Below are 57,671 nucleotides of genomic sequence, written 5' to 3' on the forward strand. Positions count from 1 at the left end.
GGCAGGCTGGGTGTCGATCAGCCTGTTTCCCCAGCCAAGCGTGCAGAGCGTGATTGCGGTGGTCGCTGGCGTCACCTTTTTTGCCAACCGGGAAAAACGCTATGTCGTGGCGACAGCCTCCATCACTTTGCTGGTGCTGTGCAGCTTTAACCAGGTAGGCGACGGCTTCGACCTTATCTGGCCGCGCCTGTTTGACACCTTAATTGGCTCGCTGATTGCAGGGCTAGCGGTGTTTTTTATTCTGCCCGATTGGCAGGGCCGCCGGCTGTATCGGGAAGCGGCGAAGACAATTACCAACCACCGCCGCTATCTGGATGAAATCATTCATCAGTATGAAGAGGGCAAGCAGGACGACCTTGCGTACCGCTTGGCACGGCGCAATGCCCACAATGCCGATGCCGCGCTTTCTACCCTGCTCACCAATATGCTTCACGAGCCGGGCCACTACCGCAAACAGGATGCCGATAATGGCCTACGCTTTTTGGTGCTCTCCAATACGCTGCTTAGTCACCTCTCGGCCCTGGGCGCCCACCGGCACCGCTTGCTGGAAGGCGAGGATGACGCCGCCTTGATGCCATCCGCTAAACGGATCAGCGAACTTCTTGACCAGCTTGCCGAGCAGTTGGACAAGCGTCAGCTGGTTGCACCGCTCAATGAGCCCGTCAGCGAGCTACTCACACAGTTGGATGAGTCCGGCGCGGCGAACCCGGACGAACAGGCCATGGTGATGTATCGCCCTATTCAAAGCCAGCTACGCCTCATCACCGAACAGCTAGCACCTTTGGGCGAGGCGGCTAATCGCTTGACCCGCACATCAACCTCCATCGAGGAAGCTACCCGTCCTAACGCTAGCGTTTAAACGCATCGTGACTGACCGCTACACCTGCCCGTAGCGGCCTGCGGCTTCGCCCAACCACCGCCGCACTAGTACGGCGGTTATTTGCGGTTCGCTTTGCAGCTCGCACGCTAACGCGGTGACGCGCTCTAAAAGGTCAGCATCGCGTTCCAGATCAGCAATTTTCATCTGCGCCAGGCCCGTTTGCCGGGTGCCTAACACCTCGCCCGGGCCGCGGATTTCCAGATCTTTTTCAGCGATACGGAAACCATCGGTGGTCTCACGCATGACACTTAGGCGCTGGCGGGAGCTTTTGGAGAGCGGCGGGTGATAAAGCAGTACACAGAAGCTTTCCGTGCTCCCTCGGCCCACGCGACCACGCAGTTGGTGAAGCTGGGAAAGCCCCAGACGTTCCGGATTTTCAATAATCATCAGGCTGGCGTTAGGTACATCTACTCCCACTTCAATCACCGTGGTGGCTACCAACAGATCCAGTTCGCCCTCTTTAAAAGCAGCCATCACGTCGGCCTTCTCGCTGGCCTTCATTCGCCCGTGGATCAAGCCAATGGCAAGCTCCGGTAACGCATCGGTTAGTTCCTGACAGGTGACTTCCGCCGCCTGGCACTGCAGCACTTCGGACTCATCAATCAGCGTGCACACCCAATAGGCCTGGCGACCATCGCTGCAGGCACGGCGAATCCGCTCAACAACCTCCGGGCGGCGCTCATCAGACACCACCACGGTTTTAACCGGCGTACGCCCCGGCGGTAGCTCATCAATCACCGAGACATCCAGGTCCGCATAGGCGCTCATGGCCAGCGTGCGAGGAATAGGTGTCGCGGTCATGATCAACTGATGTGGCGTTAACCCACCCGCTTCGCCTTTTTCACGCAGAGCCAGGCGTTGGTGAACCCCAAAGCGGTGCTGTTCATCGATAATGGCCAGCCCTAGGCACTGAAAATGAACATCGTCCTGGAATAGCGCGTGGGTGCCAACCACCATACGTGCGCGGCCATCGGCGATGGCTGCCTTCGCATCCAGGCGGGTTTTGCCCTTTAATTTACCTGCAAGCCAAGCGACTTCAATGCCCAGTGGCTCAAACCACGCTTTAAACGCCCGGTAGTGCTGCTCAGCAAGGATTTCGGTAGGTGCCATTATTGCCGCTTGGCAATTGCCTGCCAGGGCCGCTAGTGCTGCCATGGCGGCCACCACGGTTTTCCCCGATCCCACATCACCTTGCACCAGGCGCAGCATGGGGGCGGGACGGCTTAAGTCCAGCGCAATTTCCTCAAGCACTCGCCTCTGGGCCCCCGTTAAGGCAAACGGCAGCTGAGCTAAAAAGCGTGCCTGAAGGCTGCGCCCGGAAGGCAGCTGAGGGGCGCCGTCGGCCTGAATACGCAGGCGCACTTCACGCAGGCTAAGCTGATGCGCTAAAAGCTCTTCCAACGCTAAACGGCGCGTGGCGGCATGCTGGCCGCTGGTCAGCTTTTCGATGTCCACATCGGGCGGGGGTTGATGCAGCAAATGTAGGCAGGCGTGCAGCCCCGGCAGGTGAAAACGCTGACGCAGCGCGTCAGGAATGACATCGGGTAGCGCTTCGGGCGCGCTATCCAGCAGGCCAAGCGCTTGCTGCGTCAATGCTCGCAAGCGGGCTTGATTCAAGCCTTCGGTGGCGGGGTAGATGGGGGTAAAATACTCATCGACCGGCGTTTCACCCGCCGTATTCAAGCGATATTCGGGATGATAAATTTCTAGCCCGGTGGCCCCGGCCCGCGCTTCTCCAAACGCACGAACCGAAACGCCCGGGTGTAACTGCTGCTGTTGGACAGGCGAAAAATGAAAAAATCGTAGGCTTAGAATACCGCTACCATCGCGCAGGCGCACCAGCAGGCTTCTCCGTCGCCCTTTAACGACGTCCGAGGCAGTCACTTCACCCTCAATCACGGCTTCCTGCCCAGCGCGTAGCAGGCCGATTGGCGTTAATCGAGTGCGATCCTGATAGCGTAGCGGCAGGTGAAAAAGCAGATCGCTCACGTGTTCAATGCCCAACCGCGAAAGCTTGAGCGCCAACGCTTCACCAACGCCTTTAAGCGCAGTGACGGGGCCATTAAGATCGCTCATGAGCGCGCTTTACCCTTTTGGGCAGGCTGCTTGCACTGGCTGATGGCATCCACTAGGGCATCGATCGCTTTAGGGCGCGGGAAGCTGGCTCGCCAGGCGATCGCTACCGTCCGTGAAGGGGCAGGGTCTACAAAGGGCCGACTCTCAAGCATCGCGTTTTCATACTGATCGGTGCCTAACGCTGACTGCGGCAATACGGTAATGCCTAGCCGTGACGCCACCATATGCCGAATGGTTTCCAGCGAGCCACCCTCGGCAATCAAGGTGTTATTCGGGTTGTTAAGCTTTTGGGTAATCGCCGGGCACGCCTCAAGAATCTGGTCTCTAAAGCAGTGGCCTTCACCCAACAGCAGCAAGCGCTCTTCCAGCAGCTCCTCTTTACGAATAGCTTCGCGCTCTACCCAGCGGTGATTTGCCGGTATCAAGACTTCAAACTGCTCTTCGTAAATAGGCTTGGTCACAATATCGGTGTCCGTGAACGGCAGTGCCACAATAATGACATCCAGCTCGCCATTTTTTAACTTGGCACGTAACGTTCCGGTCATACCTTCTTCAATATACAGCGGCATTTGCGGCGCAATATCAGCAAGAGCAGGAATCAGGTGCGGAAACAAGTAGGGACCAATCGTGTAAATAGCCCCAATGCGTAGTGGATTGGATAGCTGATCCTTACCCGCGTTGGCCATTTCATAAATCAGCCGGCTTTGCTCCAGCACGCGCTGGGCCTGAGCAATGATCTTCTCACCAAGGGGGGTTACCTGAATCGTGGATTTGGAGCGCTCAAACAGCGGTATATCAAGCTCCTCCTCCAGTTTTTTCACCGCCACAGAAAGCGTGGGCTGCGACACATGGCAGCGTTCAGCCGCGCGACCAAAGTGGCGTTCCTGGGCAAGGGTTACGATGTAGCGAAGTTCTGTTAAAGTCATAACGGCGCCAGTGGGCATCCTCTCGTAGCAGCTCATGACGAATATCATGGCAGTCAGCGGGACGAAAAGGGACAGGAAATCCTGATGACGATGTCACATCTCGCAACGAGTTTGTATCCAATAGGGAATATTTATCAAAAGGAGTGGACAAGGTGAAGCTAACGATACTGATTATCGGTTGTGGCGATCTCGGCATTACCTTAGGACGCGAGCTGATTGATGAGGGGCACCGCGTCATTGGCGTACGTCGTAAAACGGCTGTTTTAAAAGACACCGGCATTGAACCCCTGGCACTTGACCTTAATGATCTTGATGAGGCCAATGCATCTGCACTCCCCCAAGCGGACTACGTCATTTATAGCGTAAGCGCTGACCGCTTTGAAGAGAGCGCCTACCAAAGCGCCTATCCGGACGGTCTAAAACGCGTACTGAACGTGATGGAACAGCACAAAAAATCGCCGCGCCGGGTCTTTTTTGTCTCCTCTACCAGTGTATATGGTCAGCAGGAAGGCGAAGAGGTGACCGAGGATAGCCCAATCGGACCCACCAGCTTCTCCGGCATGCTGATGCATGAAGCGGAGCAACTGCTGCTTAACCATCCGCTACCCGGCACCGTGGTACGTTTTTCAGGCATTTATGGGCCTGGCCGTGACCGCTTGATTCATCAGGTAGCGGAAGGCCGTATCGCTGCGGTTACGCCCGTTATCTACTCCAACCGCATTCATCGGGATGACTGCACCGGTATTCTGGCGCATTTAATTCGCCGTCAGGAAAGCGGTCAATCACTGGCGGAACTTTACCTGGGTAGCGACTGCGAGCCGGTCACGCTGCATAACGTGATGGCCTGGATCGGCAAGCAGCTGAAGGTGGAATCAACCGATACCATGCAATCGCCGCTGCGCCGCCGGGCCAGTAAGCGCTGTAACAACCAACGTATCCTCGAAACCGGCTATCAGTTTAGCTACCCCAGCTACCGTGAAGGTTACGCTCAGATACTCAAAGAGGGCGGCTTTTTGGAGACACAGAAAGCCTGATTGAAAAACTCCGGGTAAAAAAGCGTTAATTCAGATAGCAAAACAGTCGATAGCAGACGAGATAATCAATACGCAAACACCGGCGGGGCGTTTAACGCTCAGCCGGTGTTTTTTATAGCGGAAACGTCGTTAACGGTTTAGTCGCCGATGACCATTACGGCTTCGGCTTCTACCTGGCTGCCTTTAGGCAGCGCTTTAACACCCACCGCGGCGCGGGCAGGAAACGGTGTAGAGAAAAACTCTTCCATTACTTTGTTAACGATGGCGAAGTTATCCAGGTCGACCAGGTACAAATTCAGTTTCACCACATCGCCAAGCGAGCCTGCGGCTTCTTCGCAAACGGCTTTCAGGTTGGTAAATACCTGACGTGCCTGTGCTTCGAAATCCTCGGAGACCAGCTCCATGGTCGCTGGGTCTAGCGGAATTTGACCAGAGAGATAGACCGTATTACCTGCTTTGATCGCCTGCGAGTAAGGGCCAATCGCGGCAGGGGCTTTGTCAGTATTAATAACGGCTTTATTGCTCATGCGGTGTTTCGCTCCTCAGTTATTTAGTACTCGTCGTTATTCAGTACCAGTCATTATTAAGCGTTAATTATCCAACCAGCGTGTTTGTATAAGGTTTAAAAGGGATACTGTTTTTTTCCAAAATAGGGTTAATGACCGCAATAGCGTTACGTGGCCGGTGCCGAATGGCAGTTCGGCCAGGCCGCTTTAAATGGATTTAATTGGTCATACGGGTAATTTTGACGACGTTCGGCAAATTACGAATGCGCTTGATAATACGTGCAAGGTGAACGCGGCCCTTGACCGACAGCGTTAGATTAACCGTAGAGAGGCGCGCGTCGCGCTCCTCAATGCCGATTCGCTCAATATTAGCATCAGCATCGGTCACCAGCCCTGCAAGCTCCGCGACGAGGCCTCGGTGGCTTTCAATTTCAATCCGCAGTGCCACCGGGAAATCTTCATCAATCGCATCAGACCACTCAAGCGTAAACAGCTTATCAGGGTCGTTTTTATGCTCTGTCAGGTTTCTGCACTCGGCGCGATGCACCACCAGCCCTTTGCCCATGGAAAGGTGACCCAACACCGGGTCGCCCGGAAGCGGGTGGCAACAGCGAGCAAAGTTAATCACCATGCCCTCGCTACCGCTAATCAGCACGGCTTTACCGCCATCAAAGGTACCTGAACGGGAATCGAGAAGATCATCATGAGCGACATCTATCAAGCGCCTGGCGACCACATTCGCCATACGGTTGCCCAGGCCCAGCGACTCCAGAAGGCTATCCTGTGAGGCTATTTCCAGCTCTTTTAACGCTTGCTGAAGTACGCTGTCGTCAAGCTCTTCCAGGCTGGTTTCAAACGGCGCCAGCGCCTTGTTAAGGAGCCGCCGACCAAGCGTAATCGCTTCGGTTTGCTGCTGATGCTTCAGCGCGTGGCGAATAGCCGAGCGCGCTTTGGCCGTCGAGACAAAGCTAAGCCAGGCAAGGTTGGGGCGTGCGCCGGGTGCGGTGATAATTTCCAGCGTTTGGCCGCTTTCCACGCGTGTTGACAGCGGCGCCAGATGACGGTCAATTCGGCAGGCAATACAGTTATTGCCGATATCGGTATGCACGCTGTAGGCAAAGTCGATCACCGTGGCGCCTTGGGGCAGCTCCATGATGTCGCCTTTTGGGGTAAACACGTAGATGTCATCGGGGAACAGATCATTTTTGACGTGTTCGATAAACTCCAATGAGTTCCCCGCGTGGCGCTGCATTTCCAATAGGCCTTTCACCCAAGCTCGGGCGCGCGCATGGCTGCCTTCGGCAATCGGATGCGTGGTCTGCCCCGCTTTATAGAGCCAGTGAGCAGCAATACCGTTATTGGCCATGGCCTCCATTTCGCGGGTGCGGATCTGCACTTCAATCGGCATGCCGCGCGGCCCAAACAGCGTAGTGTGGAGACTTTGATAGCCGTTGGCCTTGGGGATGGCGATATAGTCTTTAAAGCGCCCAGGCACCGGCTTATACAGATTATGCACCACGCCCAGGATACGATAGCAGTTGGCGACATCCTCAGTAATGATCCGAAACCCGAATACGTCCATGATTTCAGCAAACGGTTTACGCTGGTCGCGCATCTTTTTATAGATCGAGAGCAGATGCTTTTGCCGCCCCATGACCGTGCCCTGCAACGCCTCTTCATCCAGGCTTTGCTGCAGTGACGACTGGATTTCACGCATGGCGCTACGCCGATTCCCCCGGGCGCTGGCGACCGCTCGCTTGATACGCTCTGAACGCATGGGGTGAATGGCTTGAAACGAGAGGTCTTCAAGCTCAATACGAATCGTATTGATGCCTAGCCGCCCGGCAATACGAGCGTAAATTTCCAGTGTTTCTCGGGCAATACGGCGTTTTTTATCCGGCCTGAGCGCACCAAGCGTACGCATGTTATGCAGGCGGTCAGCAAGCTTGACGATAATGACGCGAATATCCCGCGACATCGCCAACACCATCTTCTGGAAGTTTTCCGCTTGGGCAACGGCTTTATCTTCAAAGGTGATTTGGGTCAGCTTGGAAACGCCATCGACAAGCTCCGCCACCGGGTTGCCGAACTGGGCCGCCAACGCCTTTTTGGAAACACCGGTATCTTCAATGACATCATGCAGCATGGTGGCCATCAGGCTTTGATGGTCCATGTGCATATTGGCCAGAATATTGGCCACAGCAAGCGGATGGGTAACGTAGGGCTCACCCGAGCGCCGACGCTGACCATCATGGGCCTGCTCAGCGTAATAAAAGGCGCGCTTGACCTGCTGGATCTCGTCTGAGGGTAAATAGCCGCCGAGTCGATCGGCCAGGTCATCAATGGTGAACATTTACCGCGCCCCTGCTCGTTTCAGCCTTAGTCGTCGATTTGGGCGCTGGGCGCCATGGCGGGACGCACGCGAACAGGCGCTTCAACAGGTTCGTCGAGTACGGTGTGATCCACGAGGCCTGCTGCAATTTCACGCAATGCCATCACGGTAGGCTTATCGTTTTCCCAAGCCAACTGGGCATCACGCGAGCCACGTGCCAATTGGCGGGCGCGCTGGGTGGAAATCATCACCAACTTGAAGCGGTTTTCGACATTTTCCAGACAATCTTCAACGGTTACGCGAGCCATGGGGCCTTCCTGTAATGACGACGCTGGGCCGGCGTTGTTGGATAACGCCGCCGACCCAGCGAGAAAAAGAATAGTAATAGAACCTGATAGATTACTCGACGCTGGGCGCCTGTGACAAGAGCGCATCCAGTAGCGGTGCATGGCGCTCGCTAACCTTGGTAAGCGTTAAGCGGCGACTGATCACCAGCGACTGCAGTTCCTGAAACGCCGTGGTGAAGTCATCGTTAATTACCAGGTAGTCATACTCATTAAAGTGTGACATCTCGCTAACCGCATCACGCATGCGCCGTGCAATCACTGCATGCTCATCCGTACCGCGATTCGCCAAGCGGTGCTCCAGCTCGCCAAGCGATGGCGGCAGAATAAAGATGGATACCGCCTCAGGCATTTGTTCGCGTACCTGCTGCGCGCCCTGCCAGTCGATTTCCAGAATAACATCCTGGCCCGCTTTCAACAGCGTTTGGACCGCCTCGCGCGACGTGCCATAGTAATTATCGAAGACTTTGGCATACTCAAAAAAGTCGCCACGCTTAATCATCGCTTCAAAGTCAGCCACCGTGGTGAAATGATAATTAACGCTATCCACCTCACCGTCACGCTTAACGCGTGTAGTATGCGATACCGAGACCTGAATGCCATCAAGGCTTTCAATCAACTCGCGAACCAGACTGGTTTTGCCTGCACCCGACGGGGCGGAAACAATAAAAAGCGTACCTTGGGACATACAGCGCTTCCCTTGTTAGCGAAAAAACGGTTAGTGAAAACAGTTAGCAAAAAGATCGTTAGCGGAGCAAACAAAACAACACACTTATTTAAGGTGCGCAGTATCGCACACCCTCTGCGCGGACTGTAGAGTTTGCGTAAGTACACAAGGAGGTTGGATGCGCAGCACGCTGGTTATATTGGTTTTTATTGCACTTGGTGTGGCCGTGCAAAAAGGCATTATTGACATTCCTCGCCACTGGGCACCGTGGGCTCCTCTTCATATCAATGATCCGATAACGCCCGTTACTCAGCTAAAAATCAAACGTTTAAGCAACAATAGAGATGCCTGTTTAGCCGCGCTGAATACCGTGCCAGAAGGCGAGCTGAGCTATACCCCCCTTGCCGATTACTCCCCCACCGCAAACTGCCCACTGACTAATATTGTACGTATGCAGGCCAGCAGTGTGCGCTTTAACCAAAGCTTTGTGGCTTCCTGCCCGCTAGCGCTTGCCTGGGTGATGTACGAGCGTCACGAACTTCAGCCTGCGGCGCAAGAAATCATGGGAAGCCGCGTGGTTCAGGTAAATCACGTGGGCAGCTTTGCCTGCCGCAATATTTACCATCGTGAGAGCGACCGGCGCAGCGAGCATGCCACGGCGGAAGCACTGGATGTTATCGGGTTTCAGCTTGAGAACGGCCAACGTATAACACTGATCAACCACTGGGATGATAAAGGGGAAACAGGAGAGTTCTTGCGAGCAGCGCGCGATGGCGCTTGCAGTACGTTTGGCAACGTATTGGGGCCTGACTATAACGCCGCGCACGCCGATCATTTTCATATGGGCATGCGCGGCTTCAGGCTATGTCGTTAAAACGCCGTGCTTTAAGAGAAACAGGCCCTTAAGAAAAATAGGCAATGATGAACGAGCAGTGGGCTTTCACGATTAATCGCGGTCTAGATTGATATCGTCTTCATCGGTCAGGGCGCCCGTTGCAGCACCAACGCCTGCGCCTAGCGCGGCACCACCAGCGACACTGCCACCCGTGGCAGCGGCAGCGCCCGCCCCCACAGCGGCACCTAACCCAGCGCCACTCGCAGAGCGTTCACCCGTTGTCGTACCGCAGCCAGCTAAACCAATCGTTAATGCGGCAATAGCGCTCAACGTTAAAACGCGCGATGTCTTGATCAATTGAGTATGCATAGTCATCTCCTTATGGGTTGCACCCTTACACCCTAGGAATGAATGGCTATTTATGCCACTTTTATAACCCCACAGCCACGCTGTCGGTGCGTTTCTCAAGCCAGCGCCCCCACGCAAAAATCGCTAGCCCGCATAGCGCCAGGCCCGTGCCCACCAGCCCCGTACTCGACCAGTTCAAACCAGCACTAATCGCCAACCCGGCAAGCCAAGCACCTAATGCATTAGCGCCATTAAACGCAGCATGATTAAGCGAGGCCGCCATGGTTTGAGCATCCCCGGCCACATCCATCAAGCGCGTTTGCAACGAAGGGGCAAGGGCCATACAGGTACCCACAAGCCCAACGCACAGAAGCCCTGTCCATACGTTATTGGCAGCAAAATAATAAAGCCCTTGAATCAGGGCACACCAAACCAGAATTTTTGGAATGGCCCGCATCAGGTTCTTATCCGCCATGCGACCACCGACCAGGTTACCAATAATCGACCCCACACCGAAAATCACCAGTACCAGTGGCCCCAAGGCTTCGCTCATGCCCGCCTGTTGCGTCAGGGTGGGCATCACATAACTAAAAATCGAAAACATACCGCCACAGCCGATACAGGCAATGGCAATGGTGACCAGAACACGAGACTTGGCCAGTGCCGATAGCTCACGCAGCGGGCTTGCGAGTGCATCAAACGGCTGCACCGGCACCCACGTACGAATTAATAGCGCGGTTAGTAAGGCGATAACGCCGACCCCGGAAAACGCGATTTGCCAGCCAAACAGATTGCCCGCCCAGGTACCCAGCGGCGCGCCGATTAAAATGGCCGTGGTTAAGCCCAGCATGACACGGGAAATGGCCCGGGCACGTTGATCAACCGGCACCGCCCCTGCGGCGACTAATGCCGCAACGCCGAAGTAGGCGCCATGCGGTAAACCTGCCACAAAGCGCAGTCCCACGAACGACCAGAACCCTGGTGCCATGGCACTGGCAATATTGCCGATGGCAAACACCAGCATCAGCGCAATTAATAACGCCCGCTTGGGCGCGCGCGCGGCCAATGCGGAAATCAACGGAGCCCCGACCACAACGCCTAACGCGTAGCTGCTGATCGCGTAGCCAACTTGCGGCACGCTAACCGCCAGGTCGCTTGCGACACGGTTCATCAGGCCCATTATGACGAATTCACTGGTGCCAATACCAAACCCACCTAGCGCCAAGGCGAATTCGGCCAAACGCGGGTTACGCGCCAGCCCTTGGGGCGACTCTTGCATTTTTTCTCCTCAGACGCGCCAAACGCCTGCTTAACAAACGGCCATATAGTGGGGCGATGATCGCAGGATTAGACGAAAGTATAAATATGCTCAATGAAATATTAGCAGGCGAGTGTTTCACTTTAACAGACTACGCTTTGAAGCAGGCCTGCGTTAAAAGGCTTAATCCACAAAGCACCTTAGGCTTTGTACGAAAACTGCTTGCGCTCGACCATACGGCGTTAAAAATCAGCTCGTGCGCGAGTCCGATCAAAATACTCATTTACACATGTAAACTCGTGCGCGAGCTCGGTCCGCTTTTTCGCTGATTTTTGCCTTGTCTGGCCTTCGCTCAGCGACTTTTCGTACAAACCCTAGTAACTCTCTGCACCCATAAGGCGTCATATGACCCCTGACACCATTGAAAAGGCCCTAAAAGCGCTCGCCAAGGCCGACCAGGATATCGCCCGTGCCCTTCCATTGGTAGGGGCGCCCTCGCCACGTGTGCGTAATAAAGGCTTTGCGACGTTCTTCTCCACCATTGTCAGCCAGCAGCTTTCCACGGAAGCGGCTCGTGCGATTATGAGCCGCGTGAATACCCTGCTACCAGAGCTTCACGCCCAAGCCGTCCTCGACACACAAGGTCAGGCACTGCGTGATGCCGGGCTCTCGTGGCGCAAAATCGAGTACGCTAAAGGGCTTGCCGAAGCGGAGCTTGCCGGCACCTTCAGTGCCGACGGGCTTGAGCATCTAGGCGATGAGGAAGTGATTGCCACGATTACCCAACTGCGTGGCTTTGGGCGCTGGAGTGCTGAAATCTACCTGATGTTCTCGCTTAAACGCCCGGATATCTTCCCTGCCGATGACCTCGCCCTACGCGTAGCGTTAGGCCGCTTAAAAGGTTTAGACGACAAACCCACGCCCAAGCAGGCGCGCCAGTTGGTGGAGCCTTGGCGCAGCGTGGGGTCGCTGTTTTTATGGCACTACTATCGCGGCGAGCCAGTTTAAAAATAAAGCATTTAGGCGTTCAGTCCGCCAAACTTACCGGCCTGATAATCCTCGACCGCCTGCTCGATCTCTTCGCGAGTATTCATCACAAACGGCCCGTGAGAGTAAACCGGCTCATCGATGACATCGCCATGACCAAACAGCAGCTGAGCGTCGCTTGCGGCTTCAATCACAATGCTATCGCCCTCCCGGTCCAGTTCAACCAGTTGATGGGGCTTGGTGGGTTCACCGCTCACCGTAACGTCGCCACTCACCACATACAGAAACACCTGTCGCCCAGCGGCAACGGGCAGTTGCTCGCGCGCACCGGCAGGCAGCTTAAGCGTCGACATAAACACATTGGTTAACGTCTCGATAGGGCCGCTTGTATCGCCCCACTCCCCGGCGATCAGATTCAACTCACCGCCACCTGGTAGCGCAATTGTCGGAATTGAATCCTGTTGAAGGCCCATATAGCGCGGTTCGCTCATTTTCAAACGCGCAGGCAGATTGATCCAAAGTTGAAGGATTTCCAGCGGGCCACCGTCACGCAAAAACTCAGCGGGTGAGATTTCCGCATGCACAATACCGCTGCCCGCCGTCATCCACTGCACGCCGCCTTTATGAATCACGCTCTGATGCTTGGCGCTATCGGCATGGGCAAGCGAGCCTTCCAGAATGAACGTTACCGTTTCAAAGCCACGATGCGGGTGCGGGCCAAACGGCAAACCTTGATTATTGGCGGGATAAACCTGCGGGCCGTGATGATTCAAAAACAGAAAAGGATCCAACTGATCAAGACCCGGCCCAGGCAATGGCCGCCGAGTGACCAGATCACCAATATCATCGCGGTGTGCCGGGTGCTGGGCGGTAACGCGGCGAACTGAGTTAACGGATGAGTCCGACATAAAATACTCCTTAACAAATTACCTTTAGCTTAAAACCTAAGCTAAAGAATGAGGAGCGAATAGTTTTCTTTGGATTGTTCAAGGAAATTGATGGGTGGCTGAATAAGAGCTTTGATATGCGCAGCTACTTATTAATTTTGCAATTCGAGACGCATTGCGTCTCGAATTTCATAGGCTATGAGCACTCTCAAACTGGTTTCAGGAAAAGTATTCAAATTTTAAGAGCCTGCACGCAGTTTCCATTAACCAAGTTAGAGAGGCATGGTGCAGCTAACAGGGAACTGCTGGGGCAGTGACCATTTGCATAAGTCTATCCAGATAGTCCGAATCAGACATGAACAGCACATGTTTAGCACGGAGCTCCTCTGCAGTCATACCCCAGTGACTGTTAACCCACGCGCTTGTCGTACTGGAAGGGGCCAAAATAAAGCTTTCAAGCTCCACACACTCATTCCTCAAGCGGCGCTGGACATCCTTGATGCGTTCAGAGAATTCTATCTTTTCATCTTTGGGTCCAGTATGTCGTACGCCGTGAGGGTCAACGAAGACAATACGCTGCCTATCCTGATTAACATGCCAGAGGATGAAATCCGGGTAAAAGCCTCCTGCTTCAAAGAACCCAATTCCCTGCCGTACTAGGTTCCTGAGCAGATAAACCTGCTCACCTCGCTTAGCGATGGCCTGCTGGTTTCTCTTAAGCCATACTTTGAGATCCTCTACAAAACGGAATTCACTGTCATTGAGAGCAACCGGCTCAACACGAATCCGGCTATCTTTGCCAAGATGTAACAACGGATTATAGAGATGTGCACCGATCTGTACGGCGCTGACACCGTTTGCTTTGGATGAGCAATAGGCCACTTTTTGCTGCTGCTCAATCGCCGCCTTCATTTGTTTGATATCGTCGATTAGCGCTAACTCACTGCCATCAACCACCAACTGATACTCATTGGTGCTAGGCAAATTACCGCGCGCTTCCTCAAGTGCTACCAACTCCATGCGTGGCTCTAGGTAAGCACGCCGGTGATAGTTGAACACACGATCTAACAGCAGCGATAGCAGCTCTAACGCCATACTCTGATAACGCTGAAAGTTATCTGCATGGAGTTTCCATTGGTCATCGGGCACTAACAAGCTGTACCAAATCTGGCTTTTCAATAACTCGGGGAAACGCTCAGCGTCGATTAATACGTTAGCGTACCCACGGGCACGGCGATAACGCTCCAGATCACGTGCCAGCGCGGCCATGTCGATGAATAAAAGCCTGTCATCATCGAAATAGCGTGGCAGTTGCTTCGCCAAGCCGGGCTTAGCCATGACTTCTTTCACACCCGATGCTTGAATGCTATCTACCCTAGGGTAGCGATCTAGTTCAACCCGGCGCTCCTTTAGAACGATATCCGGTGTTAGGCCCAGCGGGCTATAAAAATCGCTGCTAATCACCGGATGCCCAAAACGCACCAATGGCCCATCACGATGAAAGCTGTAGGCCTGCCGGGTATCCTGGCGCACTTTAGGCCGTAGCATCTTCAATGATTTACCCACGTCTTCCATAACATTGAGCTTGAGGGTATGCACTTCCGGGTTATCGTTACCCGGCAAATCTTCGTCTTTGAGAAAGTCGCGGAAGGTGGCCATAAAGTCGGCGCCAACGCCAAACACGTTCAGCGTTTCCAGCAAATAGAGGTATTTGGGCGCAAGAATCGGATCAAGACGACTTGAACGCATCAGGCTCATATCGCGCCCTTTAAGACGCACCCCACGGCCGAAGAGTTGAATAATCTGCGAGCCTTCCTTCTTGCCGGTGTTCATCAGTCCCATGCTGGACACGCGCCAGCAGTTCCATCCCTCAATAAACTTTTTGGAGCCGATCAGTAGATTAACGGGCGAGCTTTCACGGATAACCTCAGCAAAAATAGAGTTAGCTAATTCAGACTTACGAACCTGTAGGTGCTTGATATCGTGGCTTTCCAAGTGTTCAGCCAAGCCCAAGGCGTCGCCCACATTGATCAACCCAAAGGGTTTTTCCGCTTCCCCCACCTTCAACAGCAGCTCGCCAGAGTCGCCGGTAATCCGGTCAACGTTGAGCGTACCGCCACCTGCCGCATGGAACGTATGAGTAAGAATATCCCGATAGAGAGCGTCAACGGTGAGTTGCTGTTCCTTAAGCCACGGAAAGCTACCAGAGAAAATTTCATTGCCTTGCTTATCAATCAGGCCCGCACTTGCTGCATCCCCTTGGTAAACGGCGCTGAGCGCTTGCTTAGCTTGCTCTTTCTCGCCCAAAAACCACGCTAAAAAGTCCAACACCTGAGCGATATCGGAAGCACGCTCATTGTAATTTTTAGCGCTCTCTTTACTGCCATCGTCTTTTACCACGCTGGCACCCACGAACACCCATAGGGGTACGGCAAGGTTCCACTGGCTTAGCTGGCGGTGCTCTTCGTGGAAATATCGCTGCTGCTGGTAAAAAGCCAAGAGCGCCGCTGTCAGGTACGTGTAGCGCTGCCGCGTTTCTTTTTCGGGCAAATTGAAGATCCGGTAATCCTTACCGTAGCCATCTTCATAGAAATAGCGGTACCCATAATCAAAGAGAATATTTTTAGCGTAAGACTCCTCAACCCCATTATCCCCAGCGGCCACCACCGCTTCTTTAAAGGTGGCCGAATATTCGAAGGTGAAGCCACGCCCCGCCAGTTTGTTACGGTGCGAAAGCCAGCCTTTCTCCTCACTGGCAGAGCCCAACCCACGGTGCCCTTCGTCAACCAGCAGCAAATTGCCGTCACCAAAGCTATCGACGGCCATTTTCTTTTTGCCCTGCTCATTGCCGAGCTTGGTAATTTCGCTAATGGCAACACGGCTGAGTGACCGTCGCTCTCCGCTGAACAGATCTCCTCCATCTTGGCTAAGACGTTCCGCCTCTAGGCTAGACTCGCGGCACTCAAGTAAATGCTGGTCGCTGAGGCGTTCATTGGGAGTGATTAAGATAATCTGTCCATAGTCGCCAATACGTTGGTATTGGCGGGCATAGTGGCGAAACTGGCGCACGTTGGTGTGCATCAGCAGCGTTTTACCGGAACCGGTGGCATTTTGCAGGCAGAGTTTATTAAGGTCTTCGTCCTGATAGCGGCCAATGCCCGTTTGGTAGCCCTGTCCTTGCCAAAACGCGTTAAACCTATCCACCTGGGTGTTAAGGCTCTCTTTTAGCGCCTCACGGTCACGAAAATATTCGAATAAGTAAATTTCCACGAATAGCAGCGTTAACCACTGGAAATACTTCCACTCGACTTCCACCTCACGCTGCTGATTGAGCGCATCGGTGTGTTCGACGATATTGGCATCAAAGCGCTTTAAATCTTCTTCGCTGTATTGCCAGCTTGATTGATAGCCACCCAGCAGCGCGTGCAGATAGTGATGATGCCGGTCCCCGGTTAATCCTGGCTGACTCTCTTTGAGATTTTTATTCAGCAGTGTGATAGGGCGCACTTGGCTGCCCTTGTCACGGCACTGCTCAAGCGGGTCGATACCAAAGCGGGTCATCACCCACTGGTTGAGCACCAGTTTTTTGAGAAAGTCATTCTTGGCGCTGAGTACTCTGATTTTCGCTTGGCGTGGCTTACCTGCCATTAATGCGACTCCCGATCCTGTCGATTCTGCTCATCACTCTGTTGGGTAGGCGCATCATCACCTATGAGGACTGGCCTATCGTTCTCCCAGACCACAGCATACTGACCCAGGCGGCGTTTACGCTCGAGCGTCTCGGCAACAGCCGAGCGCAAGCTTTCTAGCATCTCGTGAGTATCGGGGGTCAACTGAGTCATGGCTGAGACTCCTTTAGGAGTAAAGTGTAGTAACGCTCATCAAGCACTTGGCGCTGCGCACCCGCTTGCTCAAAAACCGGCGCAGGGGCTCCGCCCGCATTCATAAAACAGCGCGCACGGGTAACGCTTGGCGCGTAGAGCATCAATAGGTTGTTCAGGCTGCGGGGGAAGCGGCGCTGGATATCTTTCAGCGGAATATGGTGGCCACCGTGAGAGACACGCTCAGCTACACGCAGTCGCGACATCTCGGGCGAAGGCAGCGCTAAATAGACGAGCTCGACCCGCCACCCCGATTCCATCAGACGTTTTATCAGGCTGAGATACCCCCGCCCGGAGAGCGTTGTCTCAAAAGCAAAGTCTTCGCCTTCGATAATGGCGTCCTCGATTTCCTTGAGAAAAATACGGCTGGCAGAGAGCAGCTCACGCTCAGGCGCTAAAGGTGACAACCCGGCAGCAATTAAGTCAGCGTTGATAAAACGTGCACATTTAGCCACCTGCGGCAAATAATGCAGGGCAAAGGTGGTCTTGCCAGCCCCATTGGGGCCAGCAACGATCCAACACGTCGGCATAACAGGTTTAGAGGTCATCATCACACCCTTCCCACATGCGGGCATGGAAGGTTTCTTCCAGGCTATGAACACGATCACGGGCACGGCCCGACAAATTCAGGCCGTGGGGGCCATTGATATAGATGGTGTCGAACTCGCTATCCGTGGTGCCGATCTTATATTTTTCGAGCAGCGCCTCTAGCACAGCGGCATCTTTTTCCGCATCGTCCGTTAGCTTGCGCCATACCACCAACACTTTAGTCAAATCCTCGTCGCTGCCCGGAATACGGCGCACGTGACCTTCCACTTGGCGAATCCAGTACGCGCCATCTTCATTTTCTCGCAAGCTGACAGCTTTCAGGCGCGTGTTCTGATCTTCCGGCAGCTCGGGGTCGGCCTCGCGCTCGAAGCGGGCTACGTAGGTGCGTGGTTTATCCAAATGGGATACGTGCAGGCCAATCAACCAATTAAAAGTCTCAACCAAATCCACTGCGGTTTTACGGCTTTCATCGCTACCGGGCTGCTTCACTTTCAGCATGTAACTTTCAGGGTCACGGAACCACTCGGTATTCAATAGGCTGGCCGAGCCGCGAGTTTCTACGTCGAGTAGATACTTGAGAGTGTAGTTGCGGCGCAGGTCAGAGTTCTGCTCAACCAGCGCATCGCGCTGGGGATTATCATCTAGCTCTAAGTTGTTGAGGGCATCGTCGTAGCTTTCTAAACAAAAATATTTGAAAGCATGTGAAAGACCTAAGTATCCACCTGATGTACTTTCCTGTGGATGCCCATCTTTCCATTTTTCAGAATACGCAGCTTTTTTTAATCTGCTTTTTAAAACGCTTTCAAAATAATCCCCCACCTCAACCAAACAATATTTACGACTACCCGAATCTTGTCTATTTAAATTAATGACAGCATGCCCAGTGGTCCCAGAACCCGAAAAATAATCAAGAACATGAGCATTTTTCTTATCAGCACCAGATATCCAAAGGCAATCTTTCACTGCATGCGGAGACTTAGCAAAAGAGAACTCAGCTACTGAGAACATATTTCTTAAAGTTGCACTACCATATTCTCTAGCTGCATAAAGCTTATCATCCCACCATGTTCGAGGAAGCACACCTGAATCAGGCTCATGCCGACGCATAATTTTGATATTACCAGCTTTTGTTAGGGCTACTTCGAGATCAAATATTTTTTCCTTAGCGGATATATGATAAAGGCTCCACACTCTTTCTTTACCATTATCATCAATTGGGAAAACTTTGACTTCATTATCTCCAAGGCTTTCAAGCTCAATCCATGACTTAGAGGCTGAGTCCCATTGAAGATCAGGAATACGAAGTGTCATTTTTTCTGGATTTACATAAATTGGGTAAAATTGTTTAGGACGCTCCTTACGATGCGTCACAGCTCCTCCATCTTTTCTAAAATTACGCCAATCTACATATTTACCTTCTTCAACTGTAAATCGAGATAATTGCTTTTCATTCCTAGGAAGGCGCGAAAGGCGAGCACCATCGCTATTCGAATGAAAAATTGCATATTCATGGCATATAGAAAAACCGCTTACTGTAGATCGGCCAGAAGGATTGTTGCGAATAACTGCTGTTCCAAGGTGAGCATCACCCCCGTACACACTGTCCAGCACCATCGATAACTCATTGACTTGATAGTCATCAATAGTAACACAGTTGATAGCGTCTTCTTTCATAAGAGTCTTAGATACAAAAAGCCTATCTTGTAACAACGAAACCCAAGAGGAGTTTCTATAACCATTTTTATAGTTAATTGGCCCTGCATCTGTATTATAGGGAGGATCTATATAAACGCTATCAAATTCACCCTCAAACTTATTTTTAAAAGCCTGTAAAGCTTGATAGTTCTCACCATTAACTACTAAACCATCGAGATTGGAGCCAGGACTTTCTAACAATGAAGAAATATCATAGAAAAATTGAAAATCAAAATTATTAGTATCCACCATCAAGTGGCAATATTTTTTAGATTTTATCACTTCATAGACGCCAAGTGATTTTATATCACGCTCTAACATACCAATATCAAGGCAGTACAGCTTCTCCCATTCTGACCTCTGACGTGGATTAGAAAGAGCCATACTTGCCAGATCTATATTAGCTTCCATTAGATCAAGTGTAAAACAGTAGCCAACCTCAGTAATAAACTTCTTTTTCAACCAAAGCTTTTTCTGAAAGTTCTCCAACTGCGCTAAGAAATCAATAACTTCCTTAGCCAATTTACGCAGCACTTGAATTTTTTTAAGCTGTTGCTCGACGATGAGCACATCCGCATCGTCGATATCATCCAGCCGCAGAATTTCATTTTTAATATAGAAATCCAGCTCGCGGGAGAGGAAGCCACCCAAGTCTTTGTGGATAAAGTAATCCATCGTGTTGCGGGCCGTGTACTGCTGCAAGTACTTGCCCAACAGCGTGCGCTCTTTCTGCTTGTCGGTGGGTGCACGGGTGGCCAAGTTTTCACGGTAGGCGACGACACCATCAGTGGCGCGCAGCGCTTCCATAATGCGCTCTTCAGCTTCCACCAACCGCTTTTTCTGCCAAACGCCACTCTGCCCGGTCTTTTCTGGATCAGGGCGGTATTCAAACTGCAGCACTAGGTCGGCGCCATCCAAGCGAATGGGTTCATCATGATGGATGATAAAGAAGCGTTCGGTGCTCTCTTTAACATCGTTATGTTCACCTTCTGTGGCGTCCACCACGCGGCAGTGTACTTTGAGGGCAGCGTCTGTCGAATCAAACGCTAACCCTGTTTGGGCCGCGGAGCCTTGCAGCGTCTTTAACGCTTCGTTTAGGTTGAAGGTAAAATTGGCTAAGGTTTCGGAAGATTTTACGTAGTACTGATCTTTGTTGGCCCAGTGGAGGTAAACCTCACGGCCATCGTAGGGCACTGCGTAGGGAGCCGCACGGCTGTCATTCTCCGCCACGTGATGTCGGCGACTCATAAAGTCGCCTTTATCGTAGTAGCGTGAGAAGAAGCGATAGAGGTGGTCGTAGATATCTACCGAAGCACTCTGCTCCTGTTTAGCCACATGATAAGCCGCCCTAGCCTGTTTCACAGCAGGGGCGCTATCCGGATCTGGAGCACCTAGTTCTTCGGCTTGTTTACGCTTCTCATCAATGTCATGACGCATCGCTGATAGTTGCTGCTCGCCCTGCTTGGCGAAGGCATCTTCAATCGCCTGGGCTAAGTCTTCACGGATAAAGCGGGAGAGCTGGTCGCTTTTGGCATGCATGATGCGGTACAGCCCGAAATCCAACTCTGGCTTATCGAGCTGAAAAAGCTCGTGCAACAGCTTGATAAAGCGTTCCTTGTGACCGTCTGCAGTCGTAGCAACCATTGATTCGTATCCATCAGATCGTGCAACTGACGAGAAAAGCTCGACAGTTAGAATAATTGAAAAAGCTCGGGCAACCGCTAGGGCAGACCGATGATCATTGGGGAGCGCTCTGCACGCGCTTCGTGTTGGACGTCATAACGTATCGTGTAGTCGGGCAACTTAATTGGTGTCGCCAAGGACAGTGTTGCGTCCATCATCGGCCATACAAAAAAGTAACCCTCCATGGTGCGCTGATCTGACGAGAAGCGTGGAGGGCGTTCACATAGAAGAGTAAACAGCTGGTTGATTGGGGTCAATCCGTGAATGCCGCGTGAGTACTTAAACGCCTACGCAGCGAATCTGGAACAGCCGATTAGTCTGGCTTTTTCGATGCATCTGTCGCTCCAGAGCATCGATAAGTGCATCACGTTTTTCTTCGATCTCGTCTTGCACGTCGAAAATCATTTGCCGATCACGACACTGTTGGCGTTCGAGTAATTCAAGTGCTTTTTGGGCGACTTTTACTCTTCTAACGTAGGAAATCACTCTCTCTATTACTCTACTAGGTGTTATACCCGGTGCTGGCTTGGTAAGCAAAATAATGCCCTTACTTTCCGCCAGACGATGCAGCTTTCCGAAAAGGGCCGGGGATCACCCAAGACATAGCGAATGAAATAGCCATGACTGCGATTTGGCACTCCGAATCGAATCACTGAGTATTCTGGTGATGCATCAGGCACCTGTTATAGGACTGGGTGTATTTTAAAAAAACAGCCGCGATGTGGGCAGTTCAACTTCACAGTCGCCATGGCCTTGGGAGTAGTTTTTAAGTTGACCCAAGCGGCTCCTTCAACACTTGCTAATTATTCCTTGCCCAGCCAATATCAAACCTCCACGCGTAGCGCAGGATAATAGGCAATGAGCTTGCTGACCCCGTTTGGGCCCCTTCAGGATATTCCGCTTGATAACATCGAGCAGCTAAAGGAAATTCTCGTTCGTTCCGACAAGAGCCGGATGCTGGAAGGCCTCGTTATTGAGTCAGTATTTAACGAGTATCTCAGCAAGCTTACCGGGCAAGGGATTGACGTATTGCCGATCTCGCTGGTTCGCACACTGACGGTGAAAGCCCAGCGCCATTCGACGCGGAAAACGTTTGTGAATGCCTGGTGGATATGGGACCACTCAGAAGCGTGCACGTCAGCAGCAGCGCTGCGCAAGCTTCTTGCGCCCAAAGGAAGTCATGACGGTTTTCTGTTTGATTGCTATTACAACGAGTCGGCCAGAGACTTCTTTATCAAGGAGTGGAACGGCGAAACGCATATTCCCATTCAGTCCTTTATGCTGAAGAACCGGCGACAGACAGTACCTCAATTCAGGATTCCTGCGGCGTCGGTCATTGATGAACACCGCTCCCAACAAGCGTTCTGGGCGGGTATTTCCAGCCAATATAGCGATGATCTTTTCAAGCGAGTCGTGCTCCATCGCTTGTTCAAAAACTGTGCAATACAGCCTTTTTTCGATGGCGTGTGGGATATAGACAGCCTTGCACGGCTACCGGATAACACTTTCATGCAGTTGGAGGTTAAGCACAAGTTCCCGCGCATTGATGGCCCTGACGAGAATCTCTCTTTTGGGATTAATAACGGCCAGCTAAGGGTTATGCTGGCGTTGGCCCAGAGAGGCATCAAGACGCTGCACATGATTATGGTGAAGCCGATCTGGAACAAAAACCTGGGCACGGGCTACCTACTCAACCGAATCGGGGATCGCAAGAACGTCGTACTATTGGCAAAGTTATTGGATGAAACGACCTTGCGCGAGATAATGAAAAGACGCTCATCGGCAACGGGGGCGGAACAATCTTTCACCGGAAAAGATGAGCAAAAAGCGCGCTACGTTACCCCTTCCGAGTTCCAGTTTCTGGGAACGCTTGACGATCCCGTCGAAGAAATTGCCAAAAACATTCATCTTTCTGCCACTGGCCATTTGGATCGCCCGGCCAGTGATCAGATGTTAAAGAACAGCCGTATTCAGCAGTAAGATCTCGCCAAAACCGAATGATGGGCCTACAATCGTGGCAGATCGTCACACATTTGACCCAGAGAACCTCATGACTCTCCTTTTCGATATTGATAACGCTGCTGACTCAGACGCGGCTTCTCAACCAGCAGGTACTTCTCTATCGCCCTATGAGAGGCTTGATGACAGAGCTCTTTTGAACAAGCTGTTGGAAATTTACGATCAAAGAGCCATCGCAGAAGCACTTGCCGAGGCTGACAAGGGGAGCTGGTGCCGAGAAACCATCAATCGCTGGGCCAAAGGAAAGGCTGAACCCAAGGTTACCCGTGCCGCCTACCAGCGCATGGTGTCCATGCTGCCAACGCCTAAACCCAATGATATCAAGCCGTCTTTTCGATTCATTGACCTGTTCGCCGGTATTGGGGGAATAAGAAAAGGGTTTGAAGCCATTGGTGGCGAATGTGTATTTACGTCTGAGTGGAACAAGTACGCCGTACGCACCTATAAAGCGAATCATTTCTGCGATCCGCTTACGCATCGATTCAACGAAGATATCCGCGAAGTCACGCTGAGCTCAAATCTCGAGATTGACGAAGATACCGCCTATAAACACATTGATCAGCAGATTCCTGATCATGACGTGTTACTCGCAGGCTTTCCGTGCCAGCCGTTTTCTCTGGCAGGCGTTTCAAAAAAGAACTCTCTTGGCCTCAAACACGGGTTTGAGTGCGATGCCCAGGGAACACTGTTTTTTGACGTTGCGCGAATTCTGGCCGCCAAGCGGCCGGCGGCTTTTCTGCTTGAAAACGTCAAAAACCTCAAGAGCCACGACAAGGGTAAAACCTTCCGTGTGATCTGTGAGACGCTGGATGAGCTGGGTTATGAAGTGGCGGATGTTAACGCTCCCAAAGGCCAGGACCCCAAGGTTATCGATGCCAAACACTTCCTTCCTCAGCATCGCGAGCGGATTGTGCTTGTGGGCTTTCGTCGAGACCTTGATGTTCATAATGGCTTCACTCTAAAAGACATCGTCAACATGTATCCGAAGCAGCGCCCCTCTTTTGGCGAACTCCTGGATAAGGACGTCGATGACAAGTACATCCTGACGCCTAAACTGTGGGAGTACCTTTACAAGTACGCGCAGAAGCACCGCGAAAAGGGTAACGGATTCGGCTTTGGTTTGACCCGCTCCCACGACGTGGCCCGCACCTTGTCAGCCCGTTATCACAAGGATGGCTCGGAGATTTTGGTAGATAGAGGTTTTGATGACGCACTGGATTTCTACAGTGAACACAACCTCACGCACCGGCCAAGAAGGCTGACGCCCCAAGAGTGCGCCCGATTAATGGGCTTTGATAAGCTGGGTGAGAGCAACTTCGTCATCCCGGTATCCGACACCCAAGCCTACCGGCAGTTTGGTAACTCGGTGGTTGTTCCGGTGTTTGAAGCCGTGGCAAAGCTAATGAAATCGCGCATTCTTGCTGCCCGAAAAATTGAGTCTATCAAGGCGAAAGAAGACCAAAAGCAGATAGAGATTCCCCTCGCGCAGTAACGGGTTTGCCAGGGTTTTGAACGCCAAGATATCAGGGGCCATAGACGTATGGAAAAGCTGTCCACTCACTTTACAGGCGTTGGCGTAAAGCTGCTGAGTGAGGTTGAGGTTAACCCCAAAAAGTCCAACCAGCATGAACTTCAAGGGGTTCAGAAGCTCCGGCAAATTCTCGGAAATGAGCGGCTCTATATTGAGAGCACATGTCTCTATATGGGTGATGATGACGCCGACAGGCTCTCTCAGAATGGGACGTTAACCTGGTACGATGCACGCGAGAATGACCCGGCGCGTAGTGCAGAGTTTCGTTTGTACTATAAAAGCAGCAATGAGCCCCTGAAGTCTGCGGCGGCGGGAGACACCCTGATTTATGCTCACCGGCCTGATGGTTCTCTGCTGCTGGTTATCGTTCCCCAGGAAAGTGAGCTTCGAACAGCGCTTCTCTGGCTGTTTGGTGTGTATGAGGAGCCTGGTACGACGCTTGAAATCGTCGACCCAACCCGCATCGAGGTTCCGGTTTCACTGTTCAACTATATTGCTGACGAAGTTGGGATAGCCGTCCCAAGAGCAGGTGCTGATGAGGATAGTTGGCTAGATCTACTGCTTGAAAGATTCGACCTAAAATTTCCCACCACTCGAAAACTGTCAGATCTGGCGCTTGAAACGCTGCAACATGATATTGATCCAGTCTCCGCGCCTGACGATACGTTGATGGCATTGATCGAGCGCGAAGAAATACTCTTTAAGCAGCTGGAGCGCCACATTGTCAGTGCACACCTGGTAGAGCATGCCAACGGCTGGTCTAACGATGTAGATGCTTTTATCAGCTTCTCTCTCAGTGTTCAGAACCGAAGAAAATCCAGAGCCGGGCACGCCTTGGAGAACCACTTGGAGTGGATATTTGGCAAGCACGGGTTACCGTTTGAGCGCGGCGCCAGAACCGAGAAACGCTCAAAGCCGGACTTCCTGTTTCCAAGCAGTGAAGCGTATCAACACGATGACTTTCCTTCTTCAAAACTTCATATGCTGGGCGTCAAAACCACCTGCAAGGACCGCTGGCGGCAGGTTCTGAATGAAGCGCAGCGTATTCCTTTAAAGCACTTGCTGACCCTTCAACCCGGCGTATCAGAGCATCAGCTTACGGAAATGAGGGATGCTGGCGTTCAACTGGTAATTCCATCGCCGCTGCAGCCGTTTTACGCTCAAGGCAGCGTCGAGACGCTATCCAGCTTCATCGAATTTATTCGCGGGCACCACCATGGCGGACATAGTTGATCGTTCCACCCGGTCAAAAATGATGGCTTCAATCAAGGGCAAGAATACTGTCCCGGAGCGGTTCGTTCAGGCGGAGCTTGAGAAACGACATATTTCTTTTGACGCCCACGCGAACCACTTGCCCGGTAAACCAGACCTTGTGATTCCTGTTTATCAGGTCGCTCTTTTTGTAAATGGCTGCTTTTGGCACCGCCATGAAGGCTGCTTCTATGCGACAACGCCCGCCAGCCAAAAGGAGTTCTGGCAGAACAAGCTCGCCGAGACCGTACGCAGAGACGCACGCAAACAGGCCGAACTAGAGGCTCAAGGATGGCGCGTCATCGTTGTATGGGAGTGTGGCGTGAAACACTGCCCGCAGGAATTTGAGGTAGTGATAGATGCTATCGAGGGCGAAATCGCCCTTTCAGAGTGGCCCGAAAAGCCGCCACGTGTCAGGGACTAACGCACTAGCGACGCTATTATCACGAAGGGCCAAGTTCCCACTCGCGGCATTCTCTCTAAATACGTTAGCTTTTTAAAAACCAAAGAAGCCAAGGGCTTCAACCAATGGCGTGGAAAACTATTTTCCTGGTGGCTTAACAATTATTGCAACCGTAGATGGTAAACACGCTTATTACTAATGACTAAAACTTAGAGCTTGGTCATATTGTTACGTCGACATCACTCAATATTCTGAATCTGAATATTGATAATTTTATAAAAAATCAATAAAAACATAAGACTATAAAAATAATAGGAAATTATTATGGATATACTCCCCAGTCTACTCCCCGCATTGCATGGGCATAAAATCGTGAATAGAGGCATTTCAACCAAAGGTATGTGCGAACGATGGGGCAGGTAGCCACCTCAAGAAAGGATCTGCATTGCTTATCAGGAGGGTGCTTGCCTTCAGTGATTTTTATTATCACATATGCAAAGAATTATGAGCACAACCACCTAGCTTTAAGGAATACGAATTATATTCTGCTACACCTATAAATAAATTATCCTTTATTATTCAACAATTTACTTATCGCAGGCCACTTACTCGTAATCAGCAAGCAAGCTTATCATCGCTTCAACCGTCTAGTCATATTGATCGCGTTGAACGATGCATATGCACTAATTTTTCATTCAGAACGCAAAAGTGTCGATACGCGCTAAGCTATGTTAGGTTACAAACAAAGCCTAAAAGAGCAGAGTTTGGGACATGCGCCTTTCTAGAATTTTTATAAGAAATTTCAGGAACTTCCAGACTCTTGACGTTGCTCTCGGTGGCAACGCGGTGATACTAGGCGAGAATCGTACTGGAAAGAGCAACCTTCTGTACGCTTTGCGGCTCATTTTTGACCACAATCTACCGGATAGCGCACGTCAGCTCTCCCCGTCAGACTTCTGGGACGGCCTCGAAACGCTCAGTGCGGATGACAATATCGTGGTCAGCGTCGAAATCAAAGACTTTGAGCATGATCCGGATATTCTGGCCGTCCTTACAGACTTTCGACTCGATGACGATCCCGAGACCGTGAGGCTTTCCTATGAACTTCGGGCGAGAGCCGATCTCGACGTTGACGCCCCTATATCTGCAGCAGATTTCGAATTCTTCTGCTATGGGGGGGAGAGTGATACAAAAACTTATGGTCACAAATTACGGCGCCGAATCGCAATGGAAGTACTTCCGGCGCTGCGCGACGCCGAGAGTGATCTCGCCGTATGGCGGCGCTCACCTCTACGCCCACTGGTGGAAGAGGCATTCAGGACCGTCGACCAAGATGATCTCGTGGCCATCGGCGCGGCTATTGAGGAAGTTACCGGAAAGATAACGCAATTCGAAGAAGTCCAATTACTACAACAACGCATCGCAGACGCGTTTTTAGAGTTAAGCGGGCCGCGCCAGAATATCCGACCCGGTATCGGATTCAGCCCAGCGGACCCGACTCGCCTGCATCGTTCCATCCGCCTATTAATTGATGATGGCGCGCGAGGAATCGATGATGCCAGTCTCGGCTCTGCCAACCTGGTTTTCCTCAGTCTAAAAACACTAGAAATCAGGCAACTGATCAGTGAAAACAGTCGCGACCATACATTCCTCGCAATAGAAGAACCAGAAGCGCACCTGCACCCACATCTACAGCGCTCGGTTTACCGGCAAATGTTCGAGTCGGTCGATGGCGAAGAGACGCCAGGGCCTCTCTCAGTCATTTTGACGACCCACTCTCCACACATCGCAAGCGTTTCACCATTACGGTCAATCGTGTTGCTAAAGGACGCCGGCGAGAAAGGTACAGTCGGCTATTCAGCTCAAGAGATCAATCTCAGTGACCACGAAGCGGACGATATTGCACGGTATCTAGATGTGACGCGCGCAGAAATGCTGTTCGCGCGAGGCGTTATTCTAGTTGAAGGTGATGCAGAGAAGTTCCTTGTACCCGCCCTTGCGGAGCGAATCGGACAACCTCTAGACAGGTTAGGTATAACTGTCTGCTCAGTTTCAGGAACTAATTTTAAACCATATGTAAAATTTCTGAGCGGTCTCGGCATACCGTTTTCCGTAATCACGGACCGAGATCCGCAAGAAGGGAAAAAACCGCTTGCTTACAATCGCAGCCGAGGACTTATTGCGATTATTGCGGAACATTGCACCGGAGAAAGCCCGGACGATGTGCTCGCGGAACTGGCCGGGCACAGCGATTATGAAGATTTTCGTAAGCGGTGTGAGGACTTCGGCATTTTTTCCAATATGCAGACCCTTGAGGCTGACCTTTTTCAGGAAGGGTTCGCGGACGCGATCATAGGGGTGCTGCGTGAGTACAGGTTCAGCGCGGAGCGCCAAGACCAAGTTAATCGTTGGGAAGAAAATCCCAACAACTTGGATGAGCGCCTTCTTCTAAAGATGATAGATAGCATTGGCAAGGGGAGGTTTGCCCAAAGACTGCTCTCTCACTGCGAGGAGATTGACCCTCCAGGATATATCGACCGTGCCATCAGATACGTGGCCGACCGTGTCTGAGCGTTCAGCGTATATCAAGGCTGCCGAAAGCCTACGGGGCAATTCGGGACAGTGGGCTGCCTATGAATCGGATGGTCATTGTGTCGTGCTGGCAGGCCCAGGCAGCGGCAAAACGAAGACACTGACAATCAAGCTAGCGCGTATGCTCGCCGAAGATATTGAAGAGCCTCGGGGCCTAGCCTGCATTACCTATAACAACGAATGCGCGCGTGAACTTGAGCAAAGGCTCAACGACCTGGGTATTGCACCTGGCAAACGGATTTTTATTGGCACTGTCCACTCATTCTCGCTAACGCAAATCATATTGCCATACTCAAAGGTGGCTAGGCTCGGCCTGCCAGAAGATTTTGCAGTCGCAAATCTGCAGGAACAACGCGACGCACTGGAGCGCGCCTATGACAGGGTTATTGGAAGGGATGAGGATCCACACAGAATGTGGAAGGGACTCATGGAACGTTATCGTCGATCTCATCTAAACCGTGCGGCAGCAGCCTTTCATGACGACGATGCCACATGTGCTCAACTCGTTCTTGCCTACGAAGAAGAGCTGAGGGCGCAAGGATTGATCGATTTCGATGATATGCCATTACTCGCCTTGCGTGCGCTTAGGGAAAACAAGTGGCTCCGCTGCGCCATTCGCGCTAAATATCCCGTTTTGGCTGTAGATGAATATCAGGATCTCGGCAGTGCATTGCACAGTATGGTTTTAGGACTTTGCTTCAGCACCGGAATACGACTTTTCGCTGTCGGAGATGTGGATCAATCGATATACGGCTTTATTGGCGCAAAACCGGAACTGCTAAGGAGGCTTGCTCAGCGCGCGGATGTAGAAACGGTTCCGCTGCGCCTGAATTACCGTTGCGGATCAAGCATCGTCACCGCTTCGCAGTTCGCGCTAGGTGAGGAAAGGGGATACGAGGCTCCGGCGGGCGCTGCAGAAGGGACGATCTATTTTCAGCCCCTTCATGGCAGCTATGAACAGCGTGCGTACTACATTTTCGAGACGCTCATTCCCAATGCCATAGCTAGGCTACCGGGCTTAGAATCGGGAGACATTGCTATCCTCTACCCAGCCGCATGGCTCGGTGACTATATTGCAGATGCTGCCCAGGCATACGGCTATGGCACAGTCAGGGCGGACAGTAAATCACACTACCCCCGCTCAAGCCGACTGATGCGCTGGCTAGAGCAATGTGCCACGTGGTGCTGCAGCGGGTGGCAAACAGGAACACCTCGCTTCTCAAGGCTCGTGGCTGACGGCGAGCGTCTGTTCGCTGAAACGCTCGCCTCCGAAACAGAGCAAAACGAATTCCAGCGACAGCTAATTACTTTCCTATGGGAACGGCGTGACAGCACGCTTGATCTTCATACTTGGCTAACGACCTTCCGCCAAGAGTTGCTGAACGATCACCTTGCCCGAAGCCGCACTATGAGCGACGAGCGCAACACACTAAATACATTTGTAGAGAAAAGTGCCCCCGGGAACACCTGTGACGGCTTCACGCTCGGCCTTTTCTGCGGTCATGGCGAGGGCAACAATCGCATCACCTTGACAACCCTTCACAGCTCCAAGGGCCGCGAGTTCCGTTTTGTCGTTCTCTTCGGTATGGATGACGGCAAGCTACCGCGCAATAATGCAGGAGAGGGAGAGATAAGAGAGGCACGTCGCCTGTTCTATGTAGGCTTCACGCGTGCGGAAGAGGAAATTCATATAATTTACAGTGCTAATAATCCATCACCGTTTGTAACAGAATTGGCAGGACGAATTGATGCAGGCGATGTCTGAACTAGGCTATGTTTATATGGATAATAAGTGCTCAAGCCTCCTGGAAAGGCTAAAAAAATTACTACAAGCACCTACCCTCGTGAACCAATGGAAATGCAACGCTCTCACCTCTATTTCTGAAATGGCAGGACATCCGCTCGGGTAGCTCGACCAGACCTTACGGTATTGTGCTTGAGCTTGAGAGGCACCACGTTATCACCAGCATTGGACTGTTGGCTTAGATAACCAGGTCGTAGGCTACAAAGCATCTCAATGGTTTCTGGCGGCAACCCAATCTGATACACCAATTCAGCGCGCTCGAAGATGCCGTTATCTACCAACAAATGAGCGCCGCGCATCATGAGCTTGGGCTGCTCGAAAGCGAAGGTATCGTCGCCTGGCTCACCCTTCGTCCATTTACGTGCAGAGCGTCCTTTCCAAAGCCTTAATTCAAGCTGATCCGAAAGCAATGATAGGTCTCGACAGCGTACGATCATTGACGCTACTGAGACCTTCCAGCGAGATTTAAGCGAGAGCAGGTTATCAAGCGTTGGCCATACGACCTCCTGCGCAAAGCTCTCAGGAGGCATCAAAAAAGCACTGGCAAAACGGTGTGCCTGCCCTTCTAAAAGGTCGTAGAGCTCATTTTTCACATATTGTGAAGCCGGAATTTTCGAGTGTAGTACTAGATGCCCCAGTTCATGCGCTGCGTCGAAGCGGTTACGAATAGCATTCGCTTTGTCTTCAGCGATCAGCACATAGGGTCGGCCATCCAAGACGGAAACATGGGAGACACCGTCCATTTTGACATGCCCCAGGGTCGCACGAGTACAAATGATTCCAGCATTTTCCATTACCTGGATAACATTCGGAATAGGGGCAGTGCCGAGATTCCAAGCTTCACGGCATTCGCGCGCGATATCTTCTATTTCTTCATCACTGATCAGGCGACAGTCATCGGCATCAAGCATAGGTACATTGACCTCAGGCCACTCCATTGCATCCTGAAAGAAGTCTGAAATCTCTTGAAGCCATGCTAAATACAACTGCGACCGCTCACGGGCCTGCTTGTGAGCAGATGCTTGAGAGCGGAAAAAATGGGGGCGCTGTTCTCTCTGGAAAGCTAGCGGTATTGGCTTGAGAAACCACATACGTGAAACATTAAAAACGTGGCAAAGGCGATCAAAGGACTCAGCCTCAGGTAGCTGGGTACCTTTTTCCCATGCCGAAATCGTGCTGGAAGAGCGTTCAATTTGCTCTCCCAGCTCCGCGAGGGTCAAATTTTGGGCCATACGCAGCTGGCTCAGCCGTTGGCCTTGAAATCCATCAACCCCTGTTCTCATGTCACTCGCTTCCACCTTCGTGTTGGTCTCGTTCCTCATCGCGACGCATGCTAGCACGCAGTTTCGGATAAGCAACATCACCGAGACCATCTATTTCGTCGTAATACTGTAAAAGCTCATCAGCACTAATTCGCAAGTGAAACCCTGCGCTTGGATCACTGAATGGAACGGCTACAACGATGCCTAAGGGAGAACTGTGGTCACCTTCTGTCCATTTTGCTGTATAAGGCAGTAATAAAGCGTGCAAAGAGTCATCATTCGGGCCGAGAGGAGGCGTGGCAGATTGAAACAAGTCAGGATGCTGCGCTTCCAGCTTTTCGTTAATAGCGCTGAACTCACGCCGATATTTAGCCGAAGTAGGCTGCGCTTTATCCTTTGTCACGACACTGGTAGTAATTAAAAGAGAACCAGCCTGAATGAGCGCATAGTGCCCGCCTGCTGGGCGAGTAGAATAATTGCTCACTTCGAAGCTTTCATCGCCCTGCAAACCAAGAATAGCCTCTTGCACCGTGTAATGATGTAACTGCGGCCCTGGACCAGCCAGCGGTACATACTTGAAAGTCTCTTTAAGGTGGCTGTCGCTATTCTTAAAAGCTACTTCAATGCCTTCAAGCAATTGATTTAGATGATGACGAGGTAGTTGCTGGCAAATAAAGCGGCATAGTTCTTCTCTGTTCGTTTCTTTTTGGCTCACGATTGCCTCCAAGGCGCCGATTCGGTAAAGCAGATTATAGGCCCGTTTTTTCCTGTTATCCACGTAAAACTCATTCTCTAGCCTGCTGAACAGGACACGCTAGTCGCTTTAGATGTTGTCCCCCACAAAGGGTATTATGTGGCCAAGAGCCCAGCCCAAGTCACACGCTGCTAAGGAATACACAAGTACATACATGCCCATACTGCGATGTTAACCCGAGACGAAGACGTGCGCGCCGTTGAAAAGGTGCCCTATCGCTTGATGGAGGAAGAGCCCAAGCTTGGCTACGGTGACCAGAATTCAGGAAACATGCTCATCTAGGGCGATAACCTCGACGCTCTTAAGGCACTGCTGCCCTACTATGCTGGGCAGGTTAAGTGCATCTATATCGATCCGCCATACAACACCGGCTCCGCTTTCGAGCACTACGACGACAGCTTCCTTGTCTCTCTCGCAGTAGTTTTCTAGTAAGGAAGCCACTATATGTAGTGTCTCTATGTTTAAACCTACATATTAGGTTGACAGGCGCCAACCCAATCACCATATTGTCAACTTAAACCACCTTAAAATAAGGTAGAAAATCATGCTGCATGATCGTATACATCGTGCGCGTGTCCTTAAGAATATGACCTTGCAGCAATTAGCCGATCTGCTGGGGGGCATAACCAAGCAAGCTCTGTCGAAATATGAACAGGGCAAGGACGCGCCCAATTCGACTCGCTTGATCCAACTAGCGGACGCACTTGGGGTTAACCCTGAGTATTTTTTCCGTTCAGACTCAGTAAAGCTGGGAAAAGTAGACTTCCGTAAGCACTCTGCCTTCGGAAAACGCCAGCAAGAAGCCGTCAAGGAGCAAGTGCGTGAGCACCTTGAGCGCTATTTAGCGGCAGAGAGCCTGTTCCAAACCGGCCAATCACCTGATGAATTTTCCAAATGGCATCAGCGTTTTTCCGTATCCAATATCGATGAGGTTGAACAGGCAGCTAATAAACTGCGCGAAGAATGGCAGCTTGGGCTAAACCCCATTGCCAATCTGACTGAAACCCTGGAAGAAAATGGCATTAAAGTCGTCAGTCTTCAGGCTCACGAGAAATTTGATGGGCTTTGCGCCCTCGTCAACGATGGCGCGGATGCCGTTATTGTCAGTAATACTGAGCGTCCTGGTGAACGTCAGCGTTTTAATCTCGCCCATGAGCTAGGACATTTGGTTATGTCATTACCTGAGGAGCTTCATGGCACTCGGGATGAAGAAAACTGGTGCCACCGCTTTGCTGGGGCGTTTCTCTTTCCTGCAAATCAAGTGCGCGTCACCTTTGGTGAGCACCGCAAACGGGTGCTGTTCCAAGAGTTTCTTTTGGCCAAGGAGGAGTGGGGTATTTCTATTCAAGCCACTTTGCGCCGATTATATGACCTGGATATCGTTAGTTCGAGCTTTTATCAGAGCACTTTTCGCCTATGGTCGATGAAGGGTTTTCGAAAAAGTGAACCAGGTCGACAAGAGCCTGAAAAATCCTATCGCCTGAAGCAATTGGTTTACAGGGCGCTGGCTGAAGGACTGGTTACTCCTTCAAGAGCAGCGGAGTTACTCAGTGTAAGCCTCGGCGAGATTGAGGAAATAATGGCAAACGGACAGGCAGGTGACAGTGAACATGTCAGCGAAAATTCTTGTCTCTGATACCAATATCTGGATAGATCTTCACCGCAGTGGCCTGCTTGAAACCGTGTTTGCCCTACCTCACCAGTTCGTCACCACCGATTTTGTGTGGCGGGAGTTGAAAAAGCCCCCTGGCCAAGAGTTAACGGGATTAGGCCTTGTAGTTGAGGCATTCAATGGTGAGGAAGTTGCAACGCTTTTTACGCTACGCCAAACATTGGGTAATTCCTCACTAGCGGATGTGTCGTGCTACTTCCTAGCCAAGGAAAGAGGCTGGACGCTGCTGACCAATGACGGCGCGCTCAGAAAATCAGGGCAACAAAGCAAACTAGAGGTTCGTGGTGTACTTTGGATATTAGATGAGCTGGAAGCTCATGCCTTTCTTTCGCCAAGCCAACTGGCCGACTCTTTGGGATCAATGCTAAAAGCGGGTGCCAGGCTACCGGAAAACGAGTGCCATCAACGACTAGGCCGATGGCGGTAAATACGGCGCTCAAGATGACGTCTCAGAGCAGGCAAAAGGCTTCTTGTCGGTTATGAATATTAGCCAAAACAAACAGCTCAACAGATGGGATCGCCCCCCAGGAGCGGCGCCACATTTAGAGTTAATCAGTTACAAATATCCCATCTTCGCAAATGACTTACACCCATCACTTCCCACCACTACATGATCAATCACCTTAATATCCATCAGCCCCGGAGCTTCCTTTAGACGCTCATTGATTTGCCTATCTGAGCCACTTGGTTCTGGGTCACCACTGGGGTGGTGGTGTATCAAGTATCACGGCAGACGCGTTGTAGGCCAGCGCGGCTAGCACTTCTCGCGGATAGACGCTCGCGGCGTCAATGCGGGTTTAATACCCACCTAGCGGTGGCTTAAGCTGGATCATGGTAGACAAGCGTCGACATCACTCAATATTCTGAATCTGCTCACGCATCTGCTCAATCAGCACTTTAAGCTCTACCGCACAGCGGGTGCTTTCGGCCACGATGGATTTGGATGACAGTGTATTGGCTTCGCGGTTTAGCTCCTGCATCAAAAAATCCAGACGACGGCCTTTAGGACCGGCTTGAGTGAGCTGGCGGCTGACTTCTTCAACATGGGCCGTGAGACGGTCGAGCTCTTCGTCTACATCGGCTTTTTGGGCAACCAGTACCAGCTCGGCTTCCAGCCGCTGGGGGTCAAGTTCGGTTTTGGCCATTTCCAGACGCTCCAGCAGTTGGGCACGTTGGCGCTCTAATAGCTGGGGTAGCAGGCTTTTGACCGTAGCGACCTGTTCGCTTACCGCGGTAAGGCGTGTGCTGATCATTTCGGCAAGTTTGCCGCCTTCACGGGCTCGGGCATCGATGAGTTCCTCCAGCGCTTGCTCAAACAACGTTTTGGCAGCGGCTTTGATGGCGAGCTGATCCAGGTGTTGGGTTTCCATCACGCCAGGCTGGTTTAAAAGCTCAAGTGTGGTGGGCGGTACGGCGCTGGGCACGTGCTGCTGGATCGTCGTAAGCGCATCAGAAATCGCGGCCAGGCGTGCGGTATTTACCGTAGGGGCCTGTACGGCTTCTGAGCTTTCAAAGCGTATGCTGCACTCTACTTTGCCTCGTGCCAGGCGGGTTCGCAGGGCTTCACGGAGTATCGGTTCGAGATCGCGCAGGCTTTCGTGTAGGCGAAAATGCGGTTCCAGGTAACGCTGGTTCACCGAGCGAATTTCGACGTGCAGCGTGCCCCAGGAAGCAGCCTCATCAACACGGGCAAAGGCGGTCATGCTGTGTACGCGACGTAAAGTGGCCATGGTGATTATCCTTTGAGAACGCGTTTTCCTCAGTCTACCCGATAAGGGCAGGCTTGAACGTTAAGACGTGTACAATGGAAGGCTTTTCCTAGTTATGCGCTTTTTGTGAAGTGCTTTTTGTGAGGTGCTATGCGTCCTGAAGTTGTTCGCCCCAGTGGTCGCGAGGCCAACCAGCTGCGTGAGATCCGCCTGACCCGTGACTATACCCGTCATGCGGAAGGCTCCGTACTGGTTGAGTTTGGCGATACCAAAGTGCTGTGTAATGCCAGCGTAGAAATGGGCGTACCGCGCTGGCTGCGCGGCAAAAACCAGGGCTGGATCACCGCAGAATACGGCATGCTGCCCCGTGCGACCCACTCACGCAGTGGGCGTGAGGCGACACGTGGCAAACAGGGTGGCCGCACGCTGGAAATTCAGCGCTTGATTGGTCGGAGCCTGCGGGCAGCGGTCGACCTGAAAAAGATGGGCGAATTCACGGTCACCGTGGACTGCGATGTCATTCAGGCAGACGGCGGCACGCGTACTGCATCAATTACGGGTGGCTGTGTCGCGCTGGTGGATGCCATTCGTTATCTGCAGCGTGAGAAGAAGATTAAAAGCGATCCTTTCAAGCAGTTGGTCAGCGCGATTTCAGTGGGTATCTATAAAGGCATGCCGGTGCTGGACCTTGACTACCCCGAGGACAGCAAGGCCGATACCGATTTGAACGTGGTGATGACCGAAAGCGGCGAGCTGATTGAAGTACAGGGCACGGCTGAGGCAGGCGCGTTTAACCGCATGGAGCTAAACGCCATGCTGGACCTGGCCGAAAAGGCGGGCTCTGAGCTACTTGAGCATCAGCGTGAGGCGCTGGGTATTCGCGGTTAGGCCGTTTAATCGCCAACGCAATGAGCCGACCATGGTCGGCTCATTGGTTAACGACGACGCGGGAAAGATGCTTAAAGGGCGAGATCGTACTCGACAATTAGCGGGGCGTACTCGGAGAAAGTTGCCTCTTTATCGATCCATGCGTCGACCACGTGACGACGGAAGTTGGGGCCGACTAACTGATAGTCGATCCGCCACCCTTCTTGACGGCTACGTGGCACCTCTTGGTCAAGCTTCGGCCACCAGGTGTATTCGCCAGCATCGCGATTGATTTCGCGGAAGGTGTCGATAAACCCTGTTGGGCCAAGCACCTGATCCATCCAGGCGCGCTCTTCGGGGCGAAAACCAGAGGTGAGCTGGTTATCCGACCAATTGGCCAAATCGACCGTTTTATGGGCCACATTCCAGGTACCACAGATGATGTATTCGCGGCGTTTGCGCGACATCTTCGTCAGGTACTCCTGGTACTGCTCCATAAACGCCTGCTTGGCTTTCTGGTCGCTGCCATCGGGCATCAAAAAGGTGGCAATGCTGAAGCGGTCATAATCCGCCTGCAGAAAACGCCCTTCGTGATCGCACTGCGGAAAACCCAAGCCATACATGATCGCCTTGGGGATTTTGCGGCAGTAAAGCCCAACACCGGCGAACCCATCCTCTTCCGCATCCAGGAAATAGCCTTCATAGCCTTCCGGATAAAGAATATGGTCACCTAATTCAAAACTTTTTGCCTTGATGTTCTGCACGCAAACCACATCGGCGTCCTGCTGAGCCAGCCAGTCCAGGAAGCCACGGTCGACGGCATCACGTATACCATTAACATTGATGCTGGCAATTTTCATAAATCGTCCCTTTTGCGTCGCTGCTGTATGATACCCGACGTTTAGACGTTTGGGTAAATAGACCCTCTTATTCTTGCTATTTACCTGCGTTTTATTGTCGCCTTTGTGCTGACATAAATCACCCGCCTAATGAGGAACGCCGTGGTTACCACTCTACAACCCTACCAACGCGAATTCATCGCCTTTGCCATCGAGCAGGGCGTTCTCAAGTTTGGTGAATTTACGCTTAAATCTGGGCGAGTAAGTCCTTACTTTTTTAACGCTGGACTGTTCCAGACCGGCCGCGCACTAGCCAAGTTAGGCCGTTTTTATGCCCAGGCTATTGTCGACAGCAACTTGAAAGCCGATGTGCTGTTTGGCCCAGCGTACAAGGGCATTCCGCTGGCGGCAGTGACCGCTGCGGCACTGGCGGATCATCATGACCAAGACATGCCCTACGCGTTTAATCGTAAGGAGGCCAAAACCCACGGCGAAGGCGGCAACATTGTGGGTGCACCACTGTCGGGCGATATCCTGATCATTGATGATGTGATTACCGCCGGTACGGCCATCCGCGAAGTCATGAGCCTGATTGAGCAAAGCGGTTCCCGTGCAGGCGGCGTGATAATTGCCTTGGACCGCCAGGAGCGCGGCCAAGGCGAGCAGAGCGCCATTCAGGAAGTCCAGGCCGAGTATGGCATGCCGGTGGTGAGCATCGTCACGCTTGAGCAAGTACTTACTTACCTTGAAGAGCATGCTGGTGACGAAATGCTCGCCTATGCAGAAGCCGTGCGCGCTTATCGTGACCGCTACGGTATTGCCGCCTAGCTAAGTAGCAAGTGCGCCAGCAAAACCTTGCTGGCGCCACGCTTCATAGCTCACAATAGCCACCGCGTTGGAAAGGTTTAGGCTGCGATTATTGGGCTGCATGGGAATGCGTAGCTTTTGGGCGTCTGGCAGCGCCTGATGCACCTCGGCAGAGAGACCAGCCGTTTCAGAGCCAAACAGCAGTATATCGCCAGCCGCAAAATCTGCCTCACTGTGGGGCCGTGTACCCTTGGTGGTAATTGCCCAAATTCGCCGCTCAGGCAGAGCTTTTTGGAACGCAGCAAAATCAGCATGACGCGTCACATTAGCCAGATCGCGGTAATCAAGCCCAGCACGGCGCAGCTTTTTTTCTTCAAGATCAAAGCCCAGCGGCTCGATTAAATGTAAACGACAGCCATTGTTGGCTACCAGGCGCATAATATTACCCGTATTGGGTGCCATACGCGGCTCAAACAGCGCTACTTCAAACATCACCACCTGCCTATCCATGTTGTGCGCGTAGAAACGCCTGATTGTAGATGAAAAACCGCCAAGGATAACGTGCCTAATGACGCCCTCGCCCCCGCAATCCATTCTTAGCCGCATTAAAGGTCTTAACCCGCGCCAGCAGGAAGCCGTGCGCTACATTGATGGCCCCTGCCTGGTATTAGCGGGCGCGGGTTCCGGCAAAACCAGCGTTATCACCACCAAGATTGCGTATCTGGTTCAGGAATGTGGAATGAGTGCGCGCCGGATTGCGGCGGTCACGTTCACCAACAAAGCCGCCCGAGAGATGAAAGAGCGCGTAGGGCAAATGTTGAAAGGCAAGGAGGGTCATGGCCTTACCGTCTCCACCTTTCACACTCTGGGGCTTAATATTATTCGTGGCGAGCTGAAGACGCTGGGTTACAAGCCGGGGTTTTCCCTGTTCGACCCGGAAGATGCCAAGGCGCTGCTACGTGACCTGATGAACAAGGACGCCCAGGTCGATGCCGAGCAGATCAATGCCGTGCAGAGCAAAATATCCACCTGGAAAAACGACCTGGTGTTGCCCAGCGACGCGCTTTCATTTGCCGCCGATGACGATGAACACTTTGCTGCTCGGGTATATGAAGCCTATAACCGTCATCTAAAAGCCTACAACGCGGTGGATTTTGATGACCTGATCCTGCTGCCCGTCGTGCTCTTGAAAAACGATGCCGAGGCACTGGCGCGTTGGCGGCGCAAGATTCACTACATGTTGGTGGACGAATATCAGGATACTAACGTGTCCCAGTATTTGCTGGTGAAGCTTTTGATGGCCGAGCGCTCGACCTTTACCGTGGTGGGCGACGATGATCAGTCAATCTACGCTTGGCGCGGTGCACGTCCCGAGAACCTGATCACGCTGGGCGAGGACTTTCCTCGCCTAAAGGTGATCAAGCTGGAGCAGAACTACCGCTCAACCGGGACGATTCTGCGCGCGGCCAACACGCTGATTGCCAATAATCCGCACGTCTACGATAAAACCTTGTGGTCGGATATGGGCGACGGCGCACCGATTCGGGTGATTGTGAATCGCCATGAAGAAGCGGAGTCTGAGCGCGTAGCCAGCGAAATGCTGACTCGGCGTATCAAGGAAAAGGCTGAATGGCGCGACTTTGCCGTCCTTTATCGCGGCAACTTTCAGGCACGGCTTTTAGAACTCAAGCTTCAGCATTACCAAATTCCCTACAAGCTGTCCGGCGGCACGTCGTTTTTCTCGCGTAATGAGATCAAGGACGCCATGGCCTACCTCCGCCTACTCATCAACCCTGCCGACGATAATGCCTTTTTGCGGATAGTAAACGTACCGCGCCGTGAGATTGGCCCAGGTACGCTTGAGAAACTGGCTAACTATGCCACCGAGCGGACGATTTCCCTGTTTGCAGCGTGTCATGAAATGGGCCTGGAGCAGACGCTGCCCACCCGCGCTGTCGAGCGGTTAAGCCGGTTCACCCACTTTATTGACGGTGTGCGCAAGCGCATGGATCAGGGCGATGCAATTGCCGCCATCCGCGACATGCTGCGGGATATGGATTACGAGGCGTGGCTTTATCAGAACGCCAGTGCGCCGACTATTGCTGAACGGCGCATGGCCAACGTGTGGATCTTGATCGACCAGTTGGAAAAGTCGCTTAACCGTGACCCGGAAGAGGATACCGCCTCAGAGGCGACCGAAACCGACAGTGTGGAGGCGGCGATTTCCCGGCTGGTGCTGCGCGATATCCTGGAACAGCAGGCCGAAGAGGATGACTCAGACCGCGTACAGCTGCTCACCATGCACGCATCAAAAGGGCTTGAGTTCCCGCATGTTTACCTACTGGGCCTTGAAGAGGATCTGCTGCCCCACCGCAATGCCATTGAAATGGGCACCGTGGAAGAGGAGCGCCGCTTGGCCTACGTAGGCATTACCCGGGCGCGGCGCACGCTCACGCTCACGCTTGCCCGCCAGCGCAAAGCCTACGGTGAGCTGATGGATTGCCAGCCCAGCCGTTTTCTGGATGAACTGCCCGGGGAAGACCTGGAGTGGGAAGGTCGGGCGGATAAAGAGGACCCGGACAAGAAGCAGGCGCGCGGCAAGGATGCAATTGCCGGGTTGCGCTCTCTGTTGGGGTAACGATCAGGCCAAGCTGTCCACAGGCGGATTGCCGGAACCGCCTGTGGATAGGTTATTCGACCTCTTCGATCATGTAGTCGACCGCTGCCTTGATCTCATCATCGCTGAAATTAAACCGACCGCCCTTGGGTGGCATCGCGCCAATCCCCTTAATGGCGTTGGCGTAAAGCGTGTCAGTGCCTTGAGCGAGCCGTGCGGTCCAGGCGGCGTTATCGCCCGTTGCCGGAGCGCCCGCAATGCCTGCCGCATGGCAGGCGCCACAGCCAGCCTTGGCATACAGCGCTTCACCATCGTATTGGGCGGCGATATCTTCCGATTCAGGCTCCTCTGGCAAGGAAGCATCAGGTTCAGGCTGGGCCACCGCACGTTGGCATGTTTGTCCTTGCAGGCAGAGCTTGCCAACTGGCGCAAGGCGCTCGGCAAGCGCTGCATCCTCGGCCTCTGCATCAGCAAGCGCGGCGCTCGATAGCACCCCTAACGCGACGATCCCGCCCAGCATACATTTGAAATTCACCCTGCCCCCTTGGCGTTTATCGCCATAATAGCGGCGTTTAATCCTGTATCGATAACCGTGTTCCAGGAAAATATTCCGGGAAGATAATATCTTTTTTTTCACAGATAGCCAGAGGGCGATAGGTGAGAGCCACCTATCGGGTGATGCAATAACAAAAGGGTCTAAACGGTGATTTAAAGGCCTACGTTTAGAAGATCAGCTTAAAGACGCCCGTAAGGGTAAGAAGGCCTACGGCAAAAATAAAGATAATAATCCACAGCAAAATTTTCATAACGTTTCCTCCATGAATAAAAGAAGCATCCCTCAATACCGCGCTCACAGTATAGAAGAAAAATTAAACAGCATACTTAATATTACCTTTTGAACAGAGAAATTCTCGTGCTTCATCATGGGCTTGAAGCGGTAAGCTAGGCATTTTTCCAGGCAAGCAGACGCTGCTCGGCATAACCGATGAACCCCGCCTGCTGATAAAGGCGCCAAGCGGGCGTATTGCGAGCATCGACGGTCAATATCATCTCGTTTGCCCCTTGGTTAATCGCCAGGTTAAAAGCCGCGGTTAACACGTTTCGACCGATGCCCTTGCTGCGCCATTGCGCCGTGACGCCCATTAATAAAAGCTCCCAACAGTGAGCCGACCGCGGTGCTAACAGCAACACGCCCACCCGCTCATCGCCCAGGTTAACGCTATACCAATGGTTCGGTGCCGTAGGTGCCTGGTCATAAAAACCGGCTAGCAGGGCTTCGCTGGAAAGTGATTCTCGCAGTGATGGGCAGTCCAGCGAGCCTTGACTAATGGAATCGATCAGGGCAGTTTGCGCGGCGGTGCTTAGCTCACTAAAAGGCGCTAGCCGAATTGGCGAATCCGTTGAAGGTACCGCCTCCGTGGCCGCCAGCGTAATGGACAAATAGTGTAGTTTGGCCAAGCGCACCATATTATGCGCAAGCAGCGTTGCCTCCCACGCATAGTGGCTGGGCGGCAATACCACGTGGCAAAGCGTTATTCCCTGCGTGGTTACCCAATCATGAGCAGCGCTTAACAAGGCCTGGCTTACTGGGTCATCCTGGCAAGGAAGCCATAGCTGTGCGGTGGCGTGAGCTAGCGGCTGCACCCACAGCGCACCGCTAATACGGCCGCGCTGCTGATAGATCCATAGTCCTTCCCAGGCTGCCTGCGTGGCCGATCGCAAGGCGGTATGCAGCGTCGATTGCAAGGACGGCTCATGTACCGCCGCTAGATGCAGCAGGGCTTCCCGACGCTGCGTTGAAGGGCAGATACTCACAAAAGCACTATCGACTATCGGTTTCATTAGTAATCATGGCGCCATTGCATTGCTTTCGTTGATGTTAATCCTGACTGACTCCCCCTAACGATGCTACCTTTTGTTACTTCTAACTGGGCCGTTGTTACAGGAGTAATTGACACCATGCGCATACTGCTGGTTGAGGACGACGCCAGCTTGTCTTCGGGCATTCGCCTGGCGCTCAAGCCGGAACACTATACGGTTGACCACCTGGATAATGGCAATAGCGCGCTTATGGCTCTTAAAGAGGCTGAGCCGTTTGATGCTGTCATTCTCGATTTGGGCTTGCCGGGTCTGGATGGCCTACACATTATCAAGGCGGTACGCCGCCAAGGCAGCCAAATTCCGATATTGGTACTCACCGCCCGTGACGGTATCAATGACCGCATAGCGGGGCTGGATGCTGGGGCCGATGATTACCTGGTCAAGCCCTTTGAAGTGGAAGAGCTCAAGGCCCGTTTGCGGGCACTGCTAAGGCGCAGCCAGGGGCAATTGGATAATCACCTAGAGTGTCGCGGCATCCGCCTGGAACCGCTTACCCTAAGCGTCAGCTATCAGGATAACGTCATTACCCTTTCACGACGCGAATTTACCCTGTTACAGGAATTTATGGGCCACCCGGGCCGGGTCTTTACCCGCGATACACTTACCAGCCTGATTTATGGCTGGGATGAGGATGTAGAAAGCAACGCCATTGAAGTCCATATTCACCATTTACGGCGCAAGCTGTTTCCTGAGGTGATTCGCACCGTACGCGGCATTGGTTATGTGATGGATAAGGCGCCGCCGGGAGGCGAGCAGTGAACTCTATCCGTCGGCGAACGTTAGGGCTCACACTGCTGCTGTTTCTGCTCAGTATTATGGTCATTAGCATGGTTAGCTACCGTTATGCCACGCACGAAATTCAGCAGTTGCACGATGCAAGCCTTGCCCGACACGCGCATCTTTTAGGTGAACTCATGCAAGCGCCTATTCCGCCCGCGTATCAGCAGGCACTTCTGCAAAGCGTAGAAAATACGCTGCAAACCAAGCAGCGCAATCCTGAAGCGCTTGTCTTTCAACTTTGGGAAGGCGATGAACTACTGCTCCGCTCGACCGATGCACCATTAGCGCCGCTTGCCGCATCGCAAAGTGGCTACACCCGGCAACAATACCAGGGGCAAACGTGGCAAACCTATACGCTTTCGCTTGCAGAGGGGCGCAGGGTCATCGTGGGTGAGCGTGACGACATCCGCTTACGTTTGATCAGGCAGGTAGCGCTGCGTACGCTGCTGCCCGAATTTATTGGGTTAATCGTATTAACGTCTTTATTGTGGTGGAGCATCGGCTGGGGGCTTTCACCTCTGTCGAGAATGGCAGAACAAATCCGCAACCGAGACCCACATAACCTTCAACCCCTTAAGCTTTCGCCTCTGCCGTATGAGCTGGCGACTATTTCCGGTGCACTCAATCGCCTGTTGATGCGCATCCAGCGTTTACGCGAGCGCGAAAAACGTTTTATCGCCGATGCCGCCCATGAGCTGCGTACGCCGCTTGCCGTACTCGACCTTCATGCCCAAAACGCCCTGACCGCAGAAAGCCCACAGGACCGTGAGGAGTCGCTTCATTATTTGCGCCAAGGCGTTGCCCGCTCGACGCATTTGGTCAGCCAACTGTTAACGCTGGCAAGGCTTGACCCGGATGAAACAAGCCTGCCATTACGCCCTGTTGATGCGCTGTTTGAGGTGCGTGACGCGCTGGCCAAACTACTTCCCCTCGCCCAGCAACAACAGCAAATGCTGCAGCTAGAGGCTGATGAACAAGACCAGTGGGCGTTAAACGAAGTCCCTGGCACCTTGGGAACACTCGTGCAAAACCTGGTGGGCAACGCCATTCAGCACTCTCCCCCTCAAGGAACTATCCACGTGCAGCTTAAGGCGGAATTGAACGCCATTATTTTAGTGGTGGATGACCAAGGCCCGGGGATTCCTTTATCAGCCCGCAAGGCTGTTACAGAGCGCTTTCACCGCGCAGGCCCCGGCGCTGGGTCAGGATTGGGGTTATCCATTGTGGAGCGGATAGTGGCGCAGCATGCGGGCAGCCTGGTATTTGATGATGCGCCAGGGGGCGGTTTGCGCGTACAGGTCACGCTTAATCGCCACAGCGGCCAAAGTTAGTTTTCAAGCCTTAAGGTTCCGATAAGAATTAACTGTGACTCTGAGGGTACCAGGCTGATTGGCAGTAAGCAGTTGGCCAAATAAAATGGAGGTTCCCTGATGAATCAAGTGGCTTTTGCACCCAAAACGTTAATTAAATTCAGCGCCGCTCCACGCCTTAAGTCGCCAAGTGCCAAGCGGTTAACGACTGAAAGTTCAGCGCTGGATGTACTTACCGACTTTCAAACGCTGAAACCTCATTCAGTCGCCGCCGACACGCCTGTTGACGAGGCGCATCTCAAAATGCGTTATAGCGGTGTGCGGCTTCTGTTTGTAACCGACAAAAATGAGCACTGCATCGGTATTCTTACCGCTAAAGAGCTGATCGGCACACGCCGTATTAATCTGGCCATGCAGCAGCGCAATCTTGACCGCGACGAAATAACCGCGGATATGATCATGACCTCCTGGGACAAACTCAGTGCGATGACGCTGGAACAGCTCTCGGCGCTGACGATTGAAGACCTTGTCCTGGTCATGGAAGACGTGACTGAACAGCACCTGTTAATCACTCAGTACGACGATCATAACGCACTGACCATTCGTGGTTTAATATCAGCCACCGATATCCAAAACACCGTGGGTAAGCAAGTCAGTACGGTGGTTCCCGTAGCGCGTAGTTTTGCCGATATTTGCCAAGTGATTACCGGTCACGACCTGTAAAATTAAGAGCACTCGTTCGTTGTTGTGAAACGTATTTATCATCTAAAACGCCCCTTACCAAAAACGGTAAGGGGCGTTTTTTAGTGTTCTATCAATACCGTGTTAATCCCTAAAGATTAACACCCAACCGCTAGAACATGGAGGCGTTGATAAATAAGTGTGTCGCTACACTAGCGGCATAACCCAGAAAAATAGCCGGCACCCAGCGTAAGTGAACCATAAAGGTATAAATACCCCGTGCTTGGCCCATCAAGGCAACGCCAGCCGCTGACCCCATGGCGAGCAGGCTTCCCCCAACACCGGCGGTAAGCGTAATCAGTAGCCAGTTGCCTTCAGACATATCAGGCGCCATGGAAAGCACGGCAAACATTACCGGAATGTTATCCACCACGGCTGAAATCAGCCCCAACACAACGTTAGCCCAGATGGGATTCCAACTGCCGTAGAGCGTTTCAGACAGCAGGCTTAAATACCCCATAAAGCCAAGCCCGCCCACACACAGTACGACGCCGTAGAAGAATAGCAGCGTATCCCACTCAGAACGCGCGATACGGCTAAAGATATCAAACGGCACCACACTGCCTAACTGCTCCAGTTTCTTCCAGTCGCCCCGGCGTGAATAACGTACCCGCTTACGCTCTAACGAGCGCGGCAGGCTGCGCCGCAGGTAGTATCCAAAAAACTGCAATAGTCCTAAACCAAACATCATGCCCATTGCAGGCGGCAGGTGTAGAATCGAGTGGCAGAGTACGGAGATGGCAACGGTCAGCAAAAACAGCGCAATGATCCGGCGTGCGCCCCGCTTGAGCCAGACGCTTTCAGTAAGTGCTGCCGGTTGGCGGTTAACAATAAAGAAGTTCATGATGACCGCAGGCACCATAAAGTTAACGATAGCGGGTAATAACAGTACAAAGAAACCGCTAAACGGCACTTGTCCTGCCTGCCAAACCATCAACGTCGTGATATCCCCAAACGGACTAAATGCGCCGCCAGCATTGGAGGCCACCACCACGTTAACGCAGCACAGGCTAATAAACTTGTTATCACCTTCAGCCACTTTCAGGATTACCGCGCACATCAGCATAGCCGTGGTCATGTTGTTGGCTATCGCAGAAATACCAAATGCGAGAAAACCGGTAATCCAAAAAAGGCTGCGGTAGCTAAACCCTTTGCGCACCAACCAGGCACGCAATGCGTCAAATATACGTCGCTCTTCCATGGCGTTGATATAGGTCATCGCCACCAGCAAAAACAGCAGTAGTTCGGTGTATTCGAGCAACGTTTCCCGAAAAGCGATTTCTGCCTCTTCAGGCATACCGGCCTGCACATACACCCATGCCACGATGGCCCAAATAAGCCCCGCCGCTACCAGAACTGGCTTGGATTTACGCATGTGGAGAAGCTCTTCAGACATTACCAGAGCGTAGGCAAGTACAAAGATGCCGACACACGTAATACCGGCAAGAGAGAGCGTTAAATTCAGTGGACCTGCATCGGCATAAGAGACAGAAGGAAAGACAACAGCACAGAGAGCAATCAACAACCAAGCGACCCGGCGAGCTGAGAGCCGAGGTGCAAGGACGTTTTGTGGTTTCATGACAGCGTGATCCTGACAGATGTGGGGGGAGAGCGTGCCACCATGATAAGCACGCTAATAAACTGCTGCAACGCAGCGCTGACTCGCAAGGTGCGCCTAATTGTCGCACCTTGTAACGCTGTTTTATAGTGTTCGAACAACTTATTACGTTTGCTCATTCAATGGGCTATACGCTTCTTTTTTCAGGACAGCAGATCACAGAAATAATGGCTGTTAAAAAATCAGATCGTCGTTCAGCCGCTATAACAACGCTGGTATTACTTAAGACAGGATGCCAGTGTGTGTAACGCCACCGTATTTTTATTTCTAGTTGTATCAATCGTTAGCATCGTTAATAAACACGCTCTCACTAACGCGATAGCACGCTGGATAAGTCCCCCCATGTACACAAAGAGCAAATACCCTCCTGTAAAAGACCATCAAACAAAAAAGGAGCCCGCTGATGGATGCATATCTAGACAATATCCATGACATCTTGCAAAAACTTAAGGATTATCTGGAGGGGAATGAAGATGAAGTGATCGCTACGACTGCCGTATCGTCAAATTCCATGACGTTTTGAAAAACCCGGATGAGTACGGCCTAACTGAGCTGGAGAAAAGCCAGTTGCCGCATTTGGAAGAAAAAGTGTGGCGCACGGTACTCTCGCCACTTGCGAGGCTCGAAGCGAACGAAAACGTAGAGCAATAGGCGGGTAACACTGAACATCATGCTAACCAGCAAACCATTCTCGCCCCTAAAGGTTGGACACTTCATCCAACCTTTAGGGTATTGCCGTAAGAGCATTCAACGAACCGTTTGATACCAGCCGGCAGTGGTTTACTCGACCGTCACGCTTTTCGCCAGGTTACGCGGCTGATCGACATCGGTACCTTTAAGCACTGCGACGTGGTAGCTCAAAAGCTGGAGAGGAAGCGTATATAAAAGCGGTGCCAAGGCTTCGTGAATATGCGGCAGCTCAATGACTCGGATATTGTCATGCGGCTTGATACCCACGTTCTCATCGGCAAATACAAACAGCTGGCCGCCCCTGGCACGGACTTCCTGCAGGTTGGATTTTAGCTTTTCCAACAGGTCGTCATTGGGTGCGACGGATATCACCGGCATCTCGCTATCTACCAGCGCCAGCGGGCCGTGTTTAAGCTCACCGGCTGGGTACGCTTCTGCGTGAATATAGGAGATTTCCTTAAGCTTAAGCGCGCCTTCCAGTGCAATCGGATAGTGCGCACCACGGCCCAGGAACAGCGCATGGTGCTTTTCAGCAAACGCCTGGGAGAGCTGCTCAATCTGGCTGTCCAGGGCCAGTACTTGTTGGCAAATATCAGCAAGCGAATGCAGCGCCTTCACAATACCTGCATGCTCTTCCTGCCCCTTCGCTTTGCTTATCGCCAGAGTTAGAAGCAATAGTGCCACCAACTGAGTGGTAAACGCTTTTGTGGAGGCAACGCCAATTTCCGGGCCTGCACGGGTCATCAGGGTCATATCTGATTCACGCACCAGGGAGCTTCCCGGTACGTTGCAAATAGCCAGCGAGCCGACATAGTTCAGAGTCTTGGCAAAACGCAGTGCCGCCAGCGTGTCAGCGGTTTCACCCGACTGGGAGAGCGTTACGAACAGCGTATCGGAAGGTACGACCGGGTGGCGATAACGATACTCGGAGGCCACCTCAACCTGTACCGGCACGCCTGCATAACGTTCAAGCCAGTAGCGGGCCACCATCGCCGCGTGATAACTGGTGCCACAGGCAATGATATGGACCTGGCGGGTTTTCTGAAAAAGCGCTTGAGCATCAGGGCCAAAGCTCTCGACCAACACACTGTCCGCGCTCAAACGCCCTTCCAGGGCCGCCTCAATCACGGTGGGCTGCTCGAAGATTTCTTTAAGCATGTAATGGCGGTAATTGCCTTTGCTGGCAACACCATCGCCATGCTCAAAAACATGTACCGACCGTGTGACTGAGCTGCCATCTTTATCGACAATCCGGATAGCACCCTTTTCGCTCAGCTCGACCACATCGCCTTCTTCCAGATAAATAAAGCGATCCGTTACTTGTAGTAAGGCAAGTGGGTCTGAGGCTAAAAACGCTTCACCCATACCCACCCCCACCACCAGCGGGCTTCCCTGGCGTGCACCTACGACTACGCCCGGCTCCTTAATACTCATAACGCCCAGCGCATACGCACCGCCCAGGCCGTTCACAATTTGCTGGGTTGCCTCAAACAAGCTGAGACCACCCTGCAACTTGTCTGCCAACAAATGAGCAATGACTTCGGTGTCGGTTTCCGAGCTAAACGTATAGCCACTTGCCTGCAGCGTCTCTTTTATATATTCGTAGTTTTCAATAATGCCGTTATGCACCACGCTGACGCAGTCACCGCTATGGTGCGGGTGGGCATTGGCTTTTGAAGGTTTTCCGTGAGTTGCCCAGCGCGTGTGAGCAATCCCCGAAGCTCCCGGCAGCGGCGCACTATTCAGCTCACTCTCAAGGGCTGCGACCTTACCAACTGCGCGATGACGAGTGAGCTGGTTATGATCGTTCAACACCGTCATGCCCGCTGAATCGTAACCGCGATACTCCAGGCGCTTAAGCCCTTCCAACAGTATGTCTTGCACGTTACGTTGCGCTACAGCAGCGACGATGCCACACATAAACCGTTCTCCCAGGATAAATTAAAGGTATCGATGTACCACTCGTTTACTTGCCAGCTTTAACAGGACGCACCCAATCGGCCTTTTCCAGCTGCTTGCCTCGCGTCACCGCTAAGGCATGCTCACGGACATCTTTTGCAATGGTGGATCCAGCGCCTATGGTCGCGCCTGCCCCTACGGTAACCGGAGCCACCAGTGCGCTGTTAGAGCCAATAAAGGCATGGTCGCCTATCTCGGTGTGATGTTTGTTAGCGCCGTCATAGTTACACGTAATCGTACCGGCACCTATATTAACGTCGCGCCCCAAGCGTGCATCGCCAACATAGCTTAAGTGGTTAATTTTGCTACCCTCGCCTACCTCGGCGTTTTTGGTTTCTACAAAATTCCCCACCTTGGCGTTAACCGCCAAGCGCGTCCCCGGGCGCAGGCGCGCATAAGGGCCCACCAGGTTATGGCCAGCCGTCTTTGTTTGATCAATAACAGTGTGACTATCAATGATGCTTTCAGCACCGATAGTGCTGTTTTTGATCACACAGTAAGGCCCTACACTAACGCCATCACCCAGCGCCACGTCACCTTCAAAAATGCAGCCCACGTCAATAAACACATCGTGACCACAGGTGAGGCTTCCGCGCACGTCGATCCTTGTAGGATCAGCCAGTGCCACGCCCTGTTCCATTAGCAGGTCCGCTTGGCGCGCTTGGTAAACGCGCTCTAACCGCGCCATTTGGGCACGGTTATTAACCCCTTCTACTTCAACGGCGTGAGCTGGCTGCTCGGTGCAGACTTTAATCCCCTCTTTAGCCGCCATTTCGATCACATCAGTCAGGTAGTATTCACCCTGAGCATTGTCAGCAGAAAGTTTAGGCAACCAACGCGCCAGTTGGGCACTGGTCATCGCCATGATGCCGGTGTTGCATTCGGTGATGGCACGCTCGGCGTCGTTGGCATCTTTTTGCTCTACAATCGCCACTGCATCGCCCGCCGCATTACGCACAATACGGCCATACCCCGCTGGATCCTCCAGCGTAACCGTCAGCAACCCCATCTGTTGTTCGTTCACATGGGCCAAAAGCGCTGTCAGCGTTTCGCTTTGAATGAGCGGTACGTCGCCATACAGTATCAAAACATTGCCATCACCAAGTTCCTTCAATGCTTGAGCGGCGGCGTGCCCCGTGCCTTTCTGCTCTTCTTGCACGGCAAACGTGACGTTTTCATCCGCCAATGCGTGACGCAGCTGCTCAGCGCCGTGACCAATGACGACCTGCGTGCGTGCAGGGCTTAGGCTCGCCGCTGTTTCCAGCACGTGCGACACCATGGGTTTGCCCGCCAAGGAGTGAAGCACCTTCGGCATTTGTGAGCGCATCCGCGTGCCTTTACCCGCTGCGAGAATCACTACATCAAGCGCTTTTTGCATTCTCATTACCCTTCTTCTGCGTGACGCACGTTAGGAGACGCCCACTGACCAATACCGCTTTCATTGATGAGTTCTTCGCCAAATTCATCAACAAAAGCAGGGCTTGCAATACTTTGCCACTGGTCGCCATCACGGATCAGCATTAATACACTCAGATTCTGCGCAACGGCCACTTCCATACCCGTATCGCTGTCTTCTACCAATAACGCGGTGGCCCAGGCATCGGCCCAGGCATTGGATGGATGGAAAACCGATACCGATGCAAGGTTATGCGAGACAGGCCGCCCAGTACGTGGATCAATGGTATGTGAAAAGCGCTGCCCATCAGCCTCAAAGTAATTGCGGTAATCCCCAGAGGTCGCTACCGACATATCGTGAAGAGGCACAATATGCTGTGCTTGTGGCGCGCCGCTTTGCGGCGTTTCAATACCTACGCGCCAAGGCGTCTCTTGATCATCACGATAGCCGTGCGCCAGCATATCTCCACCCAGGTTGATTAAATAACCCTGTATCCCTTGCTGGTTTAGGTATGCTGCCACGCGGTCGGTTGCATGCCCCTTGGCGACACCGGAAAGATCCACATAAACGTCACGCTCACGGCGCGCCTGCATGGCCTGAGTATCGATCGCTACAGCATCAAAGCCTACTTCGGCCAAGCGCTCGGCCAACTGCTGTTCCGAAGGGACTTCTTTCGGGCGAGCCTCAGGACCAAAACTCCATAAATTGACCAGACCACCAACGGTCGTATCAAACGCGCCGTTACTTTGTTCAGACACCGAGCGGCTTATCGCCAGTACTTCAATTAGTTCGTTGGAAAGTGGCTGCCACTCATTGAGCGGTGCCTGGTTAAACAGGCTTAGTTCAGAGTCATCTTTATACGTCGACATGGACACATCGACACGTTCAAGCTCTTCCAAAAAACCGGCTTCCAGATCGCTGGCCTGCTCCTGGGTTAACGGGTCACTAATGGTTATCTGATAAAACGTGCCAAAGATACCGCCCTCTAAACTGACTGGCGACTCCAAAGGGCGATCTTTTTCCGAACAGCCAACCAGTAGTAACAGCGACATAACGCATACCGCTTTTACTGTTAACCGTGTTGATTCAGGCATAAATAGGGTCATGAGCTTACTCTAAACGTGAAAAAACCAGAGGAGCCACGCACCAAACAGTACGCGATAAACAACAAAAGGCTGCATCCCCATTTTTTTAATAATAACGAGGAAATAGTGAATACACAGGTACGCGATAGCACCGGACAATAGCGTTCCGGCCGCCATGGATAGCCAATCGACTGACTGGGGCTGATGTAAAAGTTCAACAGCTTCTAACCCACCGGCTAATACGATCACCGGGATGGAAAGTAAAAAGGAAAACCTCGCAGCCCCTTCACGACTCATACCTACCAGAAGGGCGGCTGTGATGGTAATCCCTGAGCGTGATGTGCCAGGAATGAGTGCCAGTGCTTGGGCGCCACCAATGATCAGCACATCTTTTAGCTGCATTTGGTATTCACTGCGAGTACCGCGTTTTTTCCAGTCGGCGTACCCCAGTAACAGGCCAAAGCCAATCAGGCTGAGCGCGATGATAACCGTGGAGCGCATATACACCGAGATAACATCACGAAGCAGAAAACCGATGATACACACAGGTAGCGTGGCAAGCGTGACCCAGATCGCGAGCTTGGCATCTTTATTGATCCCTCGGCCACGCAGCGCTGCCAGGCTGCTCGCTATCATTTGCCAAATTTCATGCCGGAAATAGATCACCACCGCGCTTAAGCTGCCCAAGTGGAGTGCGACATCAAAAGCAAGCCCTTGGTCCTCCCAAGAGGTTAATACGGGTACTAAAATCAAGTGCGCCGAGCTTGAGACAGGTAAGAATTCCGTTATCCCTTGCACAGCGGCAAGTACCACTATTTGTAGCCACTCCATGGGTCATCCTATACATCAAAAGGGTGGTTGAATGACAATGGCGCATAAGGATACACCTCCATTAGGGGATTGTCCGCCATGCCTACCATCGTTTTGCATTGCGTATTAGCCTACTTAGAAGTAAAGGGCTTAAGAGATCATATTGCAGTGCGCTACAATAATGCTTTATTGAAAGCGCTCCCTTGTCAGGTATTCCATGACTCAGACCGTTGAAACGCCAGTGGTTCCCAACCACGAGCTAGATAATCAGGAAGCCAAGCGCGTCACCTATATAGGTGCCTGGTTGGATAGTGTGCTTAGTATTGTCAAAGTGGCGGTAGGTTTTTGGGTGGGTTCTGCCGCACTGATTGCGGATGGCATCCACTCGCTCTCTGACTTAATCACCGATGGCTTTGTACTGGCCGCCATTCATTACGGGCGTCAGGAACCCGACAATGACCATCACTATGGTCACGGGCGCATCGAAACACTCACTACACTGCTGTTGGGTAGCGTACTGATCTTTGTGGCAGGCGGTATTGCCTGGTCAAGCCTGGACCGCTTGTTTAGTGGCACAGAAGTCACCGCGCCTGGCATCGTGGCGATTGTGATTACGTTTATTGCGCTGATCAGTAAAGAGTGGATTTTTCGCTACACCATGCGCGTCGCCAAGCGGGTAAAATCCAAGCTGTTGGAGGCTAATGCCTGGCACTCTCGTAGCGATGCCCTTTCTACTGCGGTGGTACTGGTCGCACTGATTGGCGCTCAGTTTGGATTGGGTTGGCTGGATGCCGTCGCTGCCATTGTGGTTGGCCTGCTCGTAGGCAAGGTTGGCTGGGATTTACTGTGGGAATCTGCGCGGGAATTAGTCGATACCGCACTGCCTGAAGACACCCAACGCCAAATGCACGACGTAGCTTGTAGCGTACCAGGCGTGGATAGCGTGCATGACCTTCGCACTCGCCAATCAGCAGGTTGGGTAATGGTGGATTTGCATGTCGTGGTCGGGCCTAAAATCACCGTTTCAGAAGCCCATGAGATAGGTAATGAGGTCAGCCGCCGTTTACGTCATGAGTTTCCGCTACTCACCGATGTTATTTTCCATGTTGACCCTGAAGATGACGCTGGAGAAGGAGACCCCAGCCGAATGCCCGGCCTGCCACTACGTCCGGAGGTTGAGGCCGCGCTTGATCAACGCTGGTACGCGCATCCAGTGTGGCGCACGTTAAACGAGCTTCAACTGCACTATCTGGATGACAAGGTATCCGTATCGCTGATTATCGGCGATGCGGTACATCAGCCCCCGCAATGTTTGGCTAGCCAGCTCAAAGCGCTCGCCAGTGATATCGAGTGGCTCGGTCATGTGGAAGTCATGTTTATCACCCGAGCGGCCAGTAGCGCGATACGCTAGCCGTTCGATAAACGCCAAATACTCAACCACCTGACGGGCCTTATGGTTTCAGTACGTAATGAATACGCTTAACCTTACCTTGTTTGAAAGGCTCAACGCCGCCGCTGGCACCCCTGAGTGGCTGGTCATGTTTGCTCATGGGTGCGCCGTTGAATTGATGTGGCTACTACCTGCGTTACTGATAATCGGCTGGCTGCGTGGCGGTGAACAGCTCAAGCAGCCACTGCTGGAGGCGCTGATAGCGACACTGCTGGCCTTAGCGATAAGTGGCATCATCGGGGTGCTATGGCCTATGCCCCGGCCCTTTGCCGTACCGGTAGGCACCACGTTGATGGCCCATGCGCCAACCCCGGCCTTCCCCAGCAATCATCTAACGATCATTCTGACCATGGCCTTTAGCTTGATGCTGCACCGCTACACCCGACGTATCGGCAGCCTTCTTCTGCTCATGGCCATTCCCGTTGGCTGGGCAAGGATTTTTTTGGGCGTCCACTTCCCCCAGGATATGGCAGGCGCTGCCCTTTTGTCAGCCGTTATGGCCGTGCTGGTGGGTATCAACCGCGCCTGGCTAGTGCTACCGGTTTATGAGCACGTCGCCAAGCGCCTTTATCACTGGCTGTTCGCACCGCTTATCCGCCGTGGCTGGGTGCAGCGCTAGCCGGCTGTTCTCTATAAGCTAGTAAGAATTGCCGTTGCAATAGAGAAGTAAATCAATACCCCGGTGGCATCAATCAAGGTGGTGACCAGCGGCGCAGAGGCAGCTGCCGGGTCGACCTTGAAGCGCTCCAGTACAAACGGCAGGCACATGCCCAGCAGGCTGCCAAACAGTACGATAGTGACCATACTGAGGGAGACGATAATAGCGACTTCGTTGCCTGCACGCAGTATCCCGATGGGAGCGACGGCGATGGCCATGGTCAGCCCCAGGGAGCCAGCTACCAACAGCTCTCGGCCGAGCATTTTACTCCAGTCCTTAACGCCTACATCACCGGTTGCCATACCGCGAACCATCAGCGTTGCCGCCTGAGCGCCTGCGTTACCGCCACTACCAATCAACAAGGGCAGGAAGAATACCAGCGCCACCTGGGCGGCAATAATATCTTCAAAGTGAGCAATACCCGCACCGGAAAACAGGTTGGCAAAGACCAGTACTACCAGCCACGTCACCCGTTTACGGTACAGGCTCCACAGCGATACACGGCTAACGCCATCTTCCAACTGGCCAATCGACATCCCCTTGTGGATATCTTCGGTGGCTTCCGACTCTGCCACGTCCATCGCATCATCGTGAGTAACGATACCCACCATACGGTTTTCGGCATCAATCACCGGCAGCGCCAAGAGGTCATAACGAGCCACGATGCGAGCTACTTCTTCCTGCGCTTCATCCACGGCGGTGCTGATCACATCCTTGATCATGATGTCGTCAACCAACGCGCCGGGCCTGGCAATCATCAGCTGACGCAGGGACATCGTGCCAATCAGCCTGCCATCGTTGTCCAGGATATAGAGCTGATAGACCGTCTCTGCATCCGGAGCAGTCTGGCGTACGCGCATCATTGCCTGAGACACCGTCATGCCACTGGCTATTGCCACATAGTCAGAGGTCATAATGGCGCCTGCAGTGCCTTCCTCGTAGCCTGCTAGCCGCTTGAGATCTTCCCGCTCCTGATGTGCCATGCGCCGTAACAGCGCTTCTCGGCGATCTTCATCCAGAAGATTGAACAGGTCCACCCGTTCGTCAGAGCCCATCTCTTCCAACAGCTTAAGTACCTGGGTGTCCTTTAGCTCACCCACGACTTCCAGCTGGCTTTCACCTGGCAGGTAGCCAAGCACATTAGCGGCGCGTTCTGTAGAAAGTATATCGAGCACTGAAAGCGCTGCGGACAGCTCTTCGTCCTCCTCGATAAGCTCTTCAAGCACCTCACCAATATCTGCCGAACGAATTTCGGCCAAGCGTTCGGATAATAGCTCTCTTTTCGGTTCCTCTTTGACCAGCTCGTCAAGCAGCTCGGTTTTTAATTCCTGCAAGATTTCATCGTTCAATGACATCGCGTTCTCCTTCTCTGCAGACGAGTCAGTGCTGACAAGCATTATGCTACTAAATGCTTATGACAAGTGTACCAGACAAAAAAAACGCCCCTTAAACCCTAACGGGTTCAAGGGGCGTTTTATTCACGCTTACCGCGTAGTGTTAGCCTTTACCTGCCTTTTTGCGCAGCTGCTGGATCGTACGCAGCTGTGCAACGGCTTCGGCAAGTTCAGCGGAGGCACGGGTATAATCCAGCTCCGATGACTTCTCATTAAAGGCTTTCAGCGCTTCCTGACGCGCTTCTTCGGCAGCGGCCTCATTGAGGTCGCTGGCCCGCGTTGCGGCGTCTGCCAGAATCGTAACGACATCCGGCTGGACTTCCATAAAGCCACCCGAGACAAAGAAGTTCTCTTCCTTGCCATTGTCGTGAATGACACGAATCGGGCCCGGCTGAAGCTCCGTCAGTAACGGGGCGTGACCCGGCAAAATACCCAGGTCACCCATCATCCCGGAAGCAACTACCTGCTCAACACTGCCTGAGAAGATAGATGCCTCTGCGCTGACGATATTGCAAGTGAAGCTATTCGCCATAGCGAATCCCCCTAATGGACGGGATTACTTCTTCATCTGGTTGGCTTTTTCGACCGCTTCGTCGATGGAGCCGACCATGTAGAAGGCCTGTTCCGGCATATCGTCATACTCGCCATTGAGGATGCCCTGGAAGCCACGGATAGTATCTTTCAGAGAAACATACTTACCGGGTGAGCCAGTGAATACCTCGGCAACGAAGAATGGCTGCGACAAGAAACGCTGAATTTTACGCGCCCGAGAAACGGCCAGCTTGTCTTCATCAGACAGCTCGTCCATACCCAGAATGGCGATAATATCCTTCAGTTCCTTGTAACGCTGCAGTACGTTCTGTACGCCACGAGCAACCGCATAA

The 57,671-nt window shown here is 52.6% G+C and carries 51 protein-coding genes (2 of these 51 cut by a window edge); 20 read left to right on the forward strand and 31 right to left on the reverse strand.

Annotated elements, in window-relative coordinates:
* A protein-coding gene (yccS, locus tag ACT3T6_RS06250; RefSeq protein ID WP_192526810.1) for a YccS family putative transporter crosses the window boundary here: on the forward strand, positions 1-859 show its 3' portion. Its footprint begins 1,358 nt before the window's first position; only the last 859 of its 2,217 coding nucleotides appear in the window; the start codon falls outside the window, past its left edge; its stop codon occupies positions 857-859.
* Between the two features lie 18 nt (positions 860-877).
* Here yccS and recG read toward each other — a convergent pair whose 3' ends face one another.
* Both recG and ACT3T6_RS06260 read right to left on the reverse strand, forming a co-directional pair.
* Entirely contained in the window at positions 878-2,956 is a 2,079-nt protein-coding gene (gene recG, locus ACT3T6_RS06255) for an ATP-dependent DNA helicase RecG (RefSeq protein WP_192526809.1), read from the reverse strand.
* Positions 2,953-3,882, reverse strand: coding sequence for a hydrogen peroxide-inducible genes activator (locus tag ACT3T6_RS06260; RefSeq protein WP_192526808.1), 930 nt, complete (start codon positions 3,880-3,882; stop codon positions 2,953-2,955). The genes recG and ACT3T6_RS06260 overlap by 4 nt, the downstream gene beginning before the upstream one ends.
* Before the next feature lie 152 nt (positions 3,883-4,034).
* Here ACT3T6_RS06260 and ACT3T6_RS06265 point away from each other — a divergent pair, with 152 nt between their 5' ends.
* Positions 4,035-4,916, forward strand: a complete 882-nt coding sequence (locus ACT3T6_RS06265; protein ID WP_192526807.1) for an SDR family oxidoreductase — start codon at positions 4,035-4,037, stop codon at positions 4,914-4,916.
* 137 nt (positions 4,917-5,053) lie between these two features.
* On the opposite strand, the gene ACT3T6_RS06270 is transcribed toward ACT3T6_RS06265, so the two are convergent.
* From ACT3T6_RS06270 to gmk, 4 genes are all read right to left on the reverse strand, one after another.
* Positions 5,054-5,443 carry a RidA family protein gene (locus ACT3T6_RS06270; protein ID WP_087110278.1) on the reverse strand — a complete coding sequence of 130 codons (390 nt, stop codon included), beginning with the start codon at positions 5,441-5,443 and terminating at the stop codon, positions 5,054-5,056.
* 196 nt (positions 5,444-5,639) lie between these two features.
* A complete protein-coding gene (locus ACT3T6_RS06275; protein WP_193054065.1) occupies positions 5,640-7,775 on the reverse strand; it encodes a RelA/SpoT family protein in 2,136 nt (711 codons plus the stop codon).
* A 26-nt stretch (positions 7,776-7,801) separates the two neighbouring features.
* A complete protein-coding gene (gene rpoZ, locus ACT3T6_RS06280; RefSeq protein WP_087110274.1) occupies positions 7,802-8,062 on the reverse strand; it encodes a DNA-directed RNA polymerase subunit omega in 261 nt (86 codons plus the stop codon).
* 91 nt (positions 8,063-8,153) lie between these two features.
* A complete protein-coding gene (gene gmk, locus ACT3T6_RS06285) occupies positions 8,154-8,786 on the reverse strand; it encodes a guanylate kinase (protein WP_192526806.1) in 633 nt (210 codons plus the stop codon).
* 157 nt (positions 8,787-8,943) lie between these two features.
* Between gmk and ACT3T6_RS06290 the strand changes: the two genes are divergently transcribed.
* A complete protein-coding gene (locus tag ACT3T6_RS06290; protein WP_192526805.1) occupies positions 8,944-9,639 on the forward strand; it encodes an extensin-like domain-containing protein in 696 nt (231 codons plus the stop codon).
* 72 nt (positions 9,640-9,711) lie between these two features.
* Here ACT3T6_RS06290 and ACT3T6_RS06295 read toward each other — a convergent pair whose 3' ends face one another.
* Both ACT3T6_RS06295 and ACT3T6_RS06300 read right to left on the reverse strand, forming a co-directional pair.
* A complete protein-coding gene (locus tag ACT3T6_RS06295) occupies positions 9,712-9,969 on the reverse strand; it encodes a hypothetical protein (RefSeq protein WP_087110268.1) in 258 nt (85 codons plus the stop codon).
* 61 nt (positions 9,970-10,030) lie between these two features.
* The gene (locus tag ACT3T6_RS06300; RefSeq protein ID WP_193054066.1) at positions 10,031-11,227 is read right to left on the reverse strand and encodes an MFS transporter; all 1,197 of its coding nucleotides are present in this window, start codon (positions 11,225-11,227) and stop codon (positions 10,031-10,033) included.
* 384 nt (positions 11,228-11,611) lie between these two features.
* On the opposite strand from ACT3T6_RS06300, the gene ACT3T6_RS06305 reads away from it, so the two are divergent.
* Positions 11,612-12,214 carry a DNA-3-methyladenine glycosylase family protein gene (locus ACT3T6_RS06305; RefSeq protein ID WP_192526803.1) on the forward strand — a complete coding sequence of 201 codons (603 nt, stop codon included), beginning with the start codon at positions 11,612-11,614 and terminating at the stop codon, positions 12,212-12,214.
* 11 nt (positions 12,215-12,225) lie between these two features.
* Here ACT3T6_RS06305 and ACT3T6_RS06310 read toward each other — a convergent pair whose 3' ends face one another.
* From ACT3T6_RS06310 to ACT3T6_RS06335, 6 genes are all read right to left on the reverse strand, one after another.
* Positions 12,226-13,101, reverse strand: a complete 876-nt coding sequence (locus tag ACT3T6_RS06310; RefSeq protein WP_192526802.1) for a pirin family protein — start codon at positions 13,099-13,101, stop codon at positions 12,226-12,228.
* Between the two features lie 270 nt (positions 13,102-13,371).
* On the reverse strand, positions 13,372-16,728 hold the full coding sequence (locus ACT3T6_RS06315) for a DEAD/DEAH box helicase family protein (protein WP_444625939.1): 3,357 nt from the start codon (positions 16,726-16,728) through the stop codon (positions 13,372-13,374).
* The gene (locus tag ACT3T6_RS06320) at positions 16,728-16,922 is read right to left on the reverse strand and encodes a hypothetical protein (protein WP_179914907.1); all 195 of its coding nucleotides are present in this window, start codon (positions 16,920-16,922) and stop codon (positions 16,728-16,730) included. Before ACT3T6_RS06320 ends, ACT3T6_RS06315 begins: the two co-directional genes overlap by 1 nt.
* A complete protein-coding gene (locus tag ACT3T6_RS06325; protein WP_225733711.1) occupies positions 16,919-17,512 on the reverse strand; it encodes an AAA family ATPase in 594 nt (197 codons plus the stop codon). The genes ACT3T6_RS06320 and ACT3T6_RS06325 overlap by 4 nt, the downstream gene beginning before the upstream one ends.
* Complete coding sequence (locus ACT3T6_RS06330) at positions 17,499-20,849, reverse strand: site-specific DNA-methyltransferase (RefSeq protein WP_192526800.1); 3,351 nt, start codon at positions 20,847-20,849, stop codon at positions 17,499-17,501. Before ACT3T6_RS06330 ends, ACT3T6_RS06325 begins: the two co-directional genes overlap by 14 nt.
* Positions 20,850-21,167: 318 nt before the next feature.
* On the reverse strand, positions 21,168-21,374 hold the full coding sequence (locus ACT3T6_RS06335) for a hypothetical protein (RefSeq protein ID WP_192526799.1): 207 nt from the start codon (positions 21,372-21,374) through the stop codon (positions 21,168-21,170).
* A 372-nt stretch (positions 21,375-21,746) separates the two neighbouring features.
* Here ACT3T6_RS06335 and ACT3T6_RS06340 point away from each other — a divergent pair, with 372 nt between their 5' ends.
* The 6 genes from ACT3T6_RS06340 (at position 21,747) to ACT3T6_RS06365 (ending at position 30,449) form a co-directional block, all read left to right on the forward strand.
* The gene (locus tag ACT3T6_RS06340; RefSeq protein WP_192526798.1) at positions 21,747-22,868 is read left to right on the forward strand and encodes a hypothetical protein; all 1,122 of its coding nucleotides are present in this window, start codon (positions 21,747-21,749) and stop codon (positions 22,866-22,868) included.
* Between the two features lie 70 nt (positions 22,869-22,938).
* Complete coding sequence (gene dcm, locus ACT3T6_RS06345) at positions 22,939-24,399, forward strand: DNA (cytosine-5-)-methyltransferase (RefSeq protein WP_192526925.1); 1,461 nt, start codon at positions 22,939-22,941, stop codon at positions 24,397-24,399.
* 48 nt (positions 24,400-24,447) lie between these two features.
* Positions 24,448-25,671 carry a type II restriction endonuclease gene (locus tag ACT3T6_RS06350; RefSeq protein ID WP_287078148.1) on the forward strand — a complete coding sequence of 408 codons (1,224 nt, stop codon included), beginning with the start codon at positions 24,448-24,450 and terminating at the stop codon, positions 25,669-25,671.
* Positions 25,655-26,113: a very short patch repair endonuclease gene (locus ACT3T6_RS06355; protein ID WP_192526797.1), complete on the forward strand. Its 459-nt coding sequence runs from the start codon at positions 25,655-25,657 to the stop codon at positions 26,111-26,113. The genes ACT3T6_RS06350 and ACT3T6_RS06355 overlap by 17 nt, the downstream gene beginning before the upstream one ends.
* Before the next feature lie 750 nt (positions 26,114-26,863).
* Positions 26,864-28,663 (forward strand): ATP-dependent nuclease, encoded by a 1,800-nt coding sequence (locus ACT3T6_RS06360; RefSeq protein ID WP_192526796.1) that lies wholly within the window; start codon positions 26,864-26,866, stop codon positions 28,661-28,663.
* Positions 28,632-30,449: an ATP-dependent helicase gene (locus ACT3T6_RS06365; protein ID WP_287078144.1), complete on the forward strand. Its 1,818-nt coding sequence runs from the start codon at positions 28,632-28,634 to the stop codon at positions 30,447-30,449. The genes ACT3T6_RS06360 and ACT3T6_RS06365 overlap by 32 nt, the downstream gene beginning before the upstream one ends.
* A gap of 110 nt (positions 30,450-30,559) precedes the next feature.
* Here the strand turns inward: ACT3T6_RS06365 and ACT3T6_RS06370 are convergent, their stop codons facing one another.
* The 3 genes from ACT3T6_RS06370 to ACT3T6_RS06380 form a co-directional block, all read right to left on the reverse strand.
* Positions 30,560-31,771, reverse strand: a complete 1,212-nt coding sequence (locus ACT3T6_RS06370; protein WP_192526795.1) for a helix-turn-helix domain-containing protein — start codon at positions 31,769-31,771, stop codon at positions 30,560-30,562.
* Position 31,772: 1 nt separating this feature from the next.
* The gene (locus tag ACT3T6_RS06375) at positions 31,773-32,528 is read right to left on the reverse strand and encodes a hypothetical protein (protein WP_192526794.1); all 756 of its coding nucleotides are present in this window, start codon (positions 32,526-32,528) and stop codon (positions 31,773-31,775) included.
* 237 nt (positions 32,529-32,765) lie between these two features.
* A complete protein-coding gene (locus tag ACT3T6_RS06380) occupies positions 32,766-32,945 on the reverse strand; it encodes a hypothetical protein (protein WP_444625940.1) in 180 nt (59 codons plus the stop codon).
* 103 nt (positions 32,946-33,048) lie between these two features.
* Here ACT3T6_RS06380 and ACT3T6_RS06385 point away from each other — a divergent pair, with 103 nt between their 5' ends.
* Entirely contained in the window at positions 33,049-34,140 is a 1,092-nt protein-coding gene (locus ACT3T6_RS06385) for a helix-turn-helix domain-containing protein (protein ID WP_192526793.1), read from the forward strand.
* Positions 34,115-34,603, forward strand: a complete 489-nt coding sequence (locus ACT3T6_RS06390; protein WP_192526792.1) for a type II toxin-antitoxin system VapC family toxin — start codon at positions 34,115-34,117, stop codon at positions 34,601-34,603. Before ACT3T6_RS06385 ends, ACT3T6_RS06390 begins: the two co-directional genes overlap by 26 nt.
* A 129-nt stretch (positions 34,604-34,732) precedes the next feature.
* Here the strand turns inward: ACT3T6_RS06390 and ACT3T6_RS06395 are convergent, their stop codons facing one another.
* Positions 34,733-34,897: a JAB domain-containing protein gene (locus ACT3T6_RS06395; RefSeq protein WP_441316934.1), complete on the reverse strand. Its 165-nt coding sequence runs from the start codon at positions 34,895-34,897 to the stop codon at positions 34,733-34,735.
* A gap of 130 nt (positions 34,898-35,027) precedes the next feature.
* Complete coding sequence (locus ACT3T6_RS06400; protein ID WP_192526791.1) at positions 35,028-35,906, reverse strand: YicC/YloC family endoribonuclease; 879 nt, start codon at positions 35,904-35,906, stop codon at positions 35,028-35,030.
* Between the two features lie 129 nt (positions 35,907-36,035).
* On the opposite strand from ACT3T6_RS06400, the gene rph reads away from it, so the two are divergent.
* Positions 36,036-36,773: a ribonuclease PH gene (gene rph, locus ACT3T6_RS06405; RefSeq protein ID WP_192526790.1), complete on the forward strand. Its 738-nt coding sequence runs from the start codon at positions 36,036-36,038 to the stop codon at positions 36,771-36,773.
* A gap of 71 nt (positions 36,774-36,844) precedes the next feature.
* On the opposite strand, the gene ACT3T6_RS06410 is transcribed toward rph, so the two are convergent.
* Positions 36,845-37,612, reverse strand: a complete 768-nt coding sequence (locus tag ACT3T6_RS06410; protein ID WP_087110235.1) for an exodeoxyribonuclease III — start codon at positions 37,610-37,612, stop codon at positions 36,845-36,847.
* A gap of 141 nt (positions 37,613-37,753) precedes the next feature.
* Here ACT3T6_RS06410 and pyrE point away from each other — a divergent pair, with 141 nt between their 5' ends.
* Entirely contained in the window at positions 37,754-38,419 is a 666-nt protein-coding gene (gene pyrE, locus ACT3T6_RS06415; RefSeq protein ID WP_192526789.1) for an orotate phosphoribosyltransferase, read from the forward strand.
* Here the strand turns inward: pyrE and ACT3T6_RS06420 are convergent, their stop codons facing one another.
* The gene (locus ACT3T6_RS06420) at positions 38,420-38,890 is read right to left on the reverse strand and encodes a tRNA (cytidine(34)-2'-O)-methyltransferase (protein WP_087110231.1); all 471 of its coding nucleotides are present in this window, start codon (positions 38,888-38,890) and stop codon (positions 38,420-38,422) included. It lies immediately after the preceding gene.
* A 76-nt stretch (positions 38,891-38,966) separates the two neighbouring features.
* Between ACT3T6_RS06420 and rep the strand changes: the two genes are divergently transcribed.
* A complete protein-coding gene (gene rep / locus ACT3T6_RS06425) occupies positions 38,967-41,036 on the forward strand; it encodes a DNA helicase Rep (protein ID WP_087110229.1) in 2,070 nt (689 codons plus the stop codon).
* Positions 41,037-41,088: 52 nt separating this feature from the next.
* Here rep and ACT3T6_RS06430 read toward each other — a convergent pair whose 3' ends face one another.
* Positions 41,089-41,550, reverse strand: coding sequence for a c-type cytochrome (locus ACT3T6_RS06430; RefSeq protein WP_287078138.1), 462 nt, complete (start codon positions 41,548-41,550; stop codon positions 41,089-41,091).
* A gap of 407 nt (positions 41,551-41,957) precedes the next feature.
* Positions 41,958-42,857: a GNAT family N-acetyltransferase gene (locus ACT3T6_RS06435; protein ID WP_192526788.1), complete on the reverse strand. Its 900-nt coding sequence runs from the start codon at positions 42,855-42,857 to the stop codon at positions 41,958-41,960.
* 117 nt (positions 42,858-42,974) lie between these two features.
* Here ACT3T6_RS06435 and ACT3T6_RS06440 point away from each other — a divergent pair, with 117 nt between their 5' ends.
* The 3 genes from ACT3T6_RS06440 to ACT3T6_RS06450 all read left to right on the forward strand — a co-directional run bounded on the left by ACT3T6_RS06440 (position 42,975) and on the right by ACT3T6_RS06450 (position 45,709).
* Complete coding sequence (locus tag ACT3T6_RS06440; RefSeq protein WP_087110223.1) at positions 42,975-43,655, forward strand: response regulator; 681 nt, start codon at positions 42,975-42,977, stop codon at positions 43,653-43,655.
* Positions 43,652-45,007, forward strand: a complete 1,356-nt coding sequence (locus ACT3T6_RS06445) for an ATP-binding protein (RefSeq protein ID WP_192526787.1) — start codon at positions 43,652-43,654, stop codon at positions 45,005-45,007. The genes ACT3T6_RS06440 and ACT3T6_RS06445 overlap by 4 nt, the downstream gene beginning before the upstream one ends.
* A 99-nt stretch (positions 45,008-45,106) precedes the next feature.
* On the forward strand, positions 45,107-45,709 hold the full coding sequence (locus tag ACT3T6_RS06450) for a CBS domain-containing protein (RefSeq protein ID WP_192526786.1): 603 nt from the start codon (positions 45,107-45,109) through the stop codon (positions 45,707-45,709).
* A gap of 130 nt (positions 45,710-45,839) precedes the next feature.
* Here ACT3T6_RS06450 and nhaD read toward each other — a convergent pair whose 3' ends face one another.
* The 5 genes from nhaD to ACT3T6_RS06475 all read right to left on the reverse strand — a co-directional run bounded on the left by nhaD (position 45,840) and on the right by ACT3T6_RS06475 (position 53,306).
* A complete protein-coding gene (nhaD, locus tag ACT3T6_RS06455; protein ID WP_193054067.1) occupies positions 45,840-47,306 on the reverse strand; it encodes a sodium:proton antiporter NhaD in 1,467 nt (488 codons plus the stop codon).
* 819 nt (positions 47,307-48,125) lie between these two features.
* Entirely contained in the window at positions 48,126-49,955 is a 1,830-nt protein-coding gene (glmS, locus tag ACT3T6_RS06460) for a glutamine--fructose-6-phosphate transaminase (isomerizing) (RefSeq protein ID WP_193054068.1), read from the reverse strand.
* A 46-nt stretch (positions 49,956-50,001) separates the two neighbouring features.
* Complete coding sequence (glmU, locus tag ACT3T6_RS06465) at positions 50,002-51,372, reverse strand: bifunctional UDP-N-acetylglucosamine diphosphorylase/glucosamine-1-phosphate N-acetyltransferase GlmU (RefSeq protein WP_192526921.1); 1,371 nt, start codon at positions 51,370-51,372, stop codon at positions 50,002-50,004.
* A gap of 5 nt (positions 51,373-51,377) precedes the next feature.
* Entirely contained in the window at positions 51,378-52,496 is a 1,119-nt protein-coding gene (locus tag ACT3T6_RS06470) for an FAD:protein FMN transferase (RefSeq protein WP_444625941.1), read from the reverse strand.
* 9 nt (positions 52,497-52,505) lie between these two features.
* The gene (locus ACT3T6_RS06475; RefSeq protein ID WP_192526783.1) at positions 52,506-53,306 is read right to left on the reverse strand and encodes an undecaprenyl-diphosphate phosphatase; all 801 of its coding nucleotides are present in this window, start codon (positions 53,304-53,306) and stop codon (positions 52,506-52,508) included.
* Positions 53,307-53,502: 196 nt separating this feature from the next.
* Between ACT3T6_RS06475 and ACT3T6_RS06480 the strand changes: the two genes are divergently transcribed.
* The gene (locus ACT3T6_RS06480; protein WP_192526782.1) at positions 53,503-54,696 is read left to right on the forward strand and encodes a cation diffusion facilitator family transporter; all 1,194 of its coding nucleotides are present in this window, start codon (positions 53,503-53,505) and stop codon (positions 54,694-54,696) included.
* Positions 54,697-54,754: 58 nt separating this feature from the next.
* The gene (locus tag ACT3T6_RS06485; RefSeq protein ID WP_192526781.1) at positions 54,755-55,354 is read left to right on the forward strand and encodes an undecaprenyl-diphosphatase; all 600 of its coding nucleotides are present in this window, start codon (positions 54,755-54,757) and stop codon (positions 55,352-55,354) included.
* Positions 55,355-55,365: 11 nt separating this feature from the next.
* On the opposite strand, the gene mgtE is transcribed toward ACT3T6_RS06485, so the two are convergent.
* The 3 genes from mgtE to atpD form a co-directional block, all read right to left on the reverse strand.
* Positions 55,366-56,748 (reverse strand): magnesium transporter, encoded by a 1,383-nt coding sequence (mgtE, locus tag ACT3T6_RS06490; protein ID WP_087107050.1) that lies wholly within the window; start codon positions 56,746-56,748, stop codon positions 55,366-55,368.
* A gap of 142 nt (positions 56,749-56,890) precedes the next feature.
* Positions 56,891-57,319: a F0F1 ATP synthase subunit epsilon gene (locus ACT3T6_RS06495; RefSeq protein WP_087107048.1), complete on the reverse strand. Its 429-nt coding sequence runs from the start codon at positions 57,317-57,319 to the stop codon at positions 56,891-56,893.
* Between the two features lie 24 nt (positions 57,320-57,343).
* Positions 57,344-57,671: the 3' end of a F0F1 ATP synthase subunit beta gene (atpD, locus tag ACT3T6_RS06500; protein WP_087107046.1), read on the reverse strand. The gene runs 1,052 nt beyond the window's last position; 328 of the gene's 1,380 nt are visible here — the last part of the coding sequence; the start codon falls outside the window, past its right edge; the stop codon is at positions 57,344-57,346.

The sequence above is a fragment of the Halomonas sp. 72 genome, from assembly GCF_052379785.1.
GTDB lineage: Bacteria > Pseudomonadota > Gammaproteobacteria > Pseudomonadales > Halomonadaceae > Vreelandella > Vreelandella citrativorans.

Bases quoted from the DNA above. Each gene is read 5' to 3' on its own strand.
- recG (WP_192526809.1), bottom strand. From the start codon at position 2,956: ATGAGCGATCTTAATGGCCCCGTCACTGCGCTTAAAGGCGTTGGTGAA.
- ACT3T6_RS06260 (WP_192526808.1), bottom strand. From the start codon at position 3,882: ATGACTTTAACAGAACTTCGCTACATCGTAACCCTTGCCCAGGAACGC.
- ACT3T6_RS06270 (WP_087110278.1), bottom strand. From the start codon at position 5,443: ATGAGCAATAAAGCCGTTATTAATACTGACAAAGCCCCTGCCGCGATT.
- ACT3T6_RS06275 (WP_193054065.1), bottom strand. From the start codon at position 7,775: ATGTTCACCATTGATGACCTGGCCGATCGACTCGGCGGCTATTTACCC.
- rpoZ (WP_087110274.1), bottom strand. From the start codon at position 8,062: ATGGCTCGCGTAACCGTTGAAGATTGTCTGGAAAATGTCGAAAACCGC.
- gmk (WP_192526806.1), bottom strand. From the start codon at position 8,786: ATGTCCCAAGGTACGCTTTTTATTGTTTCCGCCCCGTCGGGTGCAGGC.
- ACT3T6_RS06290 (WP_192526805.1), top strand. From the start codon at position 8,944: ATGCGCAGCACGCTGGTTATATTGGTTTTTATTGCACTTGGTGTGGCC.
- ACT3T6_RS06295 (WP_087110268.1), bottom strand. From the start codon at position 9,969: ATGCATACTCAATTGATCAAGACATCGCGCGTTTTAACGTTGAGCGCT.
- ACT3T6_RS06300 (WP_193054066.1), bottom strand. From the start codon at position 11,227: ATGCAAGAGTCGCCCCAAGGGCTGGCGCGTAACCCGCGTTTGGCCGAA.
- ACT3T6_RS06305 (WP_192526803.1), top strand. From the start codon at position 11,612: ATGACCCCTGACACCATTGAAAAGGCCCTAAAAGCGCTCGCCAAGGCC.
- ACT3T6_RS06310 (WP_192526802.1), bottom strand. From the start codon at position 13,101: ATGTCGGACTCATCCGTTAACTCAGTTCGCCGCGTTACCGCCCAGCAC.
- ACT3T6_RS06315 (WP_444625939.1), bottom strand. From the start codon at position 16,728: ATGGCAGGTAAGCCACGCCAAGCGAAAATCAGAGTACTCAGCGCCAAG.
- ACT3T6_RS06320 (WP_179914907.1), bottom strand. From the start codon at position 16,922: ATGACTCAGTTGACCCCCGATACTCACGAGATGCTAGAAAGCTTGCGC.
- ACT3T6_RS06325 (WP_225733711.1), bottom strand. From the start codon at position 17,512: ATGATGACCTCTAAACCTGTTATGCCGACGTGTTGGATCGTTGCTGGC.
- ACT3T6_RS06330 (WP_192526800.1), bottom strand. From the start codon at position 20,849: ATGGTTGCTACGACTGCAGACGGTCACAAGGAACGCTTTATCAAGCTG.
- ACT3T6_RS06340 (WP_192526798.1), top strand. From the start codon at position 21,747: ATGAGCTTGCTGACCCCGTTTGGGCCCCTTCAGGATATTCCGCTTGAT.
- dcm (WP_192526925.1), top strand. From the start codon at position 22,939: ATGACTCTCCTTTTCGATATTGATAACGCTGCTGACTCAGACGCGGCT.
- ACT3T6_RS06350 (WP_287078148.1), top strand. From the start codon at position 24,448: ATGGAAAAGCTGTCCACTCACTTTACAGGCGTTGGCGTAAAGCTGCTG.
- ACT3T6_RS06355 (WP_192526797.1), top strand. From the start codon at position 25,655: ATGGCGGACATAGTTGATCGTTCCACCCGGTCAAAAATGATGGCTTCA.
- ACT3T6_RS06360 (WP_192526796.1), top strand. From the start codon at position 26,864: ATGCGCCTTTCTAGAATTTTTATAAGAAATTTCAGGAACTTCCAGACT.
- ACT3T6_RS06370 (WP_192526795.1), bottom strand. From the start codon at position 31,771: ATGAGAACAGGGGTTGATGGATTTCAAGGCCAACGGCTGAGCCAGCTG.
- ACT3T6_RS06385 (WP_192526793.1), top strand. From the start codon at position 33,049: ATGCTGCATGATCGTATACATCGTGCGCGTGTCCTTAAGAATATGACC.
- ACT3T6_RS06390 (WP_192526792.1), top strand. From the start codon at position 34,115: ATGTCAGCGAAAATTCTTGTCTCTGATACCAATATCTGGATAGATCTT.
- ACT3T6_RS06400 (WP_192526791.1), bottom strand. From the start codon at position 35,906: ATGGCCACTTTACGTCGCGTACACAGCATGACCGCCTTTGCCCGTGTT.
- rph (WP_192526790.1), top strand. From the start codon at position 36,036: ATGCGTCCTGAAGTTGTTCGCCCCAGTGGTCGCGAGGCCAACCAGCTG.
- ACT3T6_RS06410 (WP_087110235.1), bottom strand. From the start codon at position 37,612: ATGAAAATTGCCAGCATCAATGTTAATGGTATACGTGATGCCGTCGAC.
- ACT3T6_RS06420 (WP_087110231.1), bottom strand. From the start codon at position 38,890: ATGTTTGAAGTAGCGCTGTTTGAGCCGCGTATGGCACCCAATACGGGT.
- rep (WP_087110229.1), top strand. From the start codon at position 38,967: ATGACGCCCTCGCCCCCGCAATCCATTCTTAGCCGCATTAAAGGTCTT.
- ACT3T6_RS06435 (WP_192526788.1), bottom strand. From the start codon at position 42,857: ATGAAACCGATAGTCGATAGTGCTTTTGTGAGTATCTGCCCTTCAACG.
- ACT3T6_RS06440 (WP_087110223.1), top strand. From the start codon at position 42,975: ATGCGCATACTGCTGGTTGAGGACGACGCCAGCTTGTCTTCGGGCATT.
- ACT3T6_RS06450 (WP_192526786.1), top strand. From the start codon at position 45,107: ATGAATCAAGTGGCTTTTGCACCCAAAACGTTAATTAAATTCAGCGCC.
- nhaD (WP_193054067.1), bottom strand. From the start codon at position 47,306: ATGAAACCACAAAACGTCCTTGCACCTCGGCTCTCAGCTCGCCGGGTC.
- glmS (WP_193054068.1), bottom strand. From the start codon at position 49,955: ATGTGTGGCATCGTCGCTGCTGTAGCGCAACGTAACGTGCAAGACATA.
- glmU (WP_192526921.1), bottom strand. From the start codon at position 51,372: ATGCAAAAAGCGCTTGATGTAGTGATTCTCGCAGCGGGTAAAGGCACG.
- ACT3T6_RS06470 (WP_444625941.1), bottom strand. From the start codon at position 52,496: ATGACCCTATTTATGCCTGAATCAACACGGTTAACAGTAAAAGCGGTA.
- ACT3T6_RS06475 (WP_192526783.1), bottom strand. From the start codon at position 53,306: ATGGAGTGGCTACAAATAGTGGTACTTGCCGCTGTGCAAGGGATAACG.
- ACT3T6_RS06480 (WP_192526782.1), top strand. From the start codon at position 53,503: ATGACTCAGACCGTTGAAACGCCAGTGGTTCCCAACCACGAGCTAGAT.
- ACT3T6_RS06485 (WP_192526781.1), top strand. From the start codon at position 54,755: ATGAATACGCTTAACCTTACCTTGTTTGAAAGGCTCAACGCCGCCGCT.
- mgtE (WP_087107050.1), bottom strand. From the start codon at position 56,748: ATGTCATTGAACGATGAAATCTTGCAGGAATTAAAAACCGAGCTGCTT.
- ACT3T6_RS06495 (WP_087107048.1), bottom strand. From the start codon at position 57,319: ATGGCGAATAGCTTCACTTGCAATATCGTCAGCGCAGAGGCATCTATC.